Below are 44,683 nucleotides of genomic sequence, written 5' to 3' on the forward strand. Positions count from 1 at the left end.
GAACACGGCGAGCATCGTCAGGCCTGTCATTGATGCCCGGGCGAGTGCACGAAAGGAGGACGTGGCGGTCAGTCGAATCGAGTGCATGGTGAACTCCTTGCTGGTGGCCGCTACAGGCCCAGGACGGTGAGGATGATGTCGATGACCTTGATCCCGAGGAACGGGGCGATGAGGCCGCCGACGCCGTAGATCCACAGGTTCCGAGCCAGCAGCGCGGAGGCGCTGGACGGGCGGTACTTCACACCCCTGAGCGCCAGCGGCACGAGTGCCACGATGATCAACGCGTTGAAGATGACGGCCGAGGCGATCGCCGTCTCCGGGCTGGTGAGCCGCATGATGTTCAGGGCATCGAGCCCCGGGATCAGCGGCGCGAACATCGCGGGCAGGATTGCGAAGTACTTGGCGACGTCGTTCGAGACGGAGAAGGTCGTGAGCGCCCCCCGCGTGATGAGGAGTTGCTTGCCGATCTCCACGATCTCGATGAGCTTGGTGGGGTTCGAGTCGAGGTCGACCATGTTCCCCGCCTCCTTCGCGGCGGAGGTGCCGGACGCCATGGCCACCCCCACATCCGCCTGCGCGAGCGCGGGGGCGTCGTTCGTACCGTCACCTGCCATCGCGACCAGGCGCCCGCCGGCCTGCTCGCGCTTGATGAGCGCGAGTTTGTCCTCGGGAGTGGCCTCGGCGAGCACGTCGTCGACGCCCGCCTCGGCGGCGATGGCGCGCGCGGTGATGGCGTTGTCGCCAGTGACCATCACGGTGCGGATGCCCATCGCGCGCAGGCGGTCGAACCGCTCACGCATGCCCGGCTTGACGACGTCCTTGAGGTGGATGACGCCCAGCGCCGCGGCGGCACCGTCTCCCACCTGCCTGGCGATCACGAGCGGCGTGCCGCCTTCGCGCGACACCGCCGCCACCGCATCGGCCACCGCCGTCTCGGCGGCCGATGCCTCGGCCAGGCCAGTGCGAGCGTCACCGCGGGTAGCGTCGATCCAGGTGTGGATGGCGCTCGCCGCTCCCTTGCGCAGAGAGATCGCACGCTCGGCGTGCCCGGCGGGGATGTCGACGCCGGACATGCGCGTGTGGGCGGAGAACTCGACCAGCGTGGCCCCGCGCGGTAGCGGGGAGGCGTCGGCGTCCGGCCGCGCATCCACCAGCTCCACGATCGAGCGCCCCTCCGGAGTGTCGTCCGCGAGGGACGCGAGGCGGGCGGCGTGGGCGAGCTCCGCGGGCGCGATGCCGGGCGCCGGGATGAGCTCGCTAGCCCGCCGGTTGCCAAAGGTGATGGTGCCCGTCTTGTCGAGGAGCAGCACGTCGACATCCCCGGCGGCCTCGACCGCGCGGCCGGAGGTCGCGAGGACGTTGCGTTGGACCAGGCGGTCCATGCCGGCGATGCCGATGGCGGACAAAAGCGCACCAATCGTCGTCGGGATCAGGCACACGAGCAACGCGACGAGCACCACGATGTCCTGCCGTGCGCCGCTGAACGCCGCGAAGGCTTGCAGCGTCGCGACGGCGAGAAGGAACACGACCGTCAGCGAGCTGAGCAGCAACCCCAGCGCTATCTCATTGGGCGTGCGCCGGCGCTCGGAACCCTCCACCAGGGCGATCATGCGGTCCACGAAGCCGTGGCCGGGCCGCGCGGTGACGCGCACCACGATCCGGTCAGACAAGACGACGGTGCCGCCGGTCACGGCGCAGCGGTCGCCGCCCGATTCACGGATGACGGGCGCGGACTCTCCCGTGATCGCCGACTCGTCGACGGACGCAATGCCCGCCACCACGTCACCATCGCCCGGGATGACCTGACCGGCGTCGACGACCACGAGCGCGCCCACGGTCAGTTCCGACGCGGCAACCTCGACCGTGGTCCACAACCCGGGGTCGTCGAGATCGGCGTCGGCGCCGATGACGTGCGCGACGGTGTGCTGCTGGGTGGCCCGTAGCGACGCGGCCTGCGCCTTGCCGCGCGCCTCCGCAATCGCCTCCGCGAGCGCGGCGAAGAACGCGGTGGCCCACAGCCACAGCGTGACGACCCAGCCGAAGACGCTCGGGCTCGCGATCGCCAGGACAGTGGTGAGAGCCGCGCCTGCTTCGACAATCAACAGCACCGGCGAGCGCCAGAGGCGACGCGGGTCGAGCCCGCGCGCGGCGCCCGGAAGCGCGGCGCGCACCTGCGCCCAACTCAGACCACGCGAAGACGAGACGGGAGCGGCGCCCGCGGGGGCATCGGCCGGGGAAAGGGTGGTGGTCATGACAGCGCCTCCGCGAGGGGACCGAGGGAGAGGACGGGAAGGAAGGTGAGACCCACGACGATCACCGCGACCGCGGCGACGAGGCCGACAAAGAGCGGCCGATGCGTGGGCAGGGTGCCCGCAGACGTCGGGACCGTACGTTGAGAGGCCAGCCGGCCCGCCAAGGCGAGCACAATCAAGATCGGCACGAACCGACCGAGCAGCATGGCGACACCGAGCGCGGTGTTGTAGAAGCCGGTGCCGGTAGCAAGTCCCGCGAATGCCGAGCCGTTGTTGTTGCCGGCAGAGGCGAAGGCGTAGAGCACCTCCGATAGCCCGTGCGGGCCGTCCTCCTGGATGCCGGCGAGCCCGGGAGCGACGGAGACGGCGAGCGCGGCGCCCGTCAGGACGATGGCCGGGGCGGTGAGGACGTACATCGCGACCAGCGTCATCTCGCCCTGGCCGATCTTCTTGCCCAGGTACTCGGGCGTCCGGCCCACCATGAGGCCCGCGACAAAGACCGCGAGGATGGCGATGACGAGCATGCCGTAAAGACCCGCGCCCACGCCGCCGGGGGCGACCTCGCCCAGCAGCATGTCGACCATGAGCACGGCACCGCCGGGAGCGGTGAAGGAGTCATGCATAGAGTTCACGGCGCCGGTCGACGTCGCCGTGGTCGACACCGCGAACAGGGCGCTGGCGGCGGTGCCGAAGCGAGTCTCCTTACCCTCCATGGCCACGCCGGCGAGCTGGGGCGCGGTCCCCGGTCCGGACATCTCCGCCCACGTGGTGAGGGCGAGGGCGCCCAGCCACAGTGTCGCCATCGCGCCCAGGATCGCCCAGCCCTGCCTGCGGTCGCCGACCATGATGCCGAAGGTGCGCGGGAGGGCCGACGGGATGAGCAGCAGGAGGAAGATCTCGAACAGGTTGGTGAGGTGCGTGGGGTTCTCGTACGGGTGTGCGGAGTTGGCATTGAAGAAGCCGCCGCCGTTGGTGCCGAGTTCCTTGATGGCCTCCTGCGAGGCCACCGGGCCGCCGAGCGCGGCCTGAGTACCGCCCTGCAGTGTCGCGATCGTGGAGTGCGGGTCGAGGTTCTGGATCACCCCCTGAGCGACGAGCACGACCGCCGCCAGGACCGACAGTGGCAGGAGGATGCGCACCACGCCCCGCGTAAGGTCGGACCAGAAGTTACCGATGCGGCCGTCGGTGCCGGAGCGGGCGAAGCCGCGGATCAGCGCGACCGCGACGGCAAGTCCCACCGCTGCGGAGACGAAGTTCTGGACGGCGAAGCCGATCATCTGCAGCAGGTGGCCCGCGGCGGCCTCGCCGGAGTACCACTGCCAGTTGGTGTTGGTGGTGAAGCTGACGGCGGTGTTCCAGGCGCCCGCGGGATCGAGACCGGTGAAGCCGAGGTTCCACGGCAGGTACGCCTGCAGGCGGCCCAGCCCGTAGAGCACGAGGACCGACACGAGCGAAAAGCCGAGGACCTGCATGGCGTAGGTGCGCCAGCGCTGGTCGGTGTGGGCATCGACGCGAGCCGCTCGATACCAGGCGCTCTCAATGCGCCAGTCTCGCTGCGACGAGTAGACACGCGCCATGTAGCCGCCCAGCGGCGCGTGGGCGAGGGCGAGGAGCGAGATGAGGATGCCCGCCTGACCGACCGCGGCGAGGACTTCTGCCTGTGTCGTCATCGCGTTACCGGTTCGAGGCGTCGTGCAGCATCAGCGCGACCACGTACACCGCGGCTGCGGCGAGCGCGGCGATGAAGGCGAGGTCCGCGGCGCTCACTTGGCGCCTCGGCGGATGAGGAGGGCGAGGACGCCGAAGGCGGCGACCGTGAGGGCGACATAGATCAGATCGTTCACGGCTCCCGGTCTACTCGCGGATTCGGGCGCCGCCCAGGGGCGTTAACGGATCCTTGACGGTGGGCCCATAAACGCTGACGGGCCCCTGACGCGAAGTGCGTGAGGGGCCCGTTGCAGGATGTGTGGGTATTACTCGGTGATGTCGACCGAAGGATCGAATGCGACGTAACCCGCGAAGTTTTCGCCCACGCGTTCTGAAGCGCCGGGGAGCGGATCGGGCGACCATGCGGCATCCGCGTGGGTCGAGCCTCCGGCGCGCGCGTCGAAGTACTGTGCGTCGCCCTTCCACGGGCAGTGATAGTCGGTCGGGCTGACCGCGAGGGCGTCCGGCACGATGCTCTCGGGCGGGAAGTACCAGTTGCCCTCGATGCGCACCAGGGAGTCCCGATCCGCTTCCGCGATCACGGTGTCATTCAGGATGGCTTTCATGGCTCCTCCTTCGTCGAGGTCATGCAGGCGTCATGGGGCGGGCGCGGACACACGCGCGCCGCCGTGCGTTGTCGCACTACTGCTGCTGGACACGCTCGGTGTTCGCGGAGATCTCGCGCAGTTCCGCCGCCGTCATGGGCTTGCCGTATCCGGGCGTGTCGCGCTCCAGGCGCCAGCTCTCATCGAGTGTGCCGAGGTCGACAGCGTCGTAGCCGAGGTCGTCGAGGAATGCCGCGGCCACCTCCTTGGCCTGGCCGTCTTGGCCGAAGATCGCGAGCGCGCGGCGGGTGGGCGTGCCGAAGGGCGTCGCGTCGCGCGGGATGTCCTTGGCGTTGATGTGGTTGAACGCCTTCACCACGTGGGACTCGGGCAGATGCTTCTGTAGGAGTCCGCTGGTGGTCGACATGTTGGTGTCGAGCGCGGCGATACGCCCGTCGCGACCCGGGTAGTAGTTGTTGGCGTCGAGCACGATCTTTCCCACAAGCGGCGCCTGCGGGAGCGTCTCGATCGCACTGAGCGGGATGGCGACCAGGACGATGTCTCCGGCCGCGGCAGCCTCGTCGATCGTGGCGGCGCGGGCGTGTTCCTGACCCAACTCTACGATGAGGTCGCCGAGCGTCTCGGGCCCGCGCGAGTTCGCGATGACCACGTCGTGGCCGGCGGCGATCGCCGCCTTGGCCACATTGCTGCCGATGTTGCCTGCTCCGATGATGCCGAGTGTGCTCATGGTTCGGGCAACGCAGGCAGTGCGGGCGGGTATTCCACGAGCGGCCGATGCCCTAGCTTCCAGGGGCTTTTTGCGGCAAGCTGCCGGCATGGAATCGGCCGCGAGCGCTGCGCTACGTACACAGATATTCGAGCAACTCGCAAAGACCGCTCCGTCCTCGCACCTCGTCAGCCGTGCCGAGTTGCTCGGTTTCAACGTCGGTGGAGAACGCCTGCCGCTCATCGACTACTCACGTGGCATCCGCAACCCGAAGCAGCTCGATGCGACGTTGAGCGTGGTGTCGTCGGCCGACGGCCCCTACGCCGACGAACAAGTCGCGCCCGGGATCTGGCGCTACGACTTTCGCGCTGGCGGCACCGGCGGCGACAACCGCAAGTTGATCGCGGCACACCGGCTGGGCGTTCCGATCATCCTCTTTCGCAAGCTGCGCCCCAACCTCTACCAAGCCGTCTACCCCGCACGTGTGGCCCACGTCGACCACGACAACTCGCGCGTGCTCATCGCGCTCGACGAGTTGGCCGATCTCGCCGACCACGAGCAGTCGCCCATCGAGCGCGAGTGGGCGGAGTACATCGCGAAGCGCCGTGTGCATCAGCCCGCCTTCCGCGCCATGGTGATGCGCGCTTACGAGACGCAATGCACCGTGTGTCGCTTCAAGCACGGCGAGCTTCTTGACGCCGCCCACATCACCGCCGACTCCGATGCCGCAGGTGACGCGGTCGTCACGAATGGCATGGCGATGTGCAAGATTCACCACGCGGCGTACGACCAGAACTTCCTAGGCGTCTCCCCCGACTACCGGATCCAAATCAACGCAGCACTCCTCGACGAGGTCGATGGACCGATGCTCAAACACGGCCTCCAGGAGATGCACGGAGCGACGATCACCCTGCCCTCGCGCCGGGGCGACCGTCCCGATCAGGATCGTTTGGCGACGCGCTTCGAGACGTTCCTCGCGCAGTAGAGGCACTCGTCGACTTCGAGGGCAGCGTCTGTGGCGGCTCGACAGCCGTCAACGAGGAATTGCCGACGTGAGAGCAGGCAACCCGTACCGCTCGCGCCCTACCCGCCCATCGACGAGAAAGAGCAGAACTACCCCAAGCACCGGGATCAGGAACCCGAAGGCAAGCATCAAGATCACAGGTGCACCATCCATTTCGAATGCCACGTCGGCCTGGGCCGCCACGAGAAACCCTGCGAGGTCGATTCCGGCATGAAGCACCATCGACCAGATGATGAGCCTCGTGGTGACCATGGCGACGAACAGCACCACCCCGGCGCCGAACGCGAAGATCACCTGGCCGATCACGCCGAGCCCGTCGATGGGCTCCAACCCGTCGACGCCGACCACGTTTCCCACGTGAACCAGGGCAAAGATGGCGGCGCTTCCCCACGCGACGTCGCGTTCACGATCCCCGCCGCGGCGCAGGCAGGCAACAACGATGCCACGAAAGACAAGACCCTCCGCAAACCCGACGCACATCGCGTACACCGCGAGAGCCCCGACCACTCTCGGGTTCATGAGGCTGTAGTCCACGACGGCAAAGCGCGCTACCAGCACGACTGCCACCAGCACGAGCCCGACCCACTGGCCACGCCTGACGCCGAGTGGCTGCACGCCAAAGATCTCGCGGCCCCAGCCGAGAGAACGGACGAACACGAGCGTGACGACGCCCATGATCGCCACGGGAAGTGCGAGGTCGAGCACCACGTACCGTGCGCCGCCCAGCGGGTCGGCACGCGACTTCTCGACCCCCATGGTCGTGACAAGCCACCCGATCCCCCGGAAGACCAGCCAATATGCGATGGCGGCGAGAAGAGCACGCCACAGCCCGCCGACCTGCCACCACTCGCGCCACGCCGTCACCGCACGTCACCCCTGCGAGACATGTCGCGTGGTCCACAGCCTCCACGCCGTCGATCCGGCGACCATCACCACACCAGCGAGCGTCCACCACATCTGCAGCAACAACGAGGCGCCTGCCGCGGCAATTGCGATGACCAGGAGGATCACCTCGAGGTCCCGGCGTGTCCCGTTCATCACGTCCCTTTTGTCGTGCGCCGTCTAGAGCGTCCAGCCTGTCACGCTCCGGGCGACCACGCCATACGCCGCGCACAACCGCCGCGCCCGACGTAGCCTGCCAAGCATGGGCCGCCTCATCGTGGAACAGCACGTCACCGCGGACGGCTTCGCCGCGGGTCCGAACGGCGAGCTCGGCTGGGTTGACGGTTCCGTCTCGGAGCCCGGCCCCATGGTCGACCAGGCCCTCGCCGAACTCGAGAACACTGACGCCATCCTGCTGGGCGCCACTACCTACCGGCTCTTCATCTCGTACTGGCCGACAGCCGTCGACGACCCGCTCGCCGAACCCATCAACAGGCTCCCCAAGCACGTCGTATCCCAGACACTGCCCGAGGCACCGTGGGGCGACCGCGCCCCCGCCACCGTCGAGGCTGGCGAACCCGCAGCAACTGCTGATCGCCTCAAGCAGACCTACGACCGCGACATCATCCTGTGGGGAAGCCTGCAACTCGCGAGTACGCTGATCGAGGCCGGCAAGGTCGACGAGGTGCGCCTCCGCGTCGCACCGGTCGCGATCGGCCAAGGCATCCCCGTGTGGGACCTCGACTACCGGCCGATGCCGCTCACGCTGAGGTCTGCCACTCCCCTCGCCACGGGTCAGGTCACGCTGATCTACGACGTCACGACCTAGGCGGGCGAGCACAAGAAAACAGGGCCGCCCGCGCCACGCGCGGACGGCCCTGTGTGGCTCGCCACTCAAGCATGTCCCATGGCGGCGAGCCGGGCCTGGTACTCCTCGAGGTCGATGTCCCCGCGTGCCAGGCGCTCGTCGAGGATCTGCTTGGGTGTCGCGTTCTCGAGCGACGCCTCGGGCGCGGCGGGCGCCTGGCCGGCCACGGCATCGGCCGTCGGAACGGGCTGCACCGCCTGCGACGGACGGTTGTCCGCGAGCAGGCGGACGCTCAGGTAGATGAACGCTCCAATAACGGCCGCTCCGAGCAGCCAGAACACGCCCGCCCAGATGGTCGGGGCCAACGAACTCGTCACTTCGATTCCACGCATCATGCTCCCTCTCTGGCACCCGCACGGGCGCCTCATGAGAACAAGATTCCTCCCAGAACCTGGGAGGAACCTGGGACTATGCCACGGAATCGCGCACAGTTGTGCGGGCACCGCCCACCACGACCGGCACGGTCGCCCACCACCGCTCCAGCATCCGAGCATGCTCCTCGGGCGCGTCGATCCAGGGCATGTGCCCCTCGCCGTCGCGCACGCGGACCTCGCTCACCGGGGCTGCTGCGGCCCACCGCCGGAACTCAGCCTCGCGGGCGAAGGGATCGGAACTGCCGAGCACCCACAGTGACGGCGCCTGGAGACGGGCGACGTCCGCCCGTCCCACGCCCCAGCCTGCGCGGATGCCGGACCAGCCGGCGACGGAGCGCAGCAGCTCCAGGTCGTTGGCGTAGGTGTCGGTGTCGCGGGCCAGCGCCACGCGCCAGGCGAAGTCCTCGTCACTCAGTCCGCCGCGCTTCACGGTGTGTCGATGGCCGATGCTTGCCAAGGACTTCCGTATCTCCCGCTCCCCGACCGGGAAGCGAGAGACCGCGCTCGACACGGCACCGAGGGTCGCCGCCCTCATGTGCCAGGGCAGACGCATGCCGCGCACGGCGGGCGCACCCTCGAGCACGACAGAGCGCACGAGGTCGGGACGCTCGCCCGCGAGCAGCAGCGCGGGCATCGCGCCGGCGGAACTCGCGACGAGGTCGACGGGCGCGGTGGCAAGGTCCTCGATGACGGCGGCGAGGAAGCCGCTGGCGGCGGCGCGAAGCGTCTGAGGCTGGCTGAGGTCGCCCGCCATGACGTCGCTTGAGCCGCAGCCAGGCCGGTCGACAACGATGGAACGCACGCCCCTCAGTGCGCCTACGAGCGGCGCGAACATGCCACCTGCCGAGGGCGTGCCGTGCACGAACACCACGTCGTGGCCCGCGCCGGTGGTCAGCGCCCGGACCTCGCCGCCGCCGGGCGCCAGCACCCGGTGCTCGACCGTGTCGACTCCGTGGCTCGCCCACATCGCGGCCTCGGCGGCCTCGTAGCGGGCCCTGTCCTTCACCCGAGCCATGCGCGTTCCCTACGCCGAGAAGGTGGCGACCAGACGCGCCTGCTCGATGACGGCATCGGCGCTGTGGTGGAGGAAGCCCGCGCGCGACGGGGTGCCGTCGACGGGCTCGGACAGGGCGTAGACCCAGAAGTAGTAGTGGTGGGTGCCGTGACCGGCGGGCGGGAAGGGGCCCACGTAGCCGCTGCCGCCGGTGTCGTTGGGGCCCGAGCGGGCGGCGGTGACGTCGATCTCGCCCTCGACCGCCGGGATGCCATACAGCGTCCAGTGCGTGAAGCCGGGAGGCATGGGGGCGTCGGGGTCGTGGCAGATCAGTGCGAGTTCGACGGCACCCTCGGGGATGCCGCTCACCACGAACTGCGGCGGAGTGGTGGCGTCCTCGCCTGCGAAGGCGTCGGGCACGCGCTCACCATCGGTGATATCGGGGCTGGTCAGGGACAGATCCTTCACCTGCATCGTCACTCCTTCGTTGGCTTCACGCAGGAAACGCGCGGCGTGCGGTGAGGATTCCTGACGCCAACGACGGTGGAGGTCCCATGGGACGCACGAATCTGCTGAGAGCGACGGTGAGCGTCCCATGGGGTGTGGGGGCCGAGCGGGTGGGGCGCGGCGGTTACAGCGGGTGAGTGAGGCGGCGCACAAATTGGCGCGTGCGCTCCTCGCGCGGCTCCCCGAGCACCTGCGCGGGCGGACCGATCTCGAGCACACTGCCAGCGTCGAGGAAGGCCACCTGGGTGGCGACCTCGCGCGCGAACTGCAGCTCATGCGTGACGACGACCATGGTCCAGCCCTCGGCGGCGAGGTCGCGCATGAGGAGCAGGACCTCGCCCACGAGCTCGGGGTCCAAGGCGGAGGTGGGCTCGTCGAACAGGAGCAGCTCGGGCTTCAGCGCGAGCGCGCGCACGATGCCCACGCGCTGCTGCTGACCACCCGAGAGCTCATGCGGGTACGCGTCGGCGCGGTCGGCCAGCCCCACGCGCTTGAGCAACTCGAGGGCCTCACGCTCGGCCTCCTCGCGCGGCCGCTTCTGCACCACGATGGGGCCCTCGGTGATGTTCTGCAGCACCGTGCGGTGAGGGAACAGGTGATAGTGCTGGAAAACCATCGCGGAGCGATCGCGCAGGGCGGCACGCTGACGCTCGGCGGCGGCCGGCTTCGCCGCACCCAGCACACCGAAGTCCACGGCGACCTCGCCGATCGAGACCACGCCGGCATCGGGCGTCTCGAGACCGTTGAGGCTGCGCAGCAGCGTGGTCTTGCCGGAGCCGGAGGCGCCGATGATGGCGACCACCTCACCCCTCGCGACCGAGAGGTCGACGGCACGCAGCACCTGGTGGTCCCCGAACGACCTGGAGACGGCGGAGACGGTCAGCAAGGGCTCGGCGGGCAACTCAGCGGGCGACGGCGACATGGCGGTCGAGCCTCCTTTCGAGGGCGTTCTGTCCGGCGGACAGCGCGAGGCACACGACCCAGTAGACCAGGCCGGCCTCGACATACAGGAGCATGAACTCCTGGGTGAAGGCGGCGATCTCCTGCGCCTTGCGGAACATCTCGCTCACGAGGATCAGCGACGTGAGCGACGTGTCCTTCACCAGCGAGATGAAGGTGTTGGACAGCGGCGGCACCGCGACCCGTGCGGCCTGCGGCAGGATGACCCGCGTCAGGGCCGTGCGGCGGGACATGCCCGCCATGTAGGCGGCCTCCCACTGGCCCTTGTCCACGGACAGGATCGCAGCGCGCACCACCTCGGCCGCGTAGCCGCCCACGTTGAGCGACAGCGCGATGATGGCCGACGGCCACGGATCGATCGTGAGCCCCAGCGACGGCAACCCGTAGAACACCACGAACAGCTGCACCAACAGAGGAGTGCCGCGGATCACCGAGATGTACAGCCGCGCAATCCCGGCGAGAAGTCGGTTGCGCGACAGGCGCGCGAGCGCCGCGGCGACCGCGAGCACCATCCCCAGCGCAAACGATGCAAGCGCGAGGGGAATGGTGCCGGCGACCGCCGCGAGCGCGAGCGGGCCCAGCGAATCCCAGAACAGGGGCCAGTCGATATCCATTACGCGGCGGGTTCCACCGAGACGTCGTCACCGAAGAACTCGTTCGAGATCTCCGCGAGGGTGCCGTCCTCGGCGAGCGTGCCGAGCGCCTCGGAAATCGCGTCGGCGAGGGCCTGGTCACCGCCGGCGAGCGCCACGGCGCTCTGCGAGTAGTCGTCGGTTTCCGCGGCGACCTTGAGACCGTTCTCGCCGTTGGTGTTCGCGTAGTCGAGCCACGTCAGCTTGTCGTTGATGGTGGCCTCCACGCGCCCCTGCTGGAGCAGCTCGACCGACTGGGCCCAGCCCTCGACGGCCTCGATGTTGGCGCCGGCGTTCTTGGCCTGCTGGCCGAAGGCGGAGGTGAGCGACTGGGCGAGTGTGCGGCCCTCGAGGTCGTCGAAGGATGCGATGTCGGTGTTGTCCTCGGTCGTCACGAGCACGCCGTTCGAGTAGGTGTACGGCGTGGAGAACGTGTAGACCTCCTCGCGCTCGGGCGTGATGCCCACCTGGTTGAAGACCGCGTCGAAGCGGCCGGCCTCGAGTCCCGTGAGCAGCGCGTCCCACTGGGTCTCCTCGAACTCGACCTCGACGCCCAGCTGCTCGGCGACCGCGCGGGCCACCTCGACGTCGTAGCCGGTGAGGTCGCCGGTGCCGTCGGCGTGGAAGGTGAAGGGACGGTAGGTGCCCTCGGTGCCCACGATCAGCACGCCGGCGTCCTCGACGTCCGTGAGCGAGGTGTCGGTGGCGCTGTCGGTGCCGGTGGCCGATGCGGCGGCGTCGCTGTCCGCGTCCGTCGAGCAGGCCGCGAGCGCGAGGGTCGAACCGAGCACGACGGCGGGAAGAGCGAGACGGAGATTCATGGGTGATGCCTTTCGAGAACATGGCGCGGCGGGGCGTCCGCAGCGCCGGTGCAAGGGGGTGCGCCCGAGGCGCGGTGACGAGATGTCAGGGGTGGCTGCGCCGTGAGGCAACTGCCGGTGCCGTCAACGGACGGCGGGCCGATGCGACGATCGCCGCACGGGCCGGGCTCGGCTGACGAGGTGGTTCAGGTGGTCAGAACCGGTCAGCAGGAGCACATGGAGACGCCGCGACAACACGGCATGCACATCGCGCGGAGCGCGGGCATGGACAGCGTGTTGATGAGGGGGGCGTTCATGGTGTGATTCAACCACGGATCCCCGGCACTTTATTCCACCCGGTAGAAATGCCTGGTAGTTATGCGTCGATGCTCACCATGGCGGCCGAGCGCTCCCACAGTTCGAGCGCAGTGACCGCGTCACCGACGAGCGGATTGACCTTCGCCGCGACCTTCCGGTCGATGTAGAACGCACCGGGCTCGAAGCCGGAACCGGGGGTTGCTGTGGCGAGCCAGATGAGCTGGTCGGCGCCCTTGTCGGGGGTGCGCGTCAGCAGGCGCTTGAGGGGGCCGTGATACAGGAACCGGATCGCCCCGCGCGAGTCTGCCGCAAAGTTGGTGCCCACCACTCCGGGGTGGAACGACACCGCGCTGAGCGCGTCGCCGTGACGGCGCTGCAGCTCCTCCGTGAACAGGATGTTGGCGAGCTTGGCGTTGCCGTACGCCGCCATCGGGTCAAACGAGAACTCGCCCTGGAGGTCGGCGATATCGAATTTCGCGTACAGGCGCGCGGCGAGCGACGACGTCTGGATGACGGTGGCTCGGCTGTCGCGCAGAACGGGGAGAAGTTCGTGCGTCAGGAGGAAGGGCGCCAGGTGGTTGACCTGGAATGTCCGCTCGAAGCCGTCGACCGTAAGCGCCCGCTCCCCCATGACGCCGCCGGCGTTGTTGGCGAGCACGTCGATGGTGTCGTGCCGCTCGCGTAGCGTGGCGGCGAGAGCGCGCACCTGTGCGAGGTCGGCAAAATCGGCGACATGGTGCTCGATGCCCAGCCGATCGGCGACCGCGGCGGTCTTGTCGGGGTCGCGCCCGACGATGACCACGCGGTGCTTGCGCCGCACTAATTCCTTGGCTGCCGCGGCGCCGATGCCGTCGCTGGCTCCGGTGATGACGATCGTCTTCATGTGTGTGCCAACGCGCGGAGGGTCAGGCCTGTTTCTTCTTCTTCGAGTAGATCTGCTCGATCACGTCGGAGAAGTGCTCCATCACGACGGCGCGGCGGATCTTGAGCGACGCGGTGACCTCCTCGCGCGCCTCCGTGAACTCGCGCGGCAGGATGCGGAACTCCTTGATCGCCTCGGCCTTCGACACCTGGGTGTTGGCGGCCGCGACGGCGCGGCCGATGAGCTCGCGCACCTTCTCGTTGACGGACGCCGTCTCGAGGTCCATCTCGGGAAGGTCGTGGGCGGCAAGCCACGCGGGCAGCAGCACCGGGTCGAGCGTCACCATCGCCGAGACGAAGTGGCGGCCGTCGCCGAGCACCACCGAATCCTGGATGGCGGGGTGCGAGCGCAGCTGATCCTCGAGCACCGCAGGCTGGATGTTCTTGCCCGAGGACAGCACCAGGATTTCCTTCTTGCGACCGGTGATCACGACGTTGCCGTCGACGATCTCGCCCAGGTCTCCCGTCGAGAACCAGCCGTCGTGCATGACCTGTACCGTCGCATCGGCCGCATTCCAATACCCCGAAAACAGGCCGACACCCTTGGCGAGGATCTCGCCGTCGGCGTCCACGCGGATGGCGCAGCCGGCGATGGGGCGGCCCACGGAGCCCATGACCTGGTCGTCCAGCGGCGTGCCGATGACGGCGGCGGTGGTCTCGGTGAGGCCGTAGCCCTGCATCACCGTGAGGCCCAGGCCACGGAAGTAGTGGCCGATGTTCGGGGTGAGTTTCGCTCCACCGGCCAGCACGTACTCGAGGTTGCCACCGAGGAGCGCGCGGATCTTGCCTAGGACGAGCTTGTCGGCGACGGCGTAGCGGGCCTTGAGCGAGGCCGAGGGACCGCCGGCCTCCTGCGCGCGAGACATCTCGCGAGCGACCTTGGCCGACCAGCGGAACAGCACCTTCTTGATGCCGTGCATGGAGGTGTCGGCGCGGTTGTAGATGGTCTCGAACACGCGCGGCACCAGGGGCATCCAGGTGGGCTTGAAGTTCGCGAGGTCGTCCACGAGCGTCTTGTGGTTGGGCGTGAAGCCAATCACCGATCCGCTGTACAGCGCGAGCACCATCGCGAGGCGCGCGAACACGTGCGCCAGCGGCAGGAACAGCAGCACGCGCGTCTTGCCCTGCACGAACCCACCGAAGCTGGGGTCCAGCTCGATGTTCGCCGAGTGCTCGACGAGGTTGCGGTGCGTGAGCATCGCGCCCTTGGGGCGGCCCGTGGTGCCGGACGTGTAGATGATCGACGCGAGGTCGTCGAGGCGAACGTCTGCGGTGCGCGCGTCGAGGTCGGCGTCGGTGACGGCGGCGCCCGAGGCGACGAGGGCGTCGAGCCCGGCGGCCGTGAGCGGCAGAATCTGCGGGGCGTCCTCGAGGTCGGCGAGCATATCCTGATTGGCCTGCGACTCGACGGCGACGACGGAGATGCCTGCATCGCCGATGGCCCACTCGCACTGCGAGGCCGACGAGGACGGGTAGAACGGCACCGTCACGGCGCCCGCGGTGAGGATCGCGAAGTCCATGACGGACCACTCCAGGCTCGTGTCGCCCATGAGGCCCACGCGGTCCCCCGGCTTCACACCCGCGGCGACGAGGCCCTTGGCCACGGCGCGCACGCGCTCGTGGAACTGAGCGAGCGTCACGGGCTGCCAGACGCCCTCCACATCCTTCACTTCGGCGAAAGCGCCGGCGGGGTTCGCGGTCGCGCGTGCGGCGAGCATCGCAGACAGGTGAAAGCGGTCGTCGACGGTCGCGAGACCGGGGGCGATCATCTCGTTCTGAGCCATGCTTCAGCCTAACTTACGCCTGCGTAACTTACGGCGACGTAGGTCCTACCTGAGGATGATTTTGGGGCGGCCTTGCCGAACTAACGGACCCGACGCATCCAGCCGTAGACGTCCTCGGCGCGGCCGTACTGGATGTCGGTGAGGCGCTTGCGGATGGCCATGGTGACCTCGCCAGGCTCTCCCCCGCCCACCGCGAGGTCGAAGTCGGGCGAGGCGAGGCGACCCACGGGGGTGACGACGGCTGCGGTGCCGCACGCGAAGATCTCGGCAATGTCACCGGACTCGAGGCCGGAGCGCACCTCGTCGAGCGTGATGTCCTTCTCGATGACCTTGCGGTTGTCGTCCTCGAGCAGCTGGTTCACGGAAAAGCGCGTGATGCCCTCGAGGATGGTGCCGGTGAGGCGCGGGGTCTCGACGGTGCCGTCGCGGCGCACGATGTAGACGTTCATGCCACCCAGCTCTTCCAGGTAGCGGTCGTCCTTGGCGTCGAGGAACAGCACCTGCTGGCAGCCGTGGGCGTAGGCCTGCTGTTGCGGCAGCAAAGAGGCCGCGTAGTTGCCGCCGCACTTGGCGTCGCCGGTGCCGCCGGGGCCCGCGCGGTGAAATCCCTGTGCGACCCAGATCGACACGGGCTTCACGCCCCCGGGGAAATACGCACCCACGGGCGAGGCGATGACGAGGAAGTCGACGGTTCTGGCCGGACGCACGCCCAGGAACGCCTCGGAAGCGAACATGAAGGGGCGCAGGTACAGGCTCGACTCCTCGACGCCGGGCACCCACTCGTGGTCCATGTCGATGAGGGCCTCGATCGCGCCGATGAAGTCGTCGACCTCAATATCGGGCAGGGCCAGGCGGTACGCGGACTTGCGGAAGCGCTCCGCGTTGGCCTCGGGGCGGAACAGGTGGATGGAGCCGTCGGCCCAGCGGTAGGCCTTGAGGCCCTCGAAGATCTCCTGCGCGTAGTGCAGCACCGCTGCCGCAGGGTCCATCTGCAGCGGGCCGTAGGCCTCGACGCGGCGGTCGTGCCACGCGTCGTCGCGGAACTGCATGCGCGCCATGTGGTCGGTGAACTGGACGCCGAACGCCAAGTCCTTCAGCGCCCCCGCGCGAGCCTCGGGGGTGAGCGCGTGCGCGTTGGGGCGAACCTCGAAGGCTCCCGCGGAGGACGGTGCGGCGGTCTCGGTCACGTCAGGGCCTTTCGAGTCGTCTCTGGCGGGACATGAGTGTCGATTTCGGGCCGAAACTGACACTCATGTCCCGCCAGCAGATTGGGGTGAGGATGGCCGATGCTGTGGCCGGCTACGCGAGCCAGCCACAGCATCGGCCGGTCAGACTATCCGCGGATACGAGCGGCGAGCGCGTCGCCGATCTGAGCGGTGGTGCGCTGGGCATCGCCCTTGGCGGCGGCGTCGGCCGCGACGGCTTCCTCCACCTTCGCCGCGAGCTCCGGGTAGCCCAAGAAGTCGAGCATGAGCCCGACCGACAGGACGGTGGCGGACGGATCCGCGATGCCCTGGCCGGCGATGTCGGGCGCCGAGCCGTGCACGGGCTCGAACATTGACGGAGCGGTCTTGTCGGGGTTGACGTTGCCCGAGGCCGCGAGGCCAATGCCGCCGGAGATGGCCGCCGCCTGGTCGGTAAGGATGTCGCCGAACAGGTTGTCGGTCACGATCACGTCGAAGCGACCGGGGTTGGTCGTCATGACGATGGTCGCGGCGTCGATGTGCAGGTAGTCCCAGGTGACGTCGGGGAACTCCGGAGCCACCTCCTCGACGGTGCGGCGCCACAGGTGACCGGCGTGGACGAGCACGTTGTGCTTGTGCACCAGGGTCAGCTGCTTGCGCTCGCGCTTCGCGGCCACCTCGAACGCGTAGCGAACAACACGCTCCACACCGTGACGGGTGTTCACGGAGACCTCGGTCGCAATCTCGTGGGGCGTGCCCACGCGCAGCGCGCCGCCGTTACCGACGTACGGACCCTCGGTGCCCTCACGGACCACCACGAAGTCCACGGACTCGACGTCGCGCAGCGGCGACACCTCACCCGGGTACAGGCGCGACGGACGCAGGTTCACGTACTGGTCGAGCGCGAAGCGCAGCGGCAACAGCACGCCGCGCTCGAGCACACCGGACGGCACCGACGGGTCGCCGATGGCGCCCAGCAGGATGACGTCGTGGCCCTTGATCGCGTCCAGGTCCTCGTCCGTGAGCGTGTCACCGGTGGCGTGCCAGCGCTGAGCGCCCAGGTTGAAGTCGGTCGTCTCGAAGGTGATGTCGGTGCCCTCGGTCGCGGCGGCGAGGCACTTGAGCCCCTCCGCGACGACCTCGGGGCCGATCCCGTCGCCGGCGACGACGGCGAGCTTGTACGCCTGCGTCATCGGGCCGTCTGACCGTCCACGTAGTCGGCGTCCACGTCGTCCTTCCAGGCGAACAGCTTGCGCAGCTCGCGGCCGGTCTCCTCGATGGGGTGACCCTCGCCCTTGGCGCGCAGCTCCTGGAACTCCTTGGCGCCGTTGTCCTGGTCGTCGATGAAGCGCTTGGCAAACGCGCCGGACTGGATGTCGGCGAGCACGGCCTTCATGTTCTCCTTCACCTCCGGGGTGATGACGCGCGGGCCGGAAACGTAGTCGCCGTACTCGGCCGTGTCGGACACGGACCAGCGCTGCTTGGTGATGCCGCCCTCCCACATGAGGTCGACGATGAGCTTGAGCTCGTGGAGCACCTCGAAGTAGGCGATCTCGGGCTGGTAGCCGGCCTCGGTCAGGGTCTCGAAGCCGTACTGGACGAGCTGCGAGGTGCCGCCGCAGAGGACCGCCTGCTCGCCGAACAGGTCGGTCTCGGTCTCCTCGGTGAAGGTGGTCTTGATGACGCCGGCGCGGGTGCCGCCGATGCCCTTGGCGTAGGACTTCGCGAGCTCCCAGGCCTGGCCCGAGGCGTCGCGCTCCACGGCGATGATGTCCGGGATGCCACGACCCGCGACGTACTCGCGGCGCACGGTGTGGCCGGGAGCCTTGGGGGCGATGAGGATGACGTCCACGCCCTCGGGGGCGTCGATGTAGCCAAAGCGGATGTTGAAGCCGTGCGCGAACGCGAGGGTCTTGCCCTCGGCGAGGTTCGGCTTGATCTCGTCGTTGTAGATGGTGCGCTGGTGCTGGTCCGGCGCGAGGATCATGATGACGTCGGCCCACGCGGCGGCGTCGGCGACCGAGTTCACGGTGAAGCCGTCGTTCTCGGCCTTCGCGACCGACTTGGAGCCCTCGCGCAGCGCCACGCGGACCTCGACACCCGAGTCGCGCAGGTTCTGGGCGTGGGCGTGGCCCTGCGACCCGTAGCCGACGATCGCAACCTTCTTGCCCTGAATGAGCTCGAGGTTGGCGTCGTCGTCGTAGAACATCTCAGCCATGCTGGCGTGTCTCCTTACAGATAGGGAATGCGGGGTACGAACGGTGGCCGATGCATCGGCCGACTTGTGGGTCTTACGCGGACACGCGCTCGAAGGCGCGTTCCGTAATGGAGCGGGGGCCGCGGCCGATGGCGACGGTGCCCGACTGGACGATCTCGCGGATGTCGTGCGGCTTGAGCGCCGCAAGCAGCGCCTCGAGCTTCTCGCGGCTGCCGACGGCCTCGATGACGAGCGAGTCGGTCGCGACATCGACCACGTGGGCGCGGAAGAGGTCGACGATCTGGAGGACGTCGGCACGCTGGCGCGCATCGGCACGGACCTTGATCAGCAACAGGTCGCGCTGCACCGACTTGTCGGGCTCGAGCTCCACGATCTTGAGCACGTGCACCAGCTTGTTGAGCTGCTTAGTGACCTGCTCAAGCGGCAGCTCGTCGACATCGACGACCACCGTGATGCGGGAGATCTCGGGGTACTCCGTCTCGCCCACCGCAAGGGACTTGATGTTGAAGGCGCGACGGCTGAACAGGCCCGAGACGCGCGCGAGTACGCCCGGCTTGTTCTCGACGAGCACCGAGAGGGTGTGGGTGGTCATCTTTACTCCTCCTCGCCGCGGTCCCACTCGGGGGCGATGCCGCGGGCGTACTGGATCTCGTCGTTGCTGGTGCCGGCCGCAACCATGGGCCACACCATCGCGTCGCGCGACACCGTGAAGTCGACGACCACGGGCTGGTCGTTGATCTCCATGGCGCGCTTGATGGTGGCGTCCACGTCGGCATCCGACTCACAGCGCAGCCCGGCGCAGCCCATGGCCTCCGCGAGCTTCACGAAGTCGGGAATGCGCTTGGTGCCGTGACCGGTGTGCAGGTCGGTGTTCGAGTAGCGCTTGTCGTAAAACAGGGTCTGCCACTGGCGCACCATGCCCAGCGACGAGTTGTTCACGATCGCCACCTTGATGGGGATCTCGTTGATCGCGCAGGTGACCAGCTCCTGGTTGGTCATCTGGAAGCAGCCGTCGCCATCGATCGCCCATACGGTGCGGTCGGGGTCGCCCACCTTCGCACCCATGGCCGCGGGCACCGAGAATCCCATGGTTCCCAGGCCGCCGGAGTTGATCCACGAGTTGGGGCGCTCGTACTTGATGAACTGGCTCGCCCACATTTGGTGCTGGCCCACGCCGGCGGTGAAGATGGTCTCGGGACCCGAGATTTCTCCCAGGCGCTGGATCACGTGTTGGGGGCTCGACAGGCCGTCGTCGGTGGGCGTGTAGCCCAGGCCGTACGTGCTGCGCCAGTCGTCCAGCTGCGCCCACCAGGCCTCGAGGTCGGGCCTGCCGTGCTGCTGGTGCTCGGCGGCCAGGGCCGGGACCAGCGCCTCGAAGACATCCTTCAGGTCGCCCACGATCGGCACGTCCACAGCGCGGTTCTTGCCAATCTCCGCGGGGTCGATGTCGGCGTGCACGATGGTCGCGTGGGGGGCGAAGCTCTCGAGCTTGCCGGTCACGCGGTCGTCGAAGCGGGCGCCCAGGGCGACCACCAGGTCCGCCTTCTGCAGGGCGGCCACCGCGGCCACGGTGCCGTGCATGCCGGGCATGCCCAGGTGCTGAGGGTGCGAGTCGGGCAGCGCGCCGCGGGCCATCAGGGTCGTCACGACGGCCGCGCCGGACAGGTCTGTCAGCTTGCGCAGGCCAGCGCTCGCTCCCGAGCGGATCACGCCGCCTCCCACGTACAGCACAGGGCGGCGGGCGGTGGCGAGCAGGCGGGCGGCCTCCTGCACAGTCTTCGCGTGCGGGCGCGCGCCCGAGTTGAAGCCGGGCAGGTCGATGCGCTCGGGCCAGACGAAGTTCATCGTCTCCTGCTGCGCGGACTTCGCGATGTCGACCAGCACGGGGCCCGGGCGGCCGTGGGTGGCGATGTAGAACGCCTCCGCGATCGCCTTCGGGATCTCGTTGGGGTCGGTCACCAGCACGTTGTGCTTGGTGATGGGCTGTGTGATGCCCACGATGTCCGCCTCCTGGAAGGCGTCCGTGCCGATCATGCTGGCGCCCACCTGGCCGGTGATGGCCACCAGCGGGATCGAGTCCATGTTCGCGTCGGCGATGGGCGTCACCAGGTTGGTGGCGCCGGGGCCCGAGGTCGCGATGCAGACGCCGGGGCGGCCGGTGGCATGGGCGTAGCCCTCGGCCGCGTGACCCGCGCCCTGCTCGTGGCGCACCAGGATGTGGCGCAGCTGCGTCGAGTCCATCAGCGGGTCGTAGGTGGGCAGGATGGTGCCGCCGGGAAGACCGAAGACGTCCGTCGCGCCAGCCAGTTCGAGGCTTTTCACGACCGCCTGCGCGCCCGTCATCTCCTGGCCGGCGGGTGCGGCCGTCGCAGCCGGCGCGGTGCGCGCGGGGTGCGGCGTCGCCAGTGCCGAAGGCTTGGGGGCCTTGACCTGTGCCATCTTCTCTCCCGTTTCTTCGTTGATCGTGAGGCGGCTCTCGCATCCGCCTCGCATGAAAAAACCCCTTGGCCTGGTGGCTGTCGGGGTATGCGCGCGGACGTTGCCTGGGCTTGGACTAGATGTCCGCGCGCCCGGTAACTACGAGAATCGTCTGCATGCGAAGGAGCCTACGCCCGGTTTCGGCCGCGTGTCACCATCTGGGACAGCAATCTCACATAGTGGTTCACGATCTTGAATAATGAGACACTCCTCGCCCTCGCATGCCCCGGCGCCCTATGGGACAACCACCGTCGTTCCCGCGAGATGAGTGCTCCCTATGGGACGCTCACCGTTGCCGAGCCCGGGCAACCTCACGCATGGCGGTCGACACCCGATGAGACGAGCCTACGCTCCGGGAAACACCTCGACCCCGCCACGCGAGTGACGGGGTCGAACGGTGGTTGTCCCATAGGACGCACGAATGTGCTCAGAGCGACGGTGAGCGTCCCATGGGGCGCCGGCACCGCGGGCGCGCGGCCCAGCACGGCGAGGCTTTAGCGCAGCACCGCACCCGTCGACGCGGACTGCACGAGCTTCGCGTACTTGGCGAGAACGCCGCGCGTGTAGACGGGGGGCAGCGGCTCCCAGCCGTCCTTGCGCTGCTCCAGCTCCTCGTCGGACACCAGCAGGTCCAGCGTCTTGTTCTTCACGTCGAGGCGGATCTTGTCGCCGTCCTTGACGAAGGCCACCGGGCCGCCGTCGACGGCCTCGGGGGCCATGTGGCCCACGCACAGGCCAGTCGTGCCGCCGGAGAAGCGGCCGTCGGTGACGAGCAGCACGTCCTTGCCCAGGCCCGCGCCCTTGATTGCGCCGGTGATGGCCAGCATCTCGCGCATGCCGGGGCCACCCTTGGGTCCCTCGTAGCGGATCACGACGACGTCGCCGGCGGTGATGGTGCCGTCCGCGAGTGCATCGAGAGCGGCGCGCTCGCGGTCGAACACGCGGGCGGCGCCCTCGAATACGTCGTTGTCGAAGCCCGCGGACTTCACCACGGCTCCCTCGGGGGCGAGCGAGCCCTTGAGGATGGTGATGCCGCCGGTCTTGTGGATCGGGTTGTTGAGGTTGCGGATGACGCGACCGTCGATCTTCTTGGGGTTGAGCTCCTCGAGGTTCTCCCCCAGCGTCTTGCCGGTCACCGTCATGGTGTCGCCGTGCATGAGGCCCTCGTCGAGCAGCGACTTCATGACGGCGGGCACGCCGCCCACGCGGTCGACGTCGTTCATCACGAAGCGGCCGAAGGGCTTGAGGTCGCCCAAGTGAGGCGTGCGGTCGGCCACACGCGAGAAGTCGTCGAGCGTGAGGTCGACCTCGGCCTCGTTGGCGATCGCGAGCAGGTGCAGCACCGCGTTGGTGGAGCCGCCGAAGGCCATGACCACGGCGATGGCGTTCTCGAACGCCTCCTTCGTCATGATCTGACGAGCAGTGATTCCCTTGCGCAGCATGTTGACGACGGCCTCGCCGGACTTCAGCGCGTAGTAGTCGCGACGGCGGTCGGCGCTCGGCGGCGCGGCCGAGCCGGGCAGCGACATGCCCAGCGCCTCACCCACGGACGCCATGGTGTTGGCGGTGTACATGCCGCCGCACGCGCCCTCGCCGGGGCAGATCGCCTTCTCAATCGCGAGGCGGTCCTCCTCGGACATGAGCCCGCGCTGGCAGGCGCCCACGGCCTCAAACGCGTCAATAACGGTGACGTCCTTCTCGGTGCCGTCGGACAAGGTCACGTGACCGGGCATGATCGAGCCGGCGTACAGGAACACCGAGGCAAGGTCCAGGCGCGCGGCCGCCATCAGCATGCCGGGAAGGGACTTGTCGCAGCCTGCCAAAAGGACGGAGCCGTCGAGGCGCTCGGCCATCATCACCGTCTCGACCGAGTCGGCGATGACGTCGCGCGACACGAGCGAGAAGTGCATGCCCTCGTGGCCCATCGAGATGCCGTCGGATACCGAGATGGTGCCGAACTCGAGCGGGTAGCCGCCGCCGGCGTGCACGCCGTTCTTGGACGCCTGCGCGAGGCGCTGGAGCGACAGGTTGCAGGGGGTGATCTCGTTCCACGAGCTCGCGATGCCGACCTGCGGCTTCGCGAAGTCCTCGTCACCGAGCCCGACCGCGCGGAGCATGCCGCGCGAGGCCGTGGCCTCAATGCCGTCGGTGACCTGTCGTGAACGGGGCTTGATGTCCGGCGTCGTCATGGGGGCGAGTCTATGACCGTCCGGATGGCCGATGCGATGGTCGCCCCAAATTCCGGGTTGCGCTTGACGCCGCGTCAACTTCTACGCTGGGCGGCATGCGTACGACACCCGCCACGGCATCGGCCCCCGACACCCTGGATATCGCGAAGCTGGCGCGCCTCAGCGGCGTCACCAGCCGCACCCTTCGCCACTACGACGCGATCGGGCTGCTCAGCCCCGCACACACGGGCAACGACGGGCGCCGCCACTACGGCCGCGATGAGGTGCTGCGGCTGCAACACATCCTGGTGCTCCGCGAGCTCGGCACGCCGCTGAGCGAAATCGCGCGCATCGTCGACGCCGACGACCCGGCCGTCACCATCGCCACCCTGCGCGACCACCTGGGCGCGCTCACGGCCGAGCGCGACCGCTTCGCACGGCTCGCGGCCACCGTCGCGAGCACCATCGACTCATTGGAGAAAGGACACACCATGTCCAACGAAGAGATGCTCGACGGCTTCAAGCACCACAAATACGAGCCCGAGGCCCGCGAGCGCTGGGGCGACGACGCCGTGGACCGCTCGAACGCGCAGTGGAAGGCGCTGGGCAAAGAGGGGCAGCAGCGCCACCTCGACTCCCACCGCGAGGTCGTCGAGGCGCTGGGCGCGGCGATCCGGGTGGGCTTCGCGCCCGACTCGGACGAGGTCCAGGCAATTGTCACGCAGCACCACGCGTGGCTGTCGCTGTTCTGGACCCCCACGGCCGAGAGCTACCGCGGCATCACGCAGATGTACGTGGACGACGAGCGCTTTCGCCGCAACTACGACGAGGTCGCCCCCGGCGCGGCAGTACTGCTGCGCGACGCCGCCGACATCTGGGCGGAGCGGCACCTGTCGTAACGGCGCGGCATCGCGCGGGAATACGCCCAGGGCGAACCGACGTTAGAGACGTCAATCGCCGCCCAGCCGGGGCGGCCGGCCCCGGGAAGGGACCCCTCGTGACGACGCTCGGCCTCTTGATTGGCTCACTGCCTCTGGCCCGCACTCAGCGCCACCTCACCCGCCTCCTCATCGACGCCGCGCCCGAGGGGGTGACCGTCGTCGAGTTGGACCCGCGCTCGCTGCCACAGCACGCCCCGTACGCCGACGTCCCCGCGCCGGCCGATGCGCTTGCCTGGAAGCGCTCCCTGGCCGAGATCGACGGCCTGGTCGTCATCACCCCCACCATTGAGCGCTCCATCCCCGGCGCCCTGAAGAACGCCATCGACTGGGCCGGCGGTGCCACCGCGCCAAACGCACTCAAGGGCATGCCGACCGCGATCGCGGGCGTCAGCCTTGGCAGCCTCCCCCGATTCGCCTCGATCCAGCACCTTCGCACCGTCCTGACCGACGACGGCGCGGTCTTGCGCGCCCAGCCCGAGGTCGTGCTGTTCGCCGCCCCCGAGACCTTCGCCGAGGACGGTACGCCTCTCGACGAGGACCTCGTGGTCGAGGCGCGCCGCCTGATGTCGGCCGCCGCGGGCGTCGCCGCACACCAGCGCCGAGCCCGCGAGGCCGCGACGGGCGAGACTCCCGTCTCGCCGGTCACGTCCGCCGCCACCCCGACCACCACGCCCGTCCCTGCGCATGCGAGCCCCGTCACCACGGACCCTGCCGTCCTCAATGCCGAGACCATGCCGATCGACACCATCGATCCGGTCACCGAGGTCTTGCGCGCCGCGCCGGGTCCCGTCAGCCCCTCTGTGGGCGTGCCCACGCGATAGACACACCTGCAGCCAGGGCGGCGCGGCTTCCATCGGGAGCCGCGCCGCTTTTCTGTGTTCTCGCACATGCCAACCAGCGGTCGAATTTGCATGCGTGCGGAATAGTTGAGGTATCACGTATTGTTGTCCATGGCGTCGCCAGTGAAGCCGACGGCAAACCCTCACCCTCTCCTCAACGAAAGGTACTGCCATGACTCGCATCGGCATCATCGTCGGCTCCATCGCCGAAGGCTCCATCAACCGTCAGGTCGCTTCCGTCCTGCCCCACCTCGTCGCCGACGAGGACGTCGAGTTCACGTTCCTCGAGTACAAGGACCTCCCCTTCTACGACTACGGACTCGACGCCAACTACCCGCAGGTCGCCCTCGACTGGAAGCAGTCCATCGCCGACGTCGACGGCGTCATCATCGTCACCCCCGAGTACTCGCGCTCCATCCCCGGCGTCCTGAAGAACGCGCTGGACTGGGCCGCCCGTCCGTGGGGCGAGGGCGCCTTCGCCGGCAAGCCCGTCGCGATCATGGGTGCCTCGATCGGCCCGTCGGGTACCGCCGCCGCTCAGCAGCACCTGCGCGCGATCCTCGGCCACTATGACGCCCCCACCATGGGCCAGCCCGAGACCTTCTTCCACTACCGCGCGGACGCCTTCGGCGCCGACGGCTCGCTCCAGGATGACGCTGCCCGCGCCGTGCTGAGCAACTTCGTCAACGCCGCCGTCGCGCACGTCAACCAGTTCGCGCGCGTCTCCGCGTAAGTCCCCCCGCATGTGAGCGCGGCCTCGCTTACCCCCTCCCCGGGGCCGTCCGCTCCAGCGAGCGCGGCTCACCCGCCGCGACTCGCGACCAGCAACGGCCGTCCGGGAACACCCGGGCGGCCGTTGCCGTTTCACCAGGCATGACACGCCCCGCCCTCTCCCCCCACTCTCCCGCATGAGCGCCCTGTGGTGGGCCAGACGGGACCTGCGCCTGTCCGACAATCCTGCGGCCGTCGAGGCACAGTCTCAGGCCGATGCCGCGGCCGTCTTCGCCTGGACGCCCCGCATTTCGCTGTGGTCGGGTCGACGCAGCGCGCACCTGGCTCGCGTGCTGTGGTCACTGCGCGACGCGACCGACGGTGCCGTCGCGGTCCGTCAGGGTGAGGCCGATGTCGTGGTTGCCCGCGCGGCGCGCGAGGCCCACGCGGGGGTTGTCTTTGCCGCGCGCGAGTACTCCCCCGCCGGCATGGCCGAGCAGCAAGCGGTAGCCGACGCGCTCGAGGCGGACGGCCGCGAGCTGCGGTTCGTGGGGTCGCCCTACGCCGTCGCGCCCGGCCGCGTCACCAAGGCCGACGGCGACCCGTACAAGGTCTTCACGCCTTTTCGGGACGCGTGGCGCGACCATGGGTGGCGGGCCCCGGCATCGGCCATCGATCCGGGTCGTCTCAGCGCCCTGAAGCCGCATGAGGACGACATCGACCTGGACCAGCGCGCCGCCCATGGCGACGCCTCGGACCCCCTCCTCGAGCCGCACGAGTTCCGCGAGGACCGCGTGCTCGCAGCGCTCGAGGACTTCGTTGCCACCGACCTGGAGCGCTACGCCGCGGAGCGCGACCGCCCGGACCTGGACTCCACGAGCCACCTGTCCACCGCGCTCGCCTTCGGCCAGGTGCACCCGCGCACGGTGCTCGCCCTCACCGCGAAGCGACGCATGGATGCGGCGCGCGTCTTCGAGTCCGAGATCGCGTGGCGCGAGTTCCACGCCGACGTGCTTTTCCACCATCCCTCGGCGCGGCGCGAGTCCCTCACCCCCGTACTCCGCGAACGCGACTGGCTCACCGGGCGCGACGGCGACCACGCGTTCATGGCGTGGCGGGACGGCCGCACGGGCTTCCCGCTCGTGGACGCGGGCATGCGCCAGCTGGCCCAGACCGGATGGATGCACAACCGCGTGCGCATGGTCGTCGCGAGTTTTTTGGTCAAGGACCTGAGGGTTCCGTGGCAACGCGGCGCGGACCACTTCCGGCGGGCGCTCGTCGACTACGACCACGCCCAGAACCAGCTCAACTGGCAGTGGGTGGCGGGCACGGGGCGGGACGCGAGCCCGTTCTTCCGCATCTTTAACCCGGACACGCAGGCGGACAAGTTCGACCCCCAGCGCCGTTACGTCGAGCGGTGGGTCCCCGAGCTCGACACCCCGGAGTACCCGGCGCCGCTCGTGGACCACAAGGAGGAACGACGCGTCACCCTGGACCTCTATCAGGCGGCCAAAGCGGCCCGGTCCTAGCCATCGGCCCTGGCCAGGAGTACGTTCGACCTATGCGCGACGCCGAGGTCGACCTCTGGATGGGGCGCTACGACAACCCCATGAAGGACGTCGTACAGCACCTCAGATGGATTCTCCTTGCCTCCGACGACCGCGTGAGCGAGTCGATCAAGTGGTCCACGCCGACGTTCTCGTACCGCGGCGACATCGCGTCGTTCTACCCCAAGGGATCCATGGAGGCCGTGCTCGTCTTTCACAAGGCGGGCTTGCTGCCCGTCGCCTTCGAGGGACTCGAGCCCGCGCCGCGCGGCGGCCGCGTGATGCGCCTGATCTCGATCGCGGAGGCCGAGGACCGGCGCGACACCATCGACGACATCGTCCGCACCTGGATCGCGTGGCGCGAAGGTGCGGGACGGGACATCGTGCTCGACGGGACCGATGCCCCGGCCATCTCGCGTGCATAGCCGCGCCTGCGGCGCGGCTGCCTAGGCGACGCGATTGACGGGTTCGTCACCCGCACGCAGCGCCTCGACCTGGCGGCGCACCAGATCCACGTAGCGCCTGTCGGTGAGCTGAGCGAAGCCCGCGATGTGCGGGACCACGATGCATCCGGGGGCGAAAAAGAGCGGGTGGTCGTCGGGCAGCGGCTCGGGGTCGGTGACGTCGAGCGCGGCGCGCAGGCGTCCAGAGGTGAGCTCCGCCAGCAATGCGTCGGTGTCGACCACAGGACCGCGTCCCACGTTCACGAGCAGCGCGCCGTCACCCATGGCCGCCAGGAAGTCAGCGTCGACGAGCTTGTCGGTGGAGTCGTCGTGCGGGGTGACCAGGACGACGATGTCAACCTCGGGCAGCAGGCCTCGGATGTCGCCGATGGCGTGCACGGTGGTGCCGTCCGGGGCGGTGCGCGCCGAGCGAGCCACCCCCTCGACGCGGGCCTCACAGGCACGCATACGGGCGCCGATGGCCGCGCCGATGGACCCGTATCCCACGATCAGCACGCGCTTGTCCGCGAGCGACGGCGCCGTCTCCCACGGCTCCCACCGGCCTCGACGCTGCGCGTCGAGGAACTGCGGCAGGCCGCGCTGGCTGGCAAGAGTGAGGGTGAGCGCCATCTCGGCGGTGCGCGTGTCGTGGACGCCTCGCGCGTTGGCGAGCGCCACACCCTCGGGCACGAATGGCAGCGCGTGTTCGAACCCCGCCGAGGCGATCTGGATCACCTCGAGTCGCTGGAGCCGCGCGAGGCGCCCGTAGACCCTCCGTCCGCCGCTGCGGTGCCCCACGCACGCGAGACGAATGTCGTCGGCCTCCGCGGGCGGCTCCGCGTCGGCGGGGTTCCACACGACGAGGCGAACGTCGTCCCCCAGGTCGCCTACGGCATCGGCCACATCCTGGGTAGGCACGGAGACGGTGATCATGCGGCCAGTCTTTCACCCCTCCCACCGGACAGCGTGAACCAGAACGGGGCGCGGCGCGCCGGGCCAGCCGCCGCATCCGCGATCCGCGGCGGCGTGTCGGCGCCGCTACCGGTTCACAGTGTTGGCGGGCGGGGCGGCGCCGCCGAGGCACGCACCACCAGCTCGGTGTCGAGGCGGACGTGCTCGGCATGCTCGCGCCCCTCGATGCGATCGAGCAACATGCGCATGGCCGCCGCCCCCATCGCCTGGAGGGGCTGACGCACCGTCGTGAGCGCGGGCGAGGCGAGCCCGGCCTCCGGGATGTCATCGAAGCCGACGATCGACAGGTCCTCAGGCACGGACAGCCCCATCTCCTGCGCCACCTCCATCGCGGCGATGGCGGTGAGGTCGTTCGCGCCCATAATCGCGGTGGGCGGGTCCGCGAGCGCGAGGAGCTCGCGTGTGACCTCGGCGGCCCGTTCAGGGGCGTAGCGGCACTCCCGAATGAGGTCACCGTCCACCGCGACGCCCGCCTCGGCGTGCGCGTGGCGGAAGCCCGCCTCCCGCAGGTGCGAGGAGTCCAGCTCGTTGCGCCCGCCCAGGAACGCGATGCGCCGGTGGCCCAACTCCAGCAGGTAGGCGGCGGCGCGCTCGGCGCCCTCGAAGTTGTCGACATCGATGGTGGGAAGTCGATTGGGACCGTAGTGGGGGTCGACGGCGACGATCGGCACCACGGTCTCGGCATCGAGGACCGTGGGCGTGACGATGACGGCGCCATCGATGAGCGTGCCGCCTAGGCGCGCGAGCGAGCGTCGCTCCCACCCGTGGGTGTCGCCTCCCGAATGCGACAACACCTCGTAGCCCGAGCCGTGCGCCGCGCGAGCGGCACCCTTGAGCAGTTCCGCGGAAAACGGCTCGAAATCCGCCACGAGCACACCCAGCACGTGAGTCTGCTGCGCCCGCAGCGACGAGGCGGAGAGGTTGCCCGCATAGCCCAGCTCGTCGATCACCTGCTGCACCGTCGCGATGGTGTCCTTCGAGACGCCGTAGCGCCCGTTGACGACCTTGGACACGGTCGCGACCGACACGCCCGCGCGCTCCGCCACATCGGCGAGCTTCACTCTCGGCACCATGCCTCGCATCGTAGCGCCCTTCGTCGCCGTTGCGAAAACGTTATCGATAACGTTTGACACTCCAACAAACCCCTGCCAGACTCGCGGTTGTTCGGCTGGTCAACGAGGACTTGAGAGGACACGAACAATGACGCACTTCCGTCGCGTGGGCGCCATGGTGGCGTTCGCTTCATCCGCTGCACTGCTCTTGGCAGCATGCAGCTCCGACCCCGACCCAGAGGGTTCAGACACCCCGGAGTCGACGTCGTCCGCCACCGGCGGCGACGACGCAGCACCCGTCACCCTGACGTGGTGGCACAACGGCGTGGCCGGCGACACCGGCGAGAACACGCTGGGTGACTATTGGGACAAGGTCGCGGCCGACTTCACGGCCGAGCATCCCAACGTCACGATCGAGATCGAGCAGATCCAGAACGAGGACCTGCAGCGCACCCGCATTCCCACCGCGCTGCAGTCCGGCGACGCCCCGGACATCTTCCAGCAGTGGGGCGGCGGCGAACTCGCCGCCCAGGCCGAGGCCGGCTATCTCATGGACCTGTCGGAGCCGCTCGCGGACGACGTCGAGCGGCTCGGCGGCGCCATCGCGCCGTGGCAGGCCGACGGCGTCACCTATGGCGTCCCGTTCCAGTTCGCCGTTGAGGGCATCTGGTACCGCCCCAGCCTGTTCGAGCAGGCCGGCATCACCGACGAGCCCACCACCATGGACGAGCTGAACGATGCGGTCCAGAAGCTCAAGGACGCGGGTATCGCGCCCATCGCGGTGGGTGCGGCCGACAAGTGGCCGGCCGCGCACTGGTGGTACAACTTCGCGCTGCGGTCGTGCTCGCAAGACACCATGAACACCGACACGGCTGCGTTGGACTTCTCCGACCCGTGCTGGATTGACGCCGGCACGCAGCTCGAGGAGTTCCTGGGCACCGAACCCTTCCAGGACCAGTTCATGTCGACGGTCGCGCAGACCGGAGCCACGTCGTCCGCCGGCCTGGTGGCCAACGGCAACGCGGCCATGGAACTCATGGGCCAGTGGAACTACTTCGTCTATGAGGGCTTCACGGACGGCACCGAGGAGGGCATCCAGGCTTTGCACGACGACCTGGATTGGTTCCCGATGCCGGCCACCGCGTCCGGCGAGGGCGCACCGTCGGCCTCGATGGGCGGTGGCGACGGGTTCTCGTGCTACAAGGACGCTCCCGCCGAGTGCGCCGAGTTCCTGTCCTACCTGGTCAGCGACGACGTCCAGCGTGGCTACGTCGAGGCCGTGGGCGGCATGCCTGTGGCACCGTCCGCCACGGACGCCATCACCGACCCCGTGCTCCAGGAGATCGCCCAGGCCTCGTCCGAGGCCGAGTATGTCCAGCTGTGGCTCGACACGCTGCTTGGCCCGAACGTGGGCGGCGCCCTCAACGACGGCATCACCGCGCAGTTTGCCGGTACCGGCGACGCGCAGAACACCGTCGACCTGATGACCGCCGCTGCGGCGACGCAGTAATCCCCTCCGATCCCAGAAAGCGAGATCTCCGTGACCACACTGGAGACCTCGGGCAACGGGACCGTCCCCGCCGTCGGCGCCGCCGCGCCGGCGGCGGGTGACGCCCCGGGTACGCCCGTCACCCCACACCCTCGTCGCGCGCGGCTGCGCATGGCCGGAGAGCTCGCCCTCTTCCTTGGCCCGGCCCTCGCGCTGTTCCTGACCTTCGTCGTCTACCCCGTCGTCTCCGCCGCCCGGTACTCGCTGTACCAGTGGAATGGCGTCGAGCAATTCTCTGACGCCACCTTCATTGGCTTCGAGAACTATGCGCGGGCCCTGTTCGGTGGCACCGACCCCGCTACCAAGAGCGCCTTCACCACCGCCTACACCGAGCCGTTCCAGGCCGCCTTCACGCACACCATCGGAATCCTGGTGTTGTCGCTGCTGATCCAACTGCCGCTGGGTCTGCTGATCGCGCTGGTCCTCAATCGCCGCTTCCCTGGCCGCTCAGCGGTGCGCGTCATCATGTTCGCGCCCTACGTGCTGAGCGAAGTCATCGCCGGAACCATGTGGCTCATCATCTTCGACCCCAACGGCGTGGCCACCGAGCTGATGCACAGCGTCGGCCTCGACGCGCCCGCCGGGGGCTGGCTCGAGGACCAGACCTGGGGCTTTTGGACCGTCTTCTTCATCATCACGTGGAAGTACATCGGCCTCGCCGTCATCCTGTTCCTCGCCGGACTGTCGGGCGTGCCCCAGGAGCTGCAAGACGCGGCGGCCATCGACGGCGCCTCGTGGTGGCAGACCCAGTGGCGCGTGAACATCCCCCTCATCGGCCCCACCATCCGCATCTGGGTGTTCCTGTCTCTCATTGGGTCCATCCAGCTGTTCGACATGGTGTGGGTCCTCAACCAGGGTGGGACCACCGGCCAGTACTCGACGATCGCGACCTACATGATGCAGATCGGCTTCTTCCGCTCCGACTGGGGCTTCGGCTCCGCGGTCGCGGTGATCATGTTCATGCTGTCGTTCGCCGTCGCCATCTTCTACATGCTCGTGGTCCTGCGCCGCGACAACACCGACCGCGTCAAGAAGGTGAGGCGCGCATGACCGCCACCGACACCACCCGCCCCGCCACGGCATCGGCCCCCCGCGGTCCGGTGGCCCCGCCGCACCGCCGCTACGCGGGCAAGCCCGAGCGCTCGCGCGACGGCTCCAACTGGCTGTCCATCGGCGTCGCGCTCGTCGGCGTCGCGCTCACGCTCGGACCCATCATCTACTTGATCCTGGGCGGGTTCCGCACCCAGCAGGACCTGTCGACCAATCCCACGGGGCTTCCCGACCCCTTCATGTGGTCCAACTACGGCGACATCCTGGCGAACGACGTCTTCTGGCGTCAGGCCCTCAACTCGCTGCTCGTCGCGACGGTGACGACCGCGGGCATCGTGCTGCTGGGAACCATGGCGGCCTATCCCCTCGCGCGCTACCGCTTCCGCGGCCGCGAGGGCATCTTCGTGATCTTCACGACCGGACTGATGTTCCCGCTCACCGTCGCGGTACTGCCGCTGTACCTGCTGTTGCGCGACATGGGACTGTCAGGCCTGACCGGCCTCATCATTCCGCAGATCGCGTTCGGCCTGCCGATGACGATCATCATCCTGCGTCCCTTCCTGCGCGCCCTACCCATGGAGCTCGAGGAGGCCGCCTTCATGGACGGCGTGTCCCGCATCGGCTTCTTCTGGAGGATGCTGCTGCCGCTGGCCCGTCCCGGCATGGTGACGGTCGGCGTGCTCGCCTTCATCCAGTCGTGGAACGCCTACCTCTTGCCGCTCCTGCTACTCACGGGCGATCCGCGTGGCATGACCCTGCCGCTCGGCATCACCACCTTCCAGGGCCAGTACGCGTCGGCGACCACGCTCATCATGGCGTACACGTCGCTCGCGATGATCCCCGCGCTCGTGTTCTTCCTGCTCATGGAGCGCAGGATCGTCGACGGCCTCACCGGCGCGGTGAAGGGATAGTGAGATGACCGAGTTGATGGCCGATGCCGCGGCCAGGGTCTCGTCCCTGCTCGCCCAGATGACGCTCGACGAGAAGCTCGCGCAGATCGTCGGGTTGTGGGAGGGCGAGGAGGGCGACGCCGTCGCTCCCCTCCAGGGCGAGCTCGCGCACACGGGTCCGGTGGCCGATGCCATGGCGCACGGCCTGGGTCACATCACCCGGGCGTATGGCACCAATCCCGTGGACGCCGACGAGCGCGCCGCGTGGCTGTGGGATCGCCAGCGGTTCCTCGTGAACGAGACCCGGCTGGGCATCCCCGCGATCGTCCACGAGGAGTGCCTCACCGGCCTGAACGCCTGGAAGGCGGCCACGCTGCCCACCCCTCTCGCATGGGGGGCCGCGTGGGATCCCGCGCTCGTCCGCCATGCGGCGGCGCTCGTCGGCGAGACCATGCGTGACCTGGGCATCCACCAGGGCCTCGCGCCCGTGCTCGACGTGGTTCGCGATCCGCGCTGGGGTCGCACCGAGGAGTGCATCGCCGAGGACCCCTACCTCGTGGGAGAGGTCGGCACCGCGTACGTCGAGGGGCTCCAGTCCGCGGGCGTGCACGCCACCCTGAAGCACTTCGTGGGCTACTCCGCATCACAGTCGGGACGCAACTTCGGGCCAGTCGCGATGGGCGAGCGGACGCTGCGCGACGTCATGCTCGTGCCGTTCGAGATGGCGCTGCTCGATGGCGGGGCGCACTCCGTCATGCACGCCTACACCGAGATCGACGGCATGCCCGTGGCCGCCAACCCCGCGCTGCTCACCGACCTGCTGCGCGGCGAATGGGGCTTCGACGGGACGGTGGTCGCGGACTACTTCGGCGTCGCGTTCCTCCACCTCCTACACGGCGTGGCCGCCGACCTCGGCGACGCCGCACGCCAGGCCCTCGAGGCCGGCGTGGACATCGAGTTGCCCACCGGCGACGCCTATCTCGCGCCGCTCAAGGCGGCACTAGAAGACGGCCGCGCGGACATGGCGCTCGTGGACCGCGCCGTCGCACGGGTCCTCGCCCACAAGGCCGAGCTCGGCCTGCTGGACGAGGACTTCTCCGGACCGCCCCCGACGGGCGTGGACCTGGACTCCTCCGCCCACCGCGACGCCGCCCGGCGCCTGGCGGAGGAGTCCGTGGTCCTGCTCACCAACGACGGCACCCTTCCTCTGGCCGCCGACGCCGGGCGCTCGATCGCCCTGATCGGCCCCAACGCCGACCGAGCCCAGGCGCTGTTCGGCTGCTACTCCTTCACCAACCACGTGCTCGCACAGCGCCCCGGGATAGAGATGGGCTTCGCGGCCCCCACCGTCCTCGAGGCCCTGGGGGGCGAGGGGCTGGGCGCGGTGACGTTCGTGGCCGGCTGCGCCGTCGACGACGGGGACCGCTCGGGATTTGCCGACGCGGTGGCCGCCGCCGCGAGCGCCGACGTCGCCGTGATGGCGATGGGCGACCACGCCGGGCTGTTCGGCCGGGGCACCTCGGGCGAGGGCTGCGACCGCGACGACCTCGAACTGCCGGGCGTGCAGCGCGCCCTGGTGGACGCCGTGCTCGACACCGGCACCCCGGTGGTGTTGGTACTCCTGACGGGTCGCCCCTACGTCCTGGACTGGGCGCTCGAGCGCTGCGCCGCCGTGCTGCAGGCGTTCTTCCCCGGCGAGGAGGGGGCCGGCGCGATCGCCGGCGTGCTGTCCGGCCGCGTCAACCCGTCCGGCCGCCTGCCCGTCACGCTCCCCCGCTCGACAGGTGCCCAGCCGTACACGTATCTGCATCCCGCGCTCGGGGGCGACGGAGAGGTCAGCAACCTTTCGACCACTCCGGCCGCGCCGTTCGGTCACGGACTGTCGTACTCGCGCTTTGCGTACGGCGATCTGGCGACGGCCACCACGGCGGCCACGGAGGCGGGGCTCACCGTCGCGCTCACCGTGACGAACGAGAGCGACCGCGACGGCTCCGACGTGGTGCAGCTCTACGGCCACGACCTCGTGGGACAGGTCACCCGGCCCGTCGCCCAGCTGTTGGCCTTCGCTCGCGTCGAGGTCCCCGCCGGCGCCACGCGTCACGTGACCCTCACGGTGCCACCCGCGCGTCTGGCATTTACCGGGCGGGAGATGACACGCATCGTCGAGCCCGGCGACTGGGACCTATGGGTCGGCACGAGTGCCGACCGCGAGGCCTCGGTGCGCGTCACGCTCGTGGGCGACGTCCACACGGTCACCGCGGCCGGGACCCGACGTTCGAGCGCCACGGTCGCGTGAGGTCTCTGCCCTCGCACCGCTGCGGCACCCGTCGGGTCCGCGTGGTCGATGCGGCCGGAGCGGGCATCGCCCACGCCCAGGTCACAGCCCGGATGACGCGCCACGCCTTCGGCCTGGGATGCATCGGCTTCGACTTCATCGACCACGCCTTCGGCACCGACGGCGGAGGTCACCTCTTCGGGGGTGCCTCTGCCGCGCGGGCCCCGGCCCTCGAGGATCTGTGGTTCGCCGTCTTCAACCAGGCGACACTGCCCTTCTATTGGCGCGGGTTCGAACCGGAGCCGGGGCGGCCCGACACCGCGCGGATGGCGGCCGCGGCCCGCTGGTTCCGTGAGCGCGGCGCCCGAGTGAAGGGCCACCCCCTGCTGTGGCACACGCTCGCACCCGCGTGGCTCCGTGGCCTCAGCGACGACGATCTGGTCGCCACCATTCGCGCCCGCATCCTCCGCGAGGCGGGCGACTTTGCGGGGCTCGTCGATCAGTGGGACGCCATCAACGAAACGGTGATCCTCCCGGTCTTCACCGCCGAGGACAATGCGGTGACCCGCCTCGCGCAACGCCGCGGCCGGCTCGAGGTGGTGCGCCTCGCGTTCGAGTCCGCGCGGGCCGCCGACCCCGCCGCGCGCCTGGTGATCAACGATTTTGATCTTTCCGAGGCCTATGAGCGCGTCATCGAGGAGTATCTCGATGCGGGGCTACCCGTCGACGCGATCGGCCTCCAAACCCACATGCACCAGGGTTTCAGGGGCGAGGACCAGCTCGCCCACATCCTGGACCGCTTCGCGCGCTTTGGCCTGCCTCTGCAGCTGACCGAGACCACCCTCGTCTCGGGAGACCTCATGCCACCCGAGATCGTGGACCTCAACGACTATCAGCCCGCGCATTGGCCCAGCACCCCCGAGGGAGAGGACCGGCAGGCACGCGAGATCGTGCGCCATTACACCGTCGCGTGGGAGCATCCGGCGGTCGAGTCGGTCACGTATTGGGGCCTGACCGACGAGGGCGCCTGGCTCGGCGCCCCGGCGGGCCTGGTCCACGCGGACGCTACCCCCAAGCCCGCCTATGAGGCCCTGCGCACGCTGGTGCGCGAGCACTGGTGGACCCCGCCCGTTATCGAGACGGCCGATGCGGAGGGCTGGGTCACCCTGTCCGGCACCGCCGGGACGTACGCGGTGTCGGTCCCGGGGCGCGAGGAGATCGCGGTGGAGGTCACGGCCTCGCCCGCGGCTCCCCTCGCCTGGGCGCCGCACCACGTACGGACCTGAGGCCGATGCCGTGGCGAGGCCTCGTAGGAGCCTCGCCACGGCATCGGCCAGCCGCACTGACGCGTACCCTCGTGAGCATGACTCACGACGACATCGCCGCGACCGTGCGCGACCTCATGCCGGGCGTCCTCGCCGACCTCGAGGAACTCATTTCGTACCCCTCGATCGCGTTCCCCGGCTACCCCGCCGAGCCCGTCTCCGCGATGGCGGAGCGCACGCTCAAGCTGGTCCGTGAGGCCGGCTTCACCAACGCCCACCTCGCCGACGTGCCGTGGGGCTACCCGCCCATCTACGGCGAGATCCCCGGCCCCGAGGGCTCCCCCACCGTCGTGCTCTACGCGCACTATGACGTGCAGCCGGCCTCCGCCGCCCAGGGATGGACCACCGATCCGTTCGTCGCGACCCGCAAGGACGACGGCCGCATCTACGGGCGCGGCGCGGCCGACGACAAGTCCGGCATCGTCACCCACCTCGGCACCCTGCGCGCGCTGGCCGCGCTGGGCGAGACGCCGCCGTGCACGCTGCGCATCATCCTCGAGGGCATGGAGGAGACGGAGTCGAACCTCGAGGAGTTCGTCGAGGCGCACCCCGACCTGTTTCAGTGCGACGTGTTCGTCATCGCGGACATGGGCAACCTACGCGTGGGCGAGCCGGTGCTCACCACCGCGTTGCGCGGCGACGTCTCCTGCACCGTGAAGGTGTCGACGCTCGAACACCCGCTGCACTCCGGGGTGTTCGGCGGCGCGGCGCCCGATGCCATGATGGCGCTCGCTCGCCTCCTCACCTCGCTGCAGGACGAGGCCGGCAACGTCACCATCGAGGGTGTCACGGGCGGCGTGTGGGACGGCGGCGACCTGGGCGAGGACGGCTTCCGCGCGGGTGCAGACCTGCTCCCAGGGGTGTCCCTCATCGGCACGGACCGCGTGGGCGACCGGCTGTGGGCCAAGCCGTCGATCAACGCGATCGGCGTGGACATGACGTCCATCGCAGACTCGTCCAATGTCATCCACCCCACCGCGAGCGCCAAGATCTCGATGCGCATCGTGCCCGGCGCAGACCCGCGTGCGGAGCTGGACGCCCTGGTGCGCCACCTCGAGTCCCACGCGCCGTGGGGTGCCCAGGTGGAGGTCACGCCCATGAAGGCCGCGCCGCCGTTCCGCGTGCCGACCTCGGGGCCCGGCTACGCGGCCGCCCGCGCGGCGCTCGAGACGGCATACGGGAAGCCGGTCGACGAGGTCGGCTCGGGCGGCTCCATCCCGCTGCTGCAGACCCTCGCCGACGCCTCCCCCGGCGCCGAGTTCGTGCTGTGGGGACCCGAGGACACCGAACTGGCACGCATCCACGCCTCGGACGAGTCCGTCGACCCGGCCGAGATCGAGAAGATGATCGTCGCCCAAGTGCTCCTCCTCACGAGCCTCGCGGAGCGCTGACCTCCGGGTCCAGGTTCACGCGGCGTAGCAGCTGGGCGTTCGCGGCGACGATGATGGTCGACAGGCTCATCACGACCGCCGCGATCGCCGGCGGCATCACGAAGCCGGCCCACGCGAGCACTCCCGCTGCCAGCGGGATCGCGATGACGTTGTAGCCGGTCGCCCACGCGAGGTTCTGGCGCATCTTGCGCGTGGACGCGTGCGACAGGGTGATGACGCTTACCACCGCGCGCGGGTCGGAGCTGGCCAGGACCACCGCGGCGGCCTCCATCGCCACGTCCGTGCCCGCGCCGATGGCGAGCCCCACGTCGGCGCGCGCCAGCGCCGGCGCGTCGTTGACGCCGTCGCCCACCATCGCCACGCGCTGTCCGCGCGACTGGAGGTCGGCGACCGCCTGGTCCTTGTCGTCGGGCAGGACCTCGGCGTAGACCTCGTCGATGCCGAGTTCCGCCGCCACGGCAGCGGCCACCGCCTGGGAGTCTCCCGTGATCATGGCGACCGCAATGCCGCGCTCGTGGAGCGCGTCGACGGCCGCGCGGGATTCCTCGCGCACGGGATCCGCGGTGGTGAGGCTGCCCACCACCTCGCCGTCGGCGACCACGTGCACCACGGCCTGGCCCGCATCGGCCCACCGCCGCGCGGCCTCCTCGAGCGCGCTCGGAAGGTTTGCCCCAAGCGCGGTGAGGAGCGCCGGCCCGCCCACCGCGACGTCGCGTCCGTCGACCCGTGCGCGCACGCCCTTACCGGGGAGGGTGTGTGTCTCGGCGGCCGATGCGGGGGTCACCCCACGCTCCTGCGCGGCGGCCACGATGGCGCGGCCGATGGGGTGCTCGGAGTCGGCCTCGACCGCGGCGGCCAGGGCGAGCACCGCGGCCTCGTCGTGAGCCTCGCCCGGCGCGACCTCGGTGACGGCGTGGGTGCCCGCGGTGAGGGTGCCCGTCTTGTCGAACAGGACGGTGTCGACGGTGCGCATGTCCTCGAGGGCCTGCGTGTTCTTGACGAGAATGCCATGGCGCGCGGACGTGGAGGTGCTGATGGCGATGACCAGGGGGATGGCGAGGCCCAGCGCATGGGGACACGCGATCACGAGCACCGACACGGCGCGGCTGAGCCCGGTCGCGGGGTCGTCGAGGGCGGAGGTGATGGCGAAGGTGAGCGCGGCGGCCACCAGCGCGATCCAGAACAGCCAGGCCGCGGCGCGGTCCGCGAGCCTGCGCGCACTCGAGCGGCTGTCCTGCGCGGCCTGCACCATCCGCTGAATGCCGGCGAGGGCCGTCCCCTCGCCGGTCGCGGTGACCTCGATGCGCAGCGATCCGTCGGTCGCGACGGTGCCGGCGACCACGGCATCGTCCTGGCTCTTGCCGACCGGTGCGGACTCACCGGTGATCATCGACTCGTCGACGGCCGCCTCGCCGCGCACAATGGTGCCGTCGGCCGGGATGCGGCCACCGGGGCGCACGATCACCACGTCGCCCTCGGCCAGGGTGCCGATGCTCACGTGCTCGGTGGCGTCGCCGTCGGTGACGCGCTCGGCATCGTCGGGGAGGAGCTCGGCCAGCGCGGCAAGGGCGCCGCGCGCCTGGCCCACGGCCTTCATCTCCTGCCAGTGACCGAGCAGCATCACCACGATGAGCGCGGCGAGCTCCCACCAGAAGTCGAGGTCGCCGATGCCGACGGTGGCGGCGGCCGAGGCGACAAACGCCACCGAGATCGCGAGCGAGATCAGCGTCATCATGCCGGGCTTGCGCACCGTGATCTCGTCGCGCCACGCCATCGACAGGAACGGCCAGCCGCCCCACGCGAAGATCACCGTGCCGATCAATGGCGGGATCCATGCGGTTCCTGGAAGGTCGTAGCCGAACCACTCCTCGACCATGTGGCTGGTGGCGATCACCGGGATGGCGAGGATCAGGTTCCACCAGAACAGGCGGCGGAACATCGCGGCGTGGCCGGAGTGGTCCGTACCGTGGTGCCCCTCATGGGCGCCGTGACCTCCGTGGGTGCCGTGACCCTCGTCATGGTGCGGAGTCGGCTGGGTCGGCTGAGCCGCATCCGGGTGCGTGGCGTGCTCGGCGTGCTCCGTGTGAGACATGGCTTCCTCCTTCAGGTGCGCCAACGTCCTCTCACCGTAAACATTCCACCCCACTGGAAGGTCAACCCCCATCTCGCCGACAGTGTGAACCGACGGGGACGCGAAACGCCGGGCGCCGCACCTCCTAAGAGGGCGACGCCCGGCGAGTCGGGGTCGAATCCGGTGCGAACTGTCGGGAGGCTAGCCCTCCACTCCCGCGCGGGCGAGGATGATCTCCCGCACGCGGCCGGCATCGGCCTGACCACGAGTAGCCTTCATGACCGCGCCGACGATAGCGCCGGCGGCCTGGACCTTGCCGTCCTGGATCTTGGCGAGCACATCGGGCTGGGCGGCGAGCGCCTCGTCGACGGCAGCCTCGAGAGCCGAATCGTCGGAGACGACCTCGAGCCCGCGGGACGCGACCACCTCACGCGGCGATCCCTCACCCGCGAGGACGCCCTCGAGCGCCTGGCGCGCAAGCTTGTCGTTGATGGTGCCGGCGTCGACGAGCTGCTGCAGCTCCGCGACATCCGCAGGCGTGACGGGCAGGTCCCGCAGCGTGACACCGCGGTCGTTCGCGGTGCGGGCCAGCTCACCCATCCACCACTTGCGCGCGGCCTGCGGCTTGGCGCCGGCCTCGACGGTCGCGGCGATGAGGTCGAGCGCGTCGGCGTTGACCGCGTCACGCATGTCGGTGTCGGAGAAGCCCCACGCGTCCTTGAGGCGTGCACGCATCTTGGCGGGGTGCTCGGGCAGCGTGCCACGGAGCTCCTCCACCCACTCGCGGCTGGGCTCCACGGGCAGCAGGTCGGGCTCCGGGAAGTACCGGTAGTCCTCTGCCTGCTCCTTGGAACGTCCGGGCGTGGTCGAGCCGGTGTCCTCGTGCCAGTGACGGGTCTCCTGCACCACGGGCTGGCCCGCGAGCAGCAGCTCGGCCTGGCGCACCACCTCGTGGTGGATGGCCCGCTCGATCGCGCGCAGAGAGTTGACGTTCTTTGTCTCGGAGCGCTTGCCGAACGGCACGGCCGACTGGTCTTCCCCGGCGGCGGCCTTGGGGCGCAGCGACAGGTTGACGTCGGCGCGCACGGAGCCCTGCTCCATGCGTCCGTCCGAGATGTCGAGCGCCTTCACGATGTCGCGGATGGTCGCGACGTAGGCGCGGGCCACCTCGGCCACGCGCTCGGCGGTGCCCTCGATGGGGTGCGTCACGATCTCGACCAGCGGCACGCCGCCGCGGTTGTAGTCCACCAGCGAGTGCGAGGCGCCCTGGATGCCGCCGGTGCCACCCACGTGGGTGTTCTTGCCGGCGTCCTCCTCCATGTGTGCGCGCTCGATGCCCACCGTGACGACCTCACCGTCGTCGAGCACCACGTCGAGGGAGCCCTCGAAGCAGGTCGGCTCGTCGTACTGAGAGATCTGGTAGTTCTTCGACACGTCCGGGTAGAAGTAGTTCTTGCGTGCGAAGCGGCTCGACTCGCGAATCGAGCAGCCCAGCGAAAGCCCCAAACGGATGGCCGATTCGACGGCCTTCTGGTTCACCACCGGCATGGAGCCGGGAAGGCCCAGGCATACGGGGCAGACCTGCGTGTTGGGCTCGGCACCAAACTGGTTGGCGCAGCCGCAGAACATCTTGGTGGCGGTGTTGAGCTCGACGTGGACCTCGATACCGAAGACGGGATCGAACCGCTCGAGCGCCTGCTCATACGTGAGGCCAGCCATCACTTCACCTCCAGCTCGGGGGCCTGCGCGGTGAGCGCACCACCCCACTCGTCGGTCAGCGCGCGCTCAAGGGCGGCGCCTACGCGGTACAGGCGTGCGTCCTCACGGGCGGGCGCGAGAATCTGGAAGCCCACCGGGAGCCCATCCTCTTCCGCCAGTCCCGCCGGCAGCGACATGCCGGGGATGCCCGCAAGGTTGGCGGGGATGGTCGCGATGTCGTTGAGGTACATCGCCATCGGGTCGTCGATGCGCTCGCCCAGCTTGAACGGCGTCGTGGGTGTGGTCGGCGAGACCAGCACGTCGACGTCGGCGAACGCCGCGTCGAAGTCGCGCTGCACGAGCGTGCGCACCTTCTGCGCGGAGCCGTAATAGGCGTCGTAGTAGCCGGCACTCAGCGCGTAGGTGCCGAGGATGATGCGGCGCTTGACCTCGTCGCCAAAGCCTTCGGCGCGGGTGGCGGCCATGGTGCGCTCGACGTTGCCCTTCTCGACGCGCATCCCGAAGCGCACCGAGTCGAACTTCGCGAGGTTGCTCGACGCCTCCGAGGGCAGGATCACGTAGTACGCGGCCAGCGCATACTCGAACGACGGGCACGACACCTCGACGATCTCGGCGCCCATCGAGCGAAGGTGCTCCAGCGACTCCTCGAAGCGCTGCTTCACGCCGTCCTGGAAGCCACCATCGGCGCCCGAGATCTCCTTGACCACACCGATGCGCACGCCGGACAGGTCCCCGCGCGCCCCATCGTGGGCGGCGTCAACCACCGGCGGCACTGGCTCGTCGAGGCTGGTGGCGTCCATCTCGTCGTGACCGGCCATCACCTCATGCAGCAGCGCCGTGTCGAGCACGGTGCGACCGCACGGGCCCAGCTGGTCGAGCGACGAGGCTAGCGCGATCGCACCAAAGCGCGACACGCCGCCGTAGGTGGGCTTCACACCCACCGTCGCCGTCACCGACGCGGGCTGGCGAATCGAGCCGCCGGTGTCCGAGCCCACCGCGAGGGGCGCCTCGAACGCGGCCAACGCGGCGGCAGAGCCTCCACCGGAACCGCCGGGGATGCGCTCCAGGTCCCACGGGTTGTGAGTGGGGCCGTACCCGGAGTGCTCGGTAGACGAGCCCATCGCGAACTCGTCCATGTTGGTCTTGCCCAGGATCGGCATGCGCGCCGCGCGGATACGCTTCGTCACGGTGCCGTCGTACGGGGGAATCCAGCCCTCAAGGATGCGCGAGCCCGCCGTGGTGGGAAGGCCCTCGGTCACGAGCACGTCCTTGATGGCGATAGGCACGCCGGCGAGAGCGGGAAGCTCCTCGCCCGCGTCACGCGCGGCATCGACCTCGCGGGCCGTCGCCAGGGCGCCATCCGCGTCGATGTGAAGGAACGCGTGGACGTCACCGTCCACCGCGGAGATGCGCTCCAGGTGCGCGCGCGTGAGCTCGACAGAGGTCACCTCACCGCGGCGCATCGCGGCGGCCATATCGGCGGCCGATGCTCGGGTCCAGTCGGTCATGCGTCCTCCCCCAGGATCTGGGGCACACGGAAGCGCCCGTCCTCGGCCTCGGGGGCCCCGGCCAGGGCGGCCTCCTGGGCGAGCGAGGGCCGCACCACGTCGGCGCGGTGAATGTTGGACAGGGGGATCGGGTGGCTCGTGGCGGGGACATCCTCGCCAGCGACCTCGGCCACCTTGGCGACCGCATCCACGATCACGGCCAGCTGGCCGGAGAGGCGGTCCAGATCCCCATCGGACATGTCGATGCGTGCGAGCGCCGCAAGGCGCGCCACGTCGGAGCGTTCGAGGGAAGACATGGCCACGAGTCTAGTGGCGTGGCACGCCGCCACGGCGCGACGTAGGGCTCACTGGGCGGTGGGAGCCCATTCATAGCCGAGCAGCCGCACCGCGCCCTCGGGCGCGTGTGCGGCACTGACCCGCGACACGGTGCCGTCCGCGTTGTCGACGACAACCCAGTCGAGGTCCTCGCGCCGGGCGAAACCCATGCGCTCGTACAGGCGGTGCGCGGCGTGCATGGTGTCCATGGTGGACAGCACAATGCGCGCCGCACCCTGCTCGACGGCCATGTCGAGTGCGGCCTGAGTGAGGTGGGCGCCAATACCGCGCCCGCGCTCGAGGGGAGAAACGGCGAGCATCCGCAACTCAAATTCATCACCCTGTGCGACCTCGACAAGGGAGGACCCGGGCGGAACGAGCGTGATGGTGCCCACGATGGTCCCGTCTCCGCTCTCCCCGTCAGCCATGGCAAGCAAGGACGCCTCGGAGGCGCGAGTGCGGGCGTCACGCAACTGCGGAATGTACGGGTGTGCCTGGTCTACCAGTCCGTCTGCGAGATACGCGAGAGCCGTCAGTTGACCGATCTCCGCGAGCCGGCTCGTGTCGTCCGGCTCTACGATGCGGATGCGTTCGGCCATGATGATCCTCCCGTCGGTGCATGCGACACAAGGCCGCCGTCTGACCAATGTAGACGCTTGCCCCCACCAATGCCTGGTCAACAAACCGCAAAGACACGAGAACGCACGAAAGCCCCCACCGTCATGGTGGGGGCTTTCGTCTA

41 protein-coding genes (1 of these 41 cut by a window edge) are annotated in these 44,683 nt (G+C 69.3%); 13 read left to right on the forward strand and 28 right to left on the reverse strand.

Going from position 1 to position 44,683, the window contains the following annotated elements; genetic code table 11:
- From kdpC to B7K24_RS10030, 5 genes are all read right to left on the reverse strand, one after another.
- Positions 1–87 carry the 5' end (the start) of a potassium-transporting ATPase subunit KdpC gene (kdpC, locus tag B7K24_RS10010; RefSeq protein ID WP_084130189.1) on the reverse strand. It extends 561 nt beyond the left edge of the window, so the window shows 87 of its 648 coding nt (coding positions 1–87); the start codon lies at positions 85–87; its stop codon lies beyond the left edge, outside the window.
- Positions 88–110: 23 nt separating this feature from the next.
- Positions 111–2,252 carry a potassium-transporting ATPase subunit KdpB gene (kdpB, locus tag B7K24_RS10015; RefSeq protein ID WP_084130190.1) on the reverse strand — a complete coding sequence of 714 codons (2,142 nt, stop codon included), beginning with the start codon at positions 2,250–2,252 and terminating at the stop codon, positions 111–113.
- The gene (gene kdpA / locus B7K24_RS10020; RefSeq protein WP_084130191.1) at positions 2,249–3,922 is read right to left on the reverse strand and encodes a potassium-transporting ATPase subunit KdpA; all 1,674 of its coding nucleotides are present in this window, start codon (positions 3,920–3,922) and stop codon (positions 2,249–2,251) included. Before kdpA ends, kdpB begins: the two co-directional genes overlap by 4 nt.
- A 303-nt stretch (positions 3,923–4,225) precedes the next feature.
- The gene (locus B7K24_RS10025; RefSeq protein ID WP_084130192.1) at positions 4,226–4,525 is read right to left on the reverse strand and encodes a DUF427 domain-containing protein; all 300 of its coding nucleotides are present in this window, start codon (positions 4,523–4,525) and stop codon (positions 4,226–4,228) included.
- Between the two features lie 76 nt (positions 4,526–4,601).
- A complete protein-coding gene (locus B7K24_RS10030; RefSeq protein ID WP_373994166.1) occupies positions 4,602–5,285 on the reverse strand; it encodes an NADPH-dependent F420 reductase in 684 nt (227 codons plus the stop codon).
- 55 nt (positions 5,286–5,340) lie between these two features.
- On the opposite strand from B7K24_RS10030, the gene B7K24_RS10035 reads away from it, so the two are divergent.
- The gene (locus B7K24_RS10035; protein ID WP_084130194.1) at positions 5,341–6,216 is read left to right on the forward strand and encodes an HNH endonuclease; all 876 of its coding nucleotides are present in this window, start codon (positions 5,341–5,343) and stop codon (positions 6,214–6,216) included.
- Positions 6,217–6,264: 48 nt separating this feature from the next.
- On the opposite strand, the gene B7K24_RS10040 is transcribed toward B7K24_RS10035, so the two are convergent.
- Positions 6,265–7,119 carry a CPBP family intramembrane glutamic endopeptidase gene (locus B7K24_RS10040; RefSeq protein ID WP_084130195.1) on the reverse strand — a complete coding sequence of 285 codons (855 nt, stop codon included), beginning with the start codon at positions 7,117–7,119 and terminating at the stop codon, positions 6,265–6,267.
- Positions 7,120–7,125: 6 nt separating this feature from the next.
- Entirely contained in the window at positions 7,126–7,293 is a 168-nt protein-coding gene (locus tag B7K24_RS13470; protein ID WP_159449216.1) for a hypothetical protein, read from the reverse strand.
- Positions 7,294–7,399: 106 nt separating this feature from the next.
- On the opposite strand from B7K24_RS13470, the gene B7K24_RS10045 reads away from it, so the two are divergent.
- Positions 7,400–7,966 (forward strand): dihydrofolate reductase family protein, encoded by a 567-nt coding sequence (locus B7K24_RS10045; protein WP_084130196.1) that lies wholly within the window; start codon positions 7,400–7,402, stop codon positions 7,964–7,966.
- Between the two features lie 65 nt (positions 7,967–8,031).
- Here B7K24_RS10045 and B7K24_RS10050 read toward each other — a convergent pair whose 3' ends face one another.
- From B7K24_RS10050 to ilvD, 14 genes are all read right to left on the reverse strand, one after another.
- Complete coding sequence (locus tag B7K24_RS10050) at positions 8,032–8,337, reverse strand: SHOCT domain-containing protein (RefSeq protein WP_200808323.1); 306 nt, start codon at positions 8,335–8,337, stop codon at positions 8,032–8,034.
- A gap of 76 nt (positions 8,338–8,413) precedes the next feature.
- Positions 8,414–9,394 carry an alpha/beta fold hydrolase gene (locus tag B7K24_RS10055; RefSeq protein WP_084130198.1) on the reverse strand — a complete coding sequence of 327 codons (981 nt, stop codon included), beginning with the start codon at positions 9,392–9,394 and terminating at the stop codon, positions 8,414–8,416.
- A gap of 9 nt (positions 9,395–9,403) precedes the next feature.
- Positions 9,404–9,847, reverse strand: coding sequence for a YbhB/YbcL family Raf kinase inhibitor-like protein (locus B7K24_RS10060; RefSeq protein ID WP_234986665.1), 444 nt, complete (start codon positions 9,845–9,847; stop codon positions 9,404–9,406).
- A 157-nt stretch (positions 9,848–10,004) separates the two neighbouring features.
- Entirely contained in the window at positions 10,005–10,802 is a 798-nt protein-coding gene (locus B7K24_RS10065; RefSeq protein WP_084130200.1) for an amino acid ABC transporter ATP-binding protein, read from the reverse strand.
- Complete coding sequence (locus tag B7K24_RS10070) at positions 10,783–11,454, reverse strand: amino acid ABC transporter permease (RefSeq protein WP_200808324.1); 672 nt, start codon at positions 11,452–11,454, stop codon at positions 10,783–10,785. The genes B7K24_RS10065 and B7K24_RS10070 overlap by 20 nt, the downstream gene beginning before the upstream one ends.
- Entirely contained in the window at positions 11,454–12,293 is an 840-nt protein-coding gene (locus B7K24_RS10075; protein WP_084130201.1) for an amino acid ABC transporter substrate-binding protein, read from the reverse strand. The genes B7K24_RS10070 and B7K24_RS10075 overlap by 1 nt, the downstream gene beginning before the upstream one ends.
- Before the next feature lie 355 nt (positions 12,294–12,648).
- Positions 12,649–13,473, reverse strand: coding sequence for an SDR family NAD(P)-dependent oxidoreductase (locus tag B7K24_RS10080; protein ID WP_084130202.1), 825 nt, complete (start codon positions 13,471–13,473; stop codon positions 12,649–12,651).
- 22 nt (positions 13,474–13,495) lie between these two features.
- Positions 13,496–15,295, reverse strand: a complete 1,800-nt coding sequence (locus B7K24_RS10085) for a long-chain fatty acid--CoA ligase (protein WP_084130203.1) — start codon at positions 15,293–15,295, stop codon at positions 13,496–13,498.
- A gap of 80 nt (positions 15,296–15,375) precedes the next feature.
- Positions 15,376–16,482: a branched-chain amino acid aminotransferase gene (locus tag B7K24_RS10090; protein WP_084130204.1), complete on the reverse strand. Its 1,107-nt coding sequence runs from the start codon at positions 16,480–16,482 to the stop codon at positions 15,376–15,378.
- 146 nt (positions 16,483–16,628) lie between these two features.
- Positions 16,629–17,672 (reverse strand): 3-isopropylmalate dehydrogenase, encoded by a 1,044-nt coding sequence (locus B7K24_RS10095; protein WP_084130205.1) that lies wholly within the window; start codon positions 17,670–17,672, stop codon positions 16,629–16,631.
- Positions 17,669–18,697 carry a ketol-acid reductoisomerase gene (ilvC, locus tag B7K24_RS10100; RefSeq protein ID WP_084130206.1) on the reverse strand — a complete coding sequence of 343 codons (1,029 nt, stop codon included), beginning with the start codon at positions 18,695–18,697 and terminating at the stop codon, positions 17,669–17,671. Before ilvC ends, B7K24_RS10095 begins: the two co-directional genes overlap by 4 nt.
- A 73-nt stretch (positions 18,698–18,770) precedes the next feature.
- Positions 18,771–19,289 carry an acetolactate synthase small subunit gene (ilvN, locus tag B7K24_RS10105; protein ID WP_084102532.1) on the reverse strand — a complete coding sequence of 173 codons (519 nt, stop codon included), beginning with the start codon at positions 19,287–19,289 and terminating at the stop codon, positions 18,771–18,773.
- 2 nt (positions 19,290–19,291) lie between these two features.
- The gene (locus B7K24_RS10110) at positions 19,292–21,136 is read right to left on the reverse strand and encodes an acetolactate synthase large subunit (RefSeq protein WP_200808330.1); all 1,845 of its coding nucleotides are present in this window, start codon (positions 21,134–21,136) and stop codon (positions 19,292–19,294) included.
- A gap of 533 nt (positions 21,137–21,669) precedes the next feature.
- Positions 21,670–23,364 (reverse strand): dihydroxy-acid dehydratase, encoded by a 1,695-nt coding sequence (gene ilvD / locus B7K24_RS10115; protein WP_084130208.1) that lies wholly within the window; start codon positions 23,362–23,364, stop codon positions 21,670–21,672.
- 95 nt (positions 23,365–23,459) lie between these two features.
- Between ilvD and B7K24_RS10120 the strand changes: the two genes are divergently transcribed.
- The 5 genes from B7K24_RS10120 to B7K24_RS10140 all read left to right on the forward strand — a co-directional run bounded on the left by B7K24_RS10120 (position 23,460) and on the right by B7K24_RS10140 (position 27,806).
- A complete protein-coding gene (locus B7K24_RS10120; RefSeq protein ID WP_084130209.1) occupies positions 23,460–24,242 on the forward strand; it encodes a MerR family transcriptional regulator in 783 nt (260 codons plus the stop codon).
- A gap of 98 nt (positions 24,243–24,340) precedes the next feature.
- Positions 24,341–25,105, forward strand: coding sequence for an NADPH-dependent FMN reductase (locus B7K24_RS10125; RefSeq protein WP_159449217.1), 765 nt, complete (start codon positions 24,341–24,343; stop codon positions 25,103–25,105).
- Positions 25,106–25,295: 190 nt separating this feature from the next.
- Positions 25,296–25,856, forward strand: coding sequence for an NADPH-dependent FMN reductase (locus B7K24_RS10130; protein WP_084130211.1), 561 nt, complete (start codon positions 25,296–25,298; stop codon positions 25,854–25,856).
- 175 nt (positions 25,857–26,031) lie between these two features.
- The gene (locus B7K24_RS10135) at positions 26,032–27,363 is read left to right on the forward strand and encodes a deoxyribodipyrimidine photo-lyase (protein ID WP_084130212.1); all 1,332 of its coding nucleotides are present in this window, start codon (positions 26,032–26,034) and stop codon (positions 27,361–27,363) included.
- A 32-nt stretch (positions 27,364–27,395) separates the two neighbouring features.
- On the forward strand, positions 27,396–27,806 hold the full coding sequence (locus tag B7K24_RS10140) for a DUF1801 domain-containing protein (protein ID WP_084130213.1): 411 nt from the start codon (positions 27,396–27,398) through the stop codon (positions 27,804–27,806).
- 21 nt (positions 27,807–27,827) lie between these two features.
- On the opposite strand, the gene B7K24_RS10145 is transcribed toward B7K24_RS10140, so the two are convergent.
- Together B7K24_RS10145 and B7K24_RS10150 are read right to left on the reverse strand one after the other, a co-directional pair.
- Positions 27,828–28,757 (reverse strand): 2-hydroxyacid dehydrogenase, encoded by a 930-nt coding sequence (locus B7K24_RS10145; protein WP_084130214.1) that lies wholly within the window; start codon positions 28,755–28,757, stop codon positions 27,828–27,830.
- Between the two features lie 113 nt (positions 28,758–28,870).
- Complete coding sequence (locus B7K24_RS10150) at positions 28,871–29,869, reverse strand: LacI family DNA-binding transcriptional regulator (RefSeq protein ID WP_084130215.1); 999 nt, start codon at positions 29,867–29,869, stop codon at positions 28,871–28,873.
- A 127-nt stretch (positions 29,870–29,996) separates the two neighbouring features.
- Here B7K24_RS10150 and B7K24_RS10155 point away from each other — a divergent pair, with 127 nt between their 5' ends.
- The 6 genes from B7K24_RS10155 to B7K24_RS10175 all read left to right on the forward strand — a co-directional run bounded on the left by B7K24_RS10155 (position 29,997) and on the right by B7K24_RS10175 (position 38,328).
- Positions 29,997–31,358: an ABC transporter substrate-binding protein gene (locus B7K24_RS10155; protein WP_084130216.1), complete on the forward strand. Its 1,362-nt coding sequence runs from the start codon at positions 29,997–29,999 to the stop codon at positions 31,356–31,358.
- Between the two features lie 30 nt (positions 31,359–31,388).
- Positions 31,389–32,447 carry a carbohydrate ABC transporter permease gene (locus B7K24_RS10160; RefSeq protein WP_084130217.1) on the forward strand — a complete coding sequence of 353 codons (1,059 nt, stop codon included), beginning with the start codon at positions 31,389–31,391 and terminating at the stop codon, positions 32,445–32,447.
- Positions 32,444–33,358 carry a carbohydrate ABC transporter permease gene (locus tag B7K24_RS13315; protein ID WP_144268242.1) on the forward strand — a complete coding sequence of 305 codons (915 nt, stop codon included), beginning with the start codon at positions 32,444–32,446 and terminating at the stop codon, positions 33,356–33,358. The genes B7K24_RS10160 and B7K24_RS13315 overlap by 4 nt, the downstream gene beginning before the upstream one ends.
- 4 nt (positions 33,359–33,362) lie before the next feature.
- Entirely contained in the window at positions 33,363–35,633 is a 2,271-nt protein-coding gene (locus B7K24_RS10165) for a beta-glucosidase (protein ID WP_144268243.1), read from the forward strand.
- The gene (locus B7K24_RS10170; protein ID WP_234986666.1) at positions 35,630–36,898 is read left to right on the forward strand and encodes an endo-1,4-beta-xylanase; all 1,269 of its coding nucleotides are present in this window, start codon (positions 35,630–35,632) and stop codon (positions 36,896–36,898) included. Before B7K24_RS10165 ends, B7K24_RS10170 begins: the two co-directional genes overlap by 4 nt.
- Before the next feature lie 77 nt (positions 36,899–36,975).
- Positions 36,976–38,328, forward strand: a complete 1,353-nt coding sequence (locus tag B7K24_RS10175; protein WP_084130239.1) for a M20/M25/M40 family metallo-hydrolase — start codon at positions 36,976–36,978, stop codon at positions 38,326–38,328.
- Here B7K24_RS10175 and B7K24_RS10180 read toward each other — a convergent pair.
- From B7K24_RS10180 to B7K24_RS10200, 5 genes are all read right to left on the reverse strand, one after another.
- Positions 38,306–40,420, reverse strand: coding sequence for a heavy metal translocating P-type ATPase (locus B7K24_RS10180; protein ID WP_084130218.1), 2,115 nt, complete (start codon positions 40,418–40,420; stop codon positions 38,306–38,308). The two genes, B7K24_RS10175 and B7K24_RS10180, sit on opposite strands and share 23 nt — an antisense overlap.
- A gap of 180 nt (positions 40,421–40,600) precedes the next feature.
- Positions 40,601–42,118: an Asp-tRNA(Asn)/Glu-tRNA(Gln) amidotransferase subunit GatB gene (gene gatB / locus B7K24_RS10185; RefSeq protein ID WP_084130219.1), complete on the reverse strand. Its 1,518-nt coding sequence runs from the start codon at positions 42,116–42,118 to the stop codon at positions 40,601–40,603.
- On the reverse strand, positions 42,118–43,626 hold the full coding sequence (gene gatA, locus B7K24_RS10190; RefSeq protein ID WP_084130220.1) for an Asp-tRNA(Asn)/Glu-tRNA(Gln) amidotransferase subunit GatA: 1,509 nt from the start codon (positions 43,624–43,626) through the stop codon (positions 42,118–42,120). The genes gatB and gatA overlap by 1 nt, the downstream gene beginning before the upstream one ends.
- Positions 43,623–43,922 (reverse strand): Asp-tRNA(Asn)/Glu-tRNA(Gln) amidotransferase subunit GatC, encoded by a 300-nt coding sequence (gatC, locus tag B7K24_RS10195; protein WP_084130221.1) that lies wholly within the window; start codon positions 43,920–43,922, stop codon positions 43,623–43,625. Before gatC ends, gatA begins: the two co-directional genes overlap by 4 nt.
- Before the next feature lie 48 nt (positions 43,923–43,970).
- The gene (locus B7K24_RS10200; protein ID WP_084130222.1) at positions 43,971–44,540 is read right to left on the reverse strand and encodes a GNAT family N-acetyltransferase; all 570 of its coding nucleotides are present in this window, start codon (positions 44,538–44,540) and stop codon (positions 43,971–43,973) included.
- Between the last annotated feature and the right edge of the window lie 143 nt (positions 44,541–44,683).

It is taken from the genome of Demequina sp. NBRC 110055, assembly GCF_002090135.1.
Lineage (GTDB): Bacteria > Actinomycetota > Actinomycetes > Actinomycetales > Demequinaceae > Demequina.

Bases quoted from the DNA above. Each gene is read 5' to 3' on its own strand.
- B7K24_RS10065 (WP_084130200.1), bottom strand. From the start codon at position 10,802: ATGTCGCCGTCGCCCGCTGAGTTGCCCGCCGAGCCCTTGCTGACCGTC.
- B7K24_RS10165 (WP_144268243.1), top strand. From the start codon at position 33,363: ATGACCGAGTTGATGGCCGATGCCGCGGCCAGGGTCTCGTCCCTGCTC.
- B7K24_RS13470 (WP_159449216.1), bottom strand. From the start codon at position 7,293: ATGAACGGGACACGCCGGGACCTCGAGGTGATCCTCCTGGTCATCGCA.
- B7K24_RS10140 (WP_084130213.1), top strand. From the start codon at position 27,396: ATGCGCGACGCCGAGGTCGACCTCTGGATGGGGCGCTACGACAACCCC.
- B7K24_RS10035 (WP_084130194.1), top strand. From the start codon at position 5,341: ATGGAATCGGCCGCGAGCGCTGCGCTACGTACACAGATATTCGAGCAA.
- gatA (WP_084130220.1), bottom strand. From the start codon at position 43,626: ATGACCGACTGGACCCGAGCATCGGCCGCCGATATGGCCGCCGCGATG.
- ilvN (WP_084102532.1), bottom strand. From the start codon at position 19,289: ATGACCACCCACACCCTCTCGGTGCTCGTCGAGAACAAGCCGGGCGTA.
- B7K24_RS10150 (WP_084130215.1), bottom strand. From the start codon at position 29,869: ATGGTGCCGAGAGTGAAGCTCGCCGATGTGGCGGAGCGCGCGGGCGTG.
- B7K24_RS10050 (WP_200808323.1), bottom strand. From the start codon at position 8,337: ATGCGTGGAATCGAAGTGACGAGTTCGTTGGCCCCGACCATCTGGGCG.
- B7K24_RS10130 (WP_084130211.1), top strand. From the start codon at position 25,296: ATGACTCGCATCGGCATCATCGTCGGCTCCATCGCCGAAGGCTCCATC.
- B7K24_RS13315 (WP_144268242.1), top strand. From the start codon at position 32,444: ATGACCGCCACCGACACCACCCGCCCCGCCACGGCATCGGCCCCCCGC.
- B7K24_RS10175 (WP_084130239.1), top strand. From the start codon at position 36,976: ATGACTCACGACGACATCGCCGCGACCGTGCGCGACCTCATGCCGGGC.
- B7K24_RS10145 (WP_084130214.1), bottom strand. From the start codon at position 28,757: ATGATCACCGTCTCCGTGCCTACCCAGGATGTGGCCGATGCCGTAGGC.
- B7K24_RS10085 (WP_084130203.1), bottom strand. From the start codon at position 15,295: ATGGCTCAGAACGAGATGATCGCCCCCGGTCTCGCGACCGTCGACGAC.
- B7K24_RS10155 (WP_084130216.1), top strand. From the start codon at position 29,997: ATGACGCACTTCCGTCGCGTGGGCGCCATGGTGGCGTTCGCTTCATCC.
- kdpA (WP_084130191.1), bottom strand. From the start codon at position 3,922: ATGACGACACAGGCAGAAGTCCTCGCCGCGGTCGGTCAGGCGGGCATC.
- ilvC (WP_084130206.1), bottom strand. From the start codon at position 18,697: ATGGCTGAGATGTTCTACGACGACGACGCCAACCTCGAGCTCATTCAG.
- kdpB (WP_084130190.1), bottom strand. From the start codon at position 2,252: ATGACCACCACCCTTTCCCCGGCCGATGCCCCCGCGGGCGCCGCTCCC.
- B7K24_RS10055 (WP_084130198.1), bottom strand. From the start codon at position 9,394: ATGGCTCGGGTGAAGGACAGGGCCCGCTACGAGGCCGCCGAGGCCGCG.
- B7K24_RS10200 (WP_084130222.1), bottom strand. From the start codon at position 44,540: ATGGCCGAACGCATCCGCATCGTAGAGCCGGACGACACGAGCCGGCTC.
- B7K24_RS10120 (WP_084130209.1), top strand. From the start codon at position 23,460: ATGCGTACGACACCCGCCACGGCATCGGCCCCCGACACCCTGGATATC.
- B7K24_RS10095 (WP_084130205.1), bottom strand. From the start codon at position 17,672: ATGACGCAGGCGTACAAGCTCGCCGTCGTCGCCGGCGACGGGATCGGC.
- B7K24_RS10135 (WP_084130212.1), top strand. From the start codon at position 26,032: ATGAGCGCCCTGTGGTGGGCCAGACGGGACCTGCGCCTGTCCGACAAT.
- gatC (WP_084130221.1), bottom strand. From the start codon at position 43,922: ATGTCTTCCCTCGAACGCTCCGACGTGGCGCGCCTTGCGGCGCTCGCA.
- B7K24_RS10075 (WP_084130201.1), bottom strand. From the start codon at position 12,293: ATGAATCTCCGTCTCGCTCTTCCCGCCGTCGTGCTCGGTTCGACCCTC.
- B7K24_RS10025 (WP_084130192.1), bottom strand. From the start codon at position 4,525: ATGAAAGCCATCCTGAATGACACCGTGATCGCGGAAGCGGATCGGGAC.
- ilvD (WP_084130208.1), bottom strand. From the start codon at position 23,364: ATGACGACGCCGGACATCAAGCCCCGTTCACGACAGGTCACCGACGGC.
- B7K24_RS10110 (WP_200808330.1), bottom strand. From the start codon at position 21,136: ATGGCACAGGTCAAGGCCCCCAAGCCTTCGGCACTGGCGACGCCGCAC.
- B7K24_RS10070 (WP_200808324.1), bottom strand. From the start codon at position 11,454: ATGGATATCGACTGGCCCCTGTTCTGGGATTCGCTGGGCCCGCTCGCG.
- B7K24_RS10080 (WP_084130202.1), bottom strand. From the start codon at position 13,473: ATGAAGACGATCGTCATCACCGGAGCCAGCGACGGCATCGGCGCCGCG.
- gatB (WP_084130219.1), bottom strand. From the start codon at position 42,118: ATGGCTGGCCTCACGTATGAGCAGGCGCTCGAGCGGTTCGATCCCGTC.
- B7K24_RS10060 (WP_234986665.1), bottom strand. From the start codon at position 9,847: ATGCAGGTGAAGGATCTGTCCCTGACCAGCCCCGATATCACCGATGGT.
- B7K24_RS10180 (WP_084130218.1), bottom strand. From the start codon at position 40,420: ATGTCTCACACGGAGCACGCCGAGCACGCCACGCACCCGGATGCGGCT.
- B7K24_RS10045 (WP_084130196.1), top strand. From the start codon at position 7,400: ATGGGCCGCCTCATCGTGGAACAGCACGTCACCGCGGACGGCTTCGCC.